General features: G+C 66.0%; 47 protein-coding genes and 2 pseudogenes (1 of these 49 only partly in view). 32 read left to right on the top strand and 17 right to left on the bottom strand.

Going from position 1 to position 57,118, the window contains the following annotated elements; genetic code table 11:
• Positions 1-49: 49 nt before the first annotated feature.
• The 5 genes from PMO31116_RS11370 to PMO31116_RS11350 all read left to right on the top strand — a co-directional run bounded on the left by PMO31116_RS11370 (position 50) and on the right by PMO31116_RS11350 (position 6,397).
• Complete coding sequence (locus tag PMO31116_RS11370) at positions 50-2,983, top strand: xanthine dehydrogenase family protein molybdopterin-binding subunit (protein WP_150566801.1); 2,934 nt, start codon at positions 50-52, stop codon at positions 2,981-2,983.
• Complete coding sequence (locus PMO31116_RS11365) at positions 2,980-3,711, top strand: (2Fe-2S)-binding protein (RefSeq protein WP_150566800.1); 732 nt, start codon at positions 2,980-2,982, stop codon at positions 3,709-3,711. Before PMO31116_RS11370 ends, PMO31116_RS11365 begins: the two co-directional genes overlap by 4 nt.
• A gap of 158 nt (positions 3,712-3,869) precedes the next feature.
• On the top strand, positions 3,870-5,126 hold the full coding sequence (locus PMO31116_RS11360; protein WP_150566840.1) for a c-type cytochrome: 1,257 nt from the start codon (positions 3,870-3,872) through the stop codon (positions 5,124-5,126).
• Between the two features lie 44 nt (positions 5,127-5,170).
• Positions 5,171-5,854, top strand: a complete 684-nt coding sequence (locus PMO31116_RS11355) for a helix-turn-helix transcriptional regulator (protein WP_150566799.1) — start codon at positions 5,171-5,173, stop codon at positions 5,852-5,854.
• A 171-nt stretch (positions 5,855-6,025) separates the two neighbouring features.
• Positions 6,026-6,397, top strand: coding sequence for a VOC family protein (locus tag PMO31116_RS11350; RefSeq protein WP_023594851.1), 372 nt, complete (start codon positions 6,026-6,028; stop codon positions 6,395-6,397).
• A gap of 5 nt (positions 6,398-6,402) precedes the next feature.
• Here the strand turns inward: PMO31116_RS11350 and msrA are convergent, their stop codons facing one another.
• From msrA to msrB, 3 genes are all read right to left on the bottom strand, one after another.
• Positions 6,403-7,191, bottom strand: a complete 789-nt coding sequence (msrA, locus tag PMO31116_RS11345; RefSeq protein ID WP_150566798.1) for a peptide-methionine (S)-S-oxide reductase MsrA — start codon at positions 7,189-7,191, stop codon at positions 6,403-6,405.
• A 95-nt stretch (positions 7,192-7,286) separates the two neighbouring features.
• A complete protein-coding gene (locus PMO31116_RS11340) occupies positions 7,287-9,170 on the bottom strand; it encodes a cytochrome c biogenesis protein DipZ (RefSeq protein ID WP_150566797.1) in 1,884 nt (627 codons plus the stop codon).
• Positions 9,171-9,279: 109 nt separating this feature from the next.
• A complete protein-coding gene (gene msrB, locus PMO31116_RS11335; protein WP_150566796.1) occupies positions 9,280-9,885 on the bottom strand; it encodes a peptide-methionine (R)-S-oxide reductase MsrB in 606 nt (201 codons plus the stop codon).
• A gap of 252 nt (positions 9,886-10,137) precedes the next feature.
• On the opposite strand from msrB, the gene PMO31116_RS11330 reads away from it, so the two are divergent.
• A complete protein-coding gene (locus tag PMO31116_RS11330) occupies positions 10,138-10,881 on the top strand; it encodes a response regulator transcription factor (RefSeq protein ID WP_023594855.1) in 744 nt (247 codons plus the stop codon).
• On the top strand, positions 10,878-12,368 hold the full coding sequence (locus PMO31116_RS11325) for a sensor histidine kinase (protein ID WP_150566795.1): 1,491 nt from the start codon (positions 10,878-10,880) through the stop codon (positions 12,366-12,368). The genes PMO31116_RS11330 and PMO31116_RS11325 overlap by 4 nt, the downstream gene beginning before the upstream one ends.
• Here PMO31116_RS11325 and PMO31116_RS11320 read toward each other — a convergent pair.
• Entirely contained in the window at positions 12,352-13,296 is a 945-nt protein-coding gene (locus PMO31116_RS11320) for a hypothetical protein (protein WP_174971168.1), read from the bottom strand. The two genes, PMO31116_RS11325 and PMO31116_RS11320, sit on opposite strands and share 17 nt — an antisense overlap.
• A gap of 431 nt (positions 13,297-13,727) precedes the next feature.
• Positions 13,728-15,107, bottom strand: coding sequence for an SLC13 family permease (locus tag PMO31116_RS11315; protein ID WP_150566793.1), 1,380 nt, complete (start codon positions 15,105-15,107; stop codon positions 13,728-13,730).
• Between the two features lie 304 nt (positions 15,108-15,411).
• Here PMO31116_RS11315 and PMO31116_RS11310 point away from each other — a divergent pair, with 304 nt between their 5' ends.
• The 3 genes from PMO31116_RS11310 (at position 15,412) to groL (ending at position 17,903) form a co-directional block, all read left to right on the top strand.
• Complete coding sequence (locus PMO31116_RS11310; RefSeq protein ID WP_150566792.1) at positions 15,412-15,789, top strand: ESPR domain-containing protein; 378 nt, start codon at positions 15,412-15,414, stop codon at positions 15,787-15,789.
• A 127-nt stretch (positions 15,790-15,916) separates the two neighbouring features.
• Positions 15,917-16,207, top strand: a complete 291-nt coding sequence (groES, locus tag PMO31116_RS11305; protein ID WP_023594870.1) for a co-chaperone GroES — start codon at positions 15,917-15,919, stop codon at positions 16,205-16,207.
• A 49-nt stretch (positions 16,208-16,256) separates the two neighbouring features.
• Entirely contained in the window at positions 16,257-17,903 is a 1,647-nt protein-coding gene (gene groL / locus PMO31116_RS11300; protein ID WP_150566791.1) for a chaperonin GroEL, read from the top strand.
• Between the two features lie 141 nt (positions 17,904-18,044).
• Here groL and PMO31116_RS11295 read toward each other — a convergent pair whose 3' ends face one another.
• The gene (locus tag PMO31116_RS11295; protein ID WP_150566790.1) at positions 18,045-19,022 is read right to left on the bottom strand and encodes a LysR substrate-binding domain-containing protein; all 978 of its coding nucleotides are present in this window, start codon (positions 19,020-19,022) and stop codon (positions 18,045-18,047) included.
• Positions 19,023-19,124: 102 nt separating this feature from the next.
• Here PMO31116_RS11295 and PMO31116_RS11290 point away from each other — a divergent pair, with 102 nt between their 5' ends.
• Positions 19,125-20,336 carry an MFS transporter gene (locus tag PMO31116_RS11290; RefSeq protein ID WP_150566789.1) on the top strand — a complete coding sequence of 404 codons (1,212 nt, stop codon included), beginning with the start codon at positions 19,125-19,127 and terminating at the stop codon, positions 20,334-20,336.
• A gap of 124 nt (positions 20,337-20,460) precedes the next feature.
• On the opposite strand, the gene PMO31116_RS11285 is transcribed toward PMO31116_RS11290, so the two are convergent.
• Positions 20,461-21,051 carry a MarR family winged helix-turn-helix transcriptional regulator gene (locus PMO31116_RS11285; protein WP_150566788.1) on the bottom strand — a complete coding sequence of 197 codons (591 nt, stop codon included), beginning with the start codon at positions 21,049-21,051 and terminating at the stop codon, positions 20,461-20,463.
• Between the two features lie 76 nt (positions 21,052-21,127).
• On the opposite strand from PMO31116_RS11285, the gene PMO31116_RS11280 reads away from it, so the two are divergent.
• The gene (locus PMO31116_RS11280; RefSeq protein ID WP_425494787.1) at positions 21,128-22,012 is read left to right on the top strand and encodes an EamA family transporter; all 885 of its coding nucleotides are present in this window, start codon (positions 21,128-21,130) and stop codon (positions 22,010-22,012) included.
• 19 nt (positions 22,013-22,031) lie between these two features.
• Here PMO31116_RS11280 and moaC read toward each other — a convergent pair whose 3' ends face one another.
• Positions 22,032-22,523, bottom strand: a complete 492-nt coding sequence (moaC, locus tag PMO31116_RS11275; RefSeq protein WP_023871969.1) for a cyclic pyranopterin monophosphate synthase MoaC — start codon at positions 22,521-22,523, stop codon at positions 22,032-22,034.
• A gap of 280 nt (positions 22,524-22,803) precedes the next feature.
• Between moaC and PMO31116_RS11270 the strand changes: the two genes are divergently transcribed.
• The gene (locus PMO31116_RS11270) at positions 22,804-24,372 is read left to right on the top strand and encodes a M48 family metalloprotease (RefSeq protein ID WP_246185252.1); all 1,569 of its coding nucleotides are present in this window, start codon (positions 22,804-22,806) and stop codon (positions 24,370-24,372) included.
• A 69-nt stretch (positions 24,373-24,441) separates the two neighbouring features.
• On the opposite strand, the gene PMO31116_RS11265 is transcribed toward PMO31116_RS11270, so the two are convergent.
• The 5 genes from PMO31116_RS11265 to PMO31116_RS11245 all read right to left on the bottom strand — a co-directional run bounded on the left by PMO31116_RS11265 (position 24,442) and on the right by PMO31116_RS11245 (position 28,027).
• The gene (locus PMO31116_RS11265) at positions 24,442-25,101 is read right to left on the bottom strand and encodes a DUF2946 family protein (RefSeq protein ID WP_150566787.1); all 660 of its coding nucleotides are present in this window, start codon (positions 25,099-25,101) and stop codon (positions 24,442-24,444) included.
• Positions 25,102-25,127: 26 nt separating this feature from the next.
• Positions 25,128-26,159: a YheT family hydrolase gene (locus tag PMO31116_RS11260; protein WP_150566786.1), complete on the bottom strand. Its 1,032-nt coding sequence runs from the start codon at positions 26,157-26,159 to the stop codon at positions 25,128-25,130.
• 16 nt (positions 26,160-26,175) lie between these two features.
• Positions 26,176-26,631 (bottom strand): nuclear transport factor 2 family protein, encoded by a 456-nt coding sequence (locus tag PMO31116_RS11255; protein WP_023594880.1) that lies wholly within the window; start codon positions 26,629-26,631, stop codon positions 26,176-26,178.
• Positions 26,632-26,690: 59 nt separating this feature from the next.
• Positions 26,691-27,716, bottom strand: coding sequence for a lipopolysaccharide heptosyltransferase II (waaF, locus tag PMO31116_RS11250; protein WP_023871966.1), 1,026 nt, complete (start codon positions 27,714-27,716; stop codon positions 26,691-26,693).
• Between the two features lie 113 nt (positions 27,717-27,829).
• The gene (locus PMO31116_RS11245; RefSeq protein WP_023594882.1) at positions 27,830-28,027 is read right to left on the bottom strand and encodes a zinc-finger domain-containing protein; all 198 of its coding nucleotides are present in this window, start codon (positions 28,025-28,027) and stop codon (positions 27,830-27,832) included.
• 448 nt (positions 28,028-28,475) lie between these two features.
• On the opposite strand from PMO31116_RS11245, the pseudogene PMO31116_RS11240 reads away from it, so the two are divergent.
• The 5 genes and pseudogenes from PMO31116_RS11240 to fba all read left to right on the top strand — a co-directional run.
• Positions 28,476-29,207, top strand: a pseudogene (locus PMO31116_RS11240) (AzlC family ABC transporter permease); the annotation flags it as partial.
• A gap of 227 nt (positions 29,208-29,434) precedes the next feature.
• The gene (locus PMO31116_RS11235; RefSeq protein ID WP_023594884.1) at positions 29,435-29,758 is read left to right on the top strand and encodes an AzlD domain-containing protein; all 324 of its coding nucleotides are present in this window, start codon (positions 29,435-29,437) and stop codon (positions 29,756-29,758) included.
• An 86-nt stretch (positions 29,759-29,844) separates the two neighbouring features.
• On the top strand, positions 29,845-31,050 hold the full coding sequence (locus PMO31116_RS11230) for a phosphoglycerate kinase (protein WP_150566785.1): 1,206 nt from the start codon (positions 29,845-29,847) through the stop codon (positions 31,048-31,050).
• 232 nt (positions 31,051-31,282) lie between these two features.
• Positions 31,283-32,716, top strand: coding sequence for a pyruvate kinase (pyk, locus tag PMO31116_RS11225; RefSeq protein WP_150566784.1), 1,434 nt, complete (start codon positions 31,283-31,285; stop codon positions 32,714-32,716).
• A gap of 125 nt (positions 32,717-32,841) precedes the next feature.
• On the top strand, positions 32,842-33,906 hold the full coding sequence (fba, locus tag PMO31116_RS11220; RefSeq protein ID WP_023594887.1) for a class II fructose-bisphosphate aldolase: 1,065 nt from the start codon (positions 32,842-32,844) through the stop codon (positions 33,904-33,906).
• 29 nt (positions 33,907-33,935) lie between these two features.
• On the opposite strand, the gene PMO31116_RS11215 is transcribed toward fba, so the two are convergent.
• A complete protein-coding gene (locus PMO31116_RS11215) occupies positions 33,936-34,541 on the bottom strand; it encodes a hypothetical protein (protein ID WP_150566783.1) in 606 nt (201 codons plus the stop codon).
• A gap of 241 nt (positions 34,542-34,782) precedes the next feature.
• Between PMO31116_RS11215 and PMO31116_RS11210 the strand changes: the two genes are divergently transcribed.
• The 5 genes from PMO31116_RS11210 (at position 34,783) to PMO31116_RS11190 (ending at position 40,238) form a co-directional block, all read left to right on the top strand.
• Positions 34,783-36,378 (top strand): hypothetical protein, encoded by a 1,596-nt coding sequence (locus PMO31116_RS11210; protein ID WP_150566782.1) that lies wholly within the window; start codon positions 34,783-34,785, stop codon positions 36,376-36,378.
• A 146-nt stretch (positions 36,379-36,524) separates the two neighbouring features.
• A complete protein-coding gene (locus PMO31116_RS11205) occupies positions 36,525-37,415 on the top strand; it encodes a phosphoribosylaminoimidazolesuccinocarboxamide synthase (protein WP_150566837.1) in 891 nt (296 codons plus the stop codon).
• 16 nt (positions 37,416-37,431) lie between these two features.
• Complete coding sequence (purE, locus tag PMO31116_RS11200; protein ID WP_150566781.1) at positions 37,432-37,938, top strand: 5-(carboxyamino)imidazole ribonucleotide mutase; 507 nt, start codon at positions 37,432-37,434, stop codon at positions 37,936-37,938.
• Between the two features lie 41 nt (positions 37,939-37,979).
• Positions 37,980-39,173 carry a 5-(carboxyamino)imidazole ribonucleotide synthase gene (locus tag PMO31116_RS11195; RefSeq protein WP_150566780.1) on the top strand — a complete coding sequence of 398 codons (1,194 nt, stop codon included), beginning with the start codon at positions 37,980-37,982 and terminating at the stop codon, positions 39,171-39,173.
• Positions 39,174-39,176: 3 nt separating this feature from the next.
• Positions 39,177-40,238, top strand: coding sequence for an L-threonylcarbamoyladenylate synthase (locus PMO31116_RS11190; RefSeq protein WP_425494786.1), 1,062 nt, complete (start codon positions 39,177-39,179; stop codon positions 40,236-40,238).
• Between the two features lie 144 nt (positions 40,239-40,382).
• On the opposite strand, the gene PMO31116_RS11185 is transcribed toward PMO31116_RS11190, so the two are convergent.
• Together PMO31116_RS11185 and dacB are read right to left on the bottom strand one after the other, a co-directional pair.
• A complete protein-coding gene (locus PMO31116_RS11185; protein ID WP_246185251.1) occupies positions 40,383-41,360 on the bottom strand; it encodes a sterol desaturase family protein in 978 nt (325 codons plus the stop codon).
• A gap of 187 nt (positions 41,361-41,547) precedes the next feature.
• The gene (dacB, locus tag PMO31116_RS11180) at positions 41,548-43,275 is read right to left on the bottom strand and encodes a D-alanyl-D-alanine carboxypeptidase/D-alanyl-D-alanine endopeptidase (protein ID WP_343038613.1); all 1,728 of its coding nucleotides are present in this window, start codon (positions 43,273-43,275) and stop codon (positions 41,548-41,550) included.
• A 329-nt stretch (positions 43,276-43,604) separates the two neighbouring features.
• On the opposite strand from dacB, the gene PMO31116_RS11175 reads away from it, so the two are divergent.
• Together PMO31116_RS11175 and PMO31116_RS11170 are read left to right on the top strand one after the other, a co-directional pair.
• On the top strand, positions 43,605-44,297 hold the full coding sequence (locus tag PMO31116_RS11175) for a response regulator (RefSeq protein WP_150566779.1): 693 nt from the start codon (positions 43,605-43,607) through the stop codon (positions 44,295-44,297).
• A complete protein-coding gene (locus PMO31116_RS11170; protein WP_150566778.1) occupies positions 44,297-45,724 on the top strand; it encodes an ATP-binding protein in 1,428 nt (475 codons plus the stop codon). Before PMO31116_RS11175 ends, PMO31116_RS11170 begins: the two co-directional genes overlap by 1 nt.
• Before the next feature lie 123 nt (positions 45,725-45,847).
• Here PMO31116_RS11170 and PMO31116_RS11165 read toward each other — a convergent pair whose 3' ends face one another.
• The gene (locus PMO31116_RS11165; protein WP_150566777.1) at positions 45,848-46,249 is read right to left on the bottom strand and encodes a hypothetical protein; all 402 of its coding nucleotides are present in this window, start codon (positions 46,247-46,249) and stop codon (positions 45,848-45,850) included.
• A gap of 309 nt (positions 46,250-46,558) precedes the next feature.
• On the opposite strand from PMO31116_RS11165, the gene PMO31116_RS11160 reads away from it, so the two are divergent.
• The 7 genes and pseudogenes from PMO31116_RS11160 to PMO31116_RS11135 form a co-directional block, all read left to right on the top strand.
• On the top strand, positions 46,559-48,103 hold the full coding sequence (locus PMO31116_RS11160) for a DegQ family serine endoprotease (RefSeq protein ID WP_150566776.1): 1,545 nt from the start codon (positions 46,559-46,561) through the stop codon (positions 48,101-48,103).
• 105 nt (positions 48,104-48,208) lie between these two features.
• The gene (locus PMO31116_RS11155) at positions 48,209-48,655 is read left to right on the top strand and encodes a carboxypeptidase regulatory-like domain-containing protein (protein WP_150566775.1); all 447 of its coding nucleotides are present in this window, start codon (positions 48,209-48,211) and stop codon (positions 48,653-48,655) included.
• Positions 48,656-49,126: 471 nt separating this feature from the next.
• Positions 49,127-49,627 (top strand): annotated as a pseudogene (locus PMO31116_RS24410) (ESPR-type extended signal peptide-containing protein); the annotation flags it as partial.
• On the top strand, positions 49,628-53,713 hold the full coding sequence (locus PMO31116_RS11150; protein WP_246185250.1) for a YadA-like family protein: 4,086 nt from the start codon (positions 49,628-49,630) through the stop codon (positions 53,711-53,713).
• An 82-nt stretch (positions 53,714-53,795) separates the two neighbouring features.
• On the top strand, positions 53,796-54,962 hold the full coding sequence (locus PMO31116_RS11145) for a DUF2827 domain-containing protein (RefSeq protein ID WP_150566773.1): 1,167 nt from the start codon (positions 53,796-53,798) through the stop codon (positions 54,960-54,962).
• The gene (locus PMO31116_RS11140; RefSeq protein WP_150566772.1) at positions 54,955-56,112 is read left to right on the top strand and encodes a DUF2827 domain-containing protein; all 1,158 of its coding nucleotides are present in this window, start codon (positions 54,955-54,957) and stop codon (positions 56,110-56,112) included. Before PMO31116_RS11145 ends, PMO31116_RS11140 begins: the two co-directional genes overlap by 8 nt.
• Positions 56,113-56,199: 87 nt before the next feature.
• Positions 56,200-57,118: the 5' portion of a DUF2827 domain-containing protein gene (locus tag PMO31116_RS11135; protein WP_246185249.1), read on the top strand. 236 nt of this gene lie beyond the right edge of the window; 919 of the gene's 1,155 nt are visible here — the first part of the coding sequence; its start codon is at positions 56,200-56,202; its stop codon lies beyond the right edge, outside the window.

The following is a 57,118-nucleotide window of genomic DNA, read 5'->3' as shown; positions in this document are numbered from 1 at the left end:
TTCCCCCGACTGCGCAGCACCCGAAACTTCGCCCGATACGGCGCCGGGCATGGCTCTGACACGTCGCGGCTTTCTCAAGGCCTCGGTGATCGCGGGCATTTCGGTGTACATCGCGCCGCTGGGCAGCCGGGCGTTCGCCGCGCTGTTCGAGGAGAAGAACCTGACGCCCATGGCATGGGACGCCGCCAAGGGGCAGGCCCGGTTCCGTATCGACGGCACGGCCAAGGTCACCGGCGCGAAGATCTTCGCGCGCGATGTCCGTGCGCGCGATATGCCGGGCTGGCCCGCGCAGCAGGCCCATGCGTTCGTGCTGCGCGTCACGCGCGCCGACCGCCCCTACCTCGGCTTCGATCTCTCGCGGCTCGACGACGGCCTGCAACCGGATCGCATCGTGACGGCCGAGGATCTCGTTCGCGACGGCGTGGCGTTCCCCGAATTCTATGGCGACGACATGCTGTTGCCGGCGGGCAAGACGCCCGCCTATCTCGGTCACGCGGTGGCGATCCTGATCTATCGCGACTTCACGCGCTTCCGATTCGCCAAGGACAGGCTCAAGTTCCACGACGAAATCATTCGCTACGGCGACGTGACCGGCCCGTTGGAGCGTGACCCGTGGGGCAGCTTCCGATATGTTCGCGTGGGCGGCAACACGGCCTATGACGACGACGTGTATTCGAGCCTGAAGGACGCGCCCATTTTCCCGAGCATGATGCGCAAGCACTTGCCGGTTTGGCCGGACGGCAACGATCACGGCAAGCTCGACGAGCAGGGGATGGCCCACGCCGGCACGATCGATGCGTCGCTGCGCAATCCGCCGGCCAACTGGCTGGTGATGTCGCGGGAATACCGTACGCAGTCGATCGACACCGCGGCGCTCGAGCCCGATAACGCGAACTGCTGGTACGACAGCGCCACGCAGACGCTGCATATGGTCGTACCGACGCAATCGCCGTCGGAGGTCGCCGAGAACGCGGCGGCCATGGCTGCCAAGGGGCGCTTCCCCGTGAAGCGTCTGATCGTGTACCCGTGCTACACGGTGGGGTACGGATCGAAGGATCACTACAACATGCCGTTCTACGGTCTGGCTGCGGCGCTCTATGGCGACGGCCTGCCCGTGCGCCTCGCCAACGATCGCTACGAGCAGTTCCAGACATCGCTCAAGCGTCACGCTTTCACCATGCGCTATCGCATCGGCGTGGACAAGGAGAGCGGCATGCTCCAGGCGTTCGCCGCCGACATGGAGTGCAACGGTGGCGGTCGCATGAATTTCTCGCCGTCGGTGGCGATGGTCGGCGCCACGGCGGCGCAATCGATCTACTACTTTCCGAAGAGCGATCTGGCGAGCGTGGCGATTGCCTCGCGCGCCATCGATGCCGGTTCCGCGCGCGGCTACGGCACGTTGCAGTCGATGGCCGCCACGGAAATGATGATCGACGAGATGGCCGCGCAACTGGGCGTCGATCCGATCGATTTCCGTTTGAAGAATGCCCTGCGCTCGGGCATGAAGAATACGCAGGGCGCGATTCCGGCGGGCGCGGTGCGGGTCGACGAGGTGCTTGAGCGAGCGAGGGCGCATCCGCTGTGGACGCAACGCGACAAGAAGAAGGCCGAGTACGAGGCCGCGCACCCGGGACGCCGCTATGGCGTGGGCTTCGCCTGCGTGCAAAAGGACTTCGGCACTGGCGCGGAGACGTCGTTCGCGCGAGTGGAATTCGACGAGGCGGGCCGGATCTCGCTGCATCACACTGCCGCCGAGATCGGCACGGGGACTTCCACGTCTCAGGCCGTGGCCGTGGCGAAGTGGCTCGGCATGCCGGCCACGGACGTCCACGTCGCCATCACCGACTGGCCGGAGTTGCCGGTGGTGACCAGCGGCGATCCGTATCTCATGTCACAGGCCGATCAGGACCGGCTCGCCGCGAATCCACGCTGGTCGCCGGGGTACGCGTCACCGTCGAGCGCAACGAATTCCGCGTTTTATTTCACGCACAGCACGCGCGAGGCGGCGCGTCTGGTATTCCTGCAGGGGCTGTGGCCGGCGGCGCTGTCGATCTGGCGTCGCGGGCTCGGCGGCGGCCAGGCCGCGCCGCTCGTGGTGCGTGCCGAAGATGCACGCTGGGTGGATGGCAAGCTCTCGGCCGCCGGTCTCGAAGCGTTGCCGATGGCCACGCTCGCCAGGACCGCGCATGCGCTGGGGTTGGTGACTGGCGCGACCGTGCACGTCTTCAATCGCTGGCAGTGGGCCGAAGCGGATTGGGACCTGGGCGATGGCGTGATTCAGCGCCTGCCGGTTGACGGCGTCTCATTGCGCTACGGCAAGGGCGGCGCGAATGCCGCGGCGGCGGCGCAGGCGCCCGCTGCGCAGACCCCGGCGGCCAAAGGCGTGCATCGCAATGGCAATGCCCCCGCGAAATCCGCGTCCCCCGTGGCCGCGGCGGCGGGTTTGCAGGTCGCGGCGCCCACGCCCGGCACCGGCTACCGCACACTGGACCGCAAGCGCGTGTACTACCCGCCGGTCCAGCGCAACAACGCGGCCGTGACTTACTACAGCGCGGTCGGCACGCTCGTGGAGTTGTCCGTGCATGAGGCCTCCGGCAAGGTCGAACTGCTCACGCATCATTCGATCATGGAGTGTGGCAATCAGATTTCGCCGCAGCTTGTGTCCGGGCAACTGCAGGGCGGCCTCGCCATGGGCATCGGCCACGCGTTGCATGAATATCTGCCGCTTTACGAAGACGGCCCCGGCAACGGCACGTGGAACTTTAACCGCTACCACTTGCCGCGCGCGGTCGACGTCGCCGTATGGACGCAAACGGGGGAAGTGTTGCCCCCGATTTCCGAAACCGATGTGCCCAAGGGCATTGCCGAAGTGGTGATGATCCCCGTGGTGGGCGCGATCGTGAATGGCCTGGCCCATGCGATCGGCCATCGATTTACTGATTTGCCGGTGACGCCGGAGAAGATCCAGGAGGTACTGGCATGACGGACACAGCAACTGGCGCGAGCAGCGCAACCGGCGCTACCCGGACCGGACCGGACGTGGCGAGCGCGGGCGACGCCGCACAACCTCCCGCGCACAACGCGAGTGCGGCATCGGCGCCGGAGGCCCCGATGTCGGCCAGCGCTGCCGCAGCCCCGGCCGTGGCGCCCGCGAGCGGCACGAAGCCCTGGGAAACGCTGCCCGTGACCGTGAAGGTCAACGGCGTGACGCACGGCCCCACGGACGTACCCGCAGGTCTCATGATGATCGACTATCTGCACGAAACGCTGGGGCTGACCGGCTCGCGCCTGGGGTGCGGGCAAGGCATCTGCCACGCTTGCGTGGTGATCGTCGATCATGCGGACGGCAGCAGCGAGACCGTGCGGACGTGCATCACCGGCGCAAACTATTTCGACGGCAAGACCGTGCGCACGGTGGAGGGGCACGCCACGCGAGACGCCGACGGCAAGCTCACGCTGGCCCCGATCCAGCAGGCGTTCCTCGATCATTTCAGCTTCCAGTGCGGCTATTGCACGCCGGGCTTCGTCAACGCGGCCACGGTGCTCATCGAGCGGCTCAAGCGCCATCCGGTCGCGCGCGCCGATCTCGAGGCGGCGATCACCGAGGGCCTCAACGACCAGATCTGCCGGTGCACGGGATACGTGCGCTACTACGAGGCCGTGCGCGAGGTCGTTCTCAAGACGCCCGGCTGCGTCAAGGATGCAAAATGAGGCGCGAGATGAGGGGATACGCCATGAGCCTGAATCGCGTCACGCGCTGGGGCGCCCGCGCCGCGTGGCTGACGGCGGTGTTGCTCGTTGCCGCGTGCAACGACTCGAACGTGCCCAAGCCGCCCGGGCCCGCGCAACCGCCCAGGCCGAAGACATCGATGATGCCCTCGCTCGTCACGAGCGCGATGGCCGCCGATGCACCGAATGCATCGGCGGCGGCATCCACGCCTTCCACGGCTTCCACACCGGTGTCGCCAGCGGCGGCAGCGCCCGCCGCGAGCGCATCGCCGGAGACGATCGCGCGCGGCCGATACCTCGCGCGCGCGGCCGACTGCGCGGCGTGCCACACGAGCGCGGACGGTGCGCCGTTCGCGGGCGGCGTGCCGCTCAAGTCGCCGTTCGGCACGTTCTACGGCACCAACATCACGCCGGACAAGACGAACGGCATTGGCGGCTGGACGTCGGACGATTTCTACCGGGCGCTTCATGACGGCAAGGCCCCGGACAAGCCGTTGTATCCGGCCATGCCATACACGTCGTACCGGCAGATGTCGCGCGCCGACAGCGACGCCATCTATGCGTACCTGATGTCGGTGAAACCCGCTGCCGTACCCAATCGCCCGCATGCGCTTTCGTTCCCGTACACCCTGCGTTTCGGCATGCGTGTGTGGGACTGGATATTTCTCAAGGACACCTTGCCCGATGCGTCGAAGGGGCAGTCGGCGGACTGGCTTCGCGGGCGTTACCTCGCCAATGCGCTGGGCCATTGCGCGGAGTGCCACACGCCGCGCGGCACGTTCGGCCAGCTCGACAGTGCCAAGCCGCTGGGCGGCGCCTCGCTCGCGCGCATCGCCGCGCCCGACCTGACGCCCGAAGCGCTGGCCGCTCGCGGCTGGACGGTGAAGGACCTGCAGGCGTTCTTCGGCACGGGTATCGCGCCGCAGGGCTCGGCGTTCGGGGAGATGTACCCGGTCGTGCATCTGAGCACGCAGTACCTCACGCCCGACGACCTGCGCGCGCTCTCGACGTATCTGCTCGGCGACGCGCCACCCGCGCCCCGACCATTGCCGGACCCTCCCGACACCGGCAAATGGATGGCCGGACGCAACCTGTATCTTGCCGTCTGCGCCGGTTGCCACGCGGCCGACGGCACGGGAAAGCCACACGTGGCGGTGTCGATGCTGGGGAATTCGACGGTACGACAAAAGGATCCGCACAACCTGATCGTGGCGATTCTCGACGGGATCGCGCCGCAGAAATTCCCGGGCCTCGAAGCGATGCAGGACATGCCCGGCTTCGACAAGCGGCTGACCGATGCGCAGATCGCGGAATTGAGCAACTACCTTCGCGTGGCCTACGGTGGTCAGGCGGGCGACGTCAATTCCGAGATCGTCAGGCAGTTGCGCCAGAAGTAATCGGTCGCCGCCCCGTGCGAAGACATGGCGCATAATGACGCGCCATGTCACGCACACAACGTCTCTTCTCCCTGATGCAACTGCTGCGCCGCCACCAATACCCGGTGGCGGGCGCCGCGCTGGCCGACTCGCTCGGCGTGAGCCTGCGCACGCTGTATCGGGACATTGCCACGCTTCAGGCGCAGGGCGCGGACATCGAGGGGGCGCCGGGACTGGGCTATGTACTCAAGCCCGGGTTCATGCTCCCGCCGTTGATGTTCTCGGAAGAGGAGATCGAGGCGATCGTGCTCGGCTCGCGCTGGGTTGCCAGGCGGACCGACGGCGCACTCGCCGACGCGGCCGCCAACGCCCTGGCGAAGATTGCGGCGGTGCTGCCCTCGGATCTGCGCGCGTCGCTCGAGGCGTCGACCCTGCTGATCGGCCCGGGCGATCCGCTGCCGCCCATGATTGTCGACCTGACGGTCATTCGCGAGGCCATTCGCGCCGAGCGCAAACTCCATCTTGCCTATCGCGACGAAGCCGGACGGTTGTCCGAGCGCGTCGTCTGGCCGTTTGCGCTCGGCTTCTTCGAGCGCGTGCGCATGATCGTAGCCTGGTGCGAACTTCGCGATGGCTTCCGGCATTTTCGCGCCGACCGCATCGAGGCCATGACGGTGACCGCCTCGCGCTACCCTCGCGGGCGCCGCGCCCTGCTCAAATCATGGCGCGAGACGATCGGCAACACGTGATGCCGCGCCCGTGGGACGCCGGAGCCGGTGTTCCACGACTGAGTTCGGATGCTGACAAAATCTGACAGTATCTCCTCGTACGATAGCGCTCATGACAACGCCCGACGGCCCCGGAAGTTCGGTCTGCCATCGATGCGACGTGTCATTCCAACCTATCGACAGGAGCTAGTCATGCTGCACCCGAACATGGTCAATCTGTATGTTGCGAGTCCCCCCGAGAGCGCGGCGTTCTACGCCGATCTGTTCGACCTCGAGCCGGTCGAGGCGTCGCCCGGATTCGCGCTGTTCGTGTTTCCCTCGGGGCTGAAGCTCGGTCTCTGGGCGCGCTTCGCGGTGCAGCCCACGGTGATTGCCCCGCCCGGCGGCAGCGAGGTGGTGATTCCGGTGGCGTCCAACGCCCACGTGGACGCCACGTGGGAGGACTGGAGCGCGCGCGGCCTCACCATTTTGCAGGTGCCCACCACCATGGACTTCGGACGCACGTTCGTCGCGTCCGACCCCGACGGTCACCGCATCCGCGTGTACAAGCTCGCGAACGCCTGACGGGATCACTTCGCCGAGGCGGCTTTCACGAGGACCGGGGTCTCGCGATACTGCGTCGGGAACAGCCGCGCGAGATCCTTCACCTTCGGCAGATCGTTGATGACAATGTACGGATATGTCGGGTGCTCGGTGAGGAAGTCCTGGTGGTAAGCCTCGGCGGGGTAAAAGCCCGTGTACTTCTCGACTTTCGTCGCAATCGGCTTGCTGTAGGCGTGCGCTGCGTCCAGCTGGGCGATGTAGGCCTCGGCGACGCGACGTTGCGCATCGCTCATCGGGAACACGGCGGAGCGATATTGCGTGCCGGAGTCCGGGCCCTGACGGTTCACTTCGGTGGGGTTGTGGGCGACGGAGAAGTAGATCTGCAGCAGCTTGCCGTATGAGACCTGCTGTGGATCGAACGTCACCTGAACCGATTCGGCATGCCCCGTCGCGCCGCCGCTGACGGTCTCGTAGTTGGCCGTTTTCGCGGCGCCGCCCGCGTAGCCGGACTCCGCCTTCGTCACGCCTTTCACGTGCTGGAACACGCCCTGCACGCCCCAGAAGCAGCCCCCCGCGAACACGGCCGTTTCGGTACGGGCGCCGCTCGGCGGCTCGTCGATCCTGGGTGCGGCGATCTCGACGGCGGATTCGGCTCCGCCGAAGGCATACGCTCCGACCTGCCACGCCAACACCCCGGCCGCCACGGCCGCGGCGCCGAGCAGGGCGCGTCTCACGCGCGACGTTGGATGCGAGCTGGAAGTCACGCCGGAATCCGGCGCTGCGGACAAACGAGTCTGTGATTCGTACGGTTTCATCTGAAAGCTCCCGGCGTGCGATGACGCCTCGGTCAAGGGTGGGAATCGATGCGGCGCGGGGGTACGCGAGCGATACCCTAGCGCCGCGTGTTGGGTCAACCGAACGTGAAGGCGTAGGCCGACACCCCCGGGTCGAGGAACTCGATGCTGAACGTGCGATCGCGTACGTCGCCCGACTGGCGCACGAGCTGGTACAGCCGCTGCGATGTCACGACACCGGTGCCATCTGCGGCAACGTCGGTACCATGGGCTTCGCCTGGCGCTTCGCCGTCGAGCGTGACGCGAAAGCGTACGGGTTTGTCGTGGGTATCCGGGCCGAGCACGAGATGCAGGTCGCGTGCGTGGAAACGGTAGACGATGCGTGCGCCGGCTCGTGTGGCCGTGGCCTGTTCCGGACCGACGCGCCAGTCGCCGCCCAGCCCCCAGCGGTTGAGTTGCGGCATCGCCGGGGCGCGGTAGGCGCTGGACTGGTCGCGCACGGCGCCACCGGGCGAGACGAAGTTTTCAGCGCGCGCATAGCCGACATAGGTTTCGGGCGAGCGGACATCACGCATGTCGGCGGCTTGCTGTACACCGCCGGCGTTCACATCGGCCACACCATCGGCGACCTGCTTCGCGCCGGCTTCGCGCAGCAGTTGCTGGATGACCCGCTCCGACTCGGCGTAGTTGCCCTCGCCGAAGTGGTGATAGCGCACTCGTCCCCGTGCGTCGATGAAATAGTGGGCCGGCCAGTACTGGTTGTTGAAGCCGCGCCAGATGGCGTAGTTGTTGTCGATGGCCACGGGGTACGTGACGCCCAGGTCCTTCACGGCCTTCCTCACGTTGCCGATGTCGCGCTCGAAGGCGAATTCGGGGGCGTGCACGCCGATCACGACGAGTCCCTGATCGCGATACTTTTCGGCCCATGCCTTGACATAGGGCAGCGTGCGCAGGCAGTTGATGCAGGAATACGTCCAGAAGTCGATGAGCACAACCTTGCCGCGAAGCGCCTGCGCCGAGAGCGGCGCCGAATTGAGCCATTGCACGGCGCCGTCGAGCGACGGCAGCGTGCCCTCGACCGGCAACGACAGGGGTTCGGCGGCGACGGTGCGGACCATCCCATTGCCGGCGGCCATCATGGCGCCACCGCTTTTGTCATCGCCTCCGGCTGAGCTCATGGCGTCGTTCGCCGCGCGCGCCGCTCGCGCATCGGTGTCGCTGGCCGTCGCATCCGGGCCGGTGGCGGCATTGCGCGGAGCACCCAGCCGCTCGACGAGCTTTTGCTCGATGCCACCGGTCGACGCTGTGGAAATCTGAGCCAGTACGCCGGTATCGAGGCCGAGTGCGATGGCTGCGACGCCGGCGAGCATGAGGCCACCGAGCGCGCGACGAATCCATTCGCCGGCGCCGAGCGAGCGCTTCATCGCCGAGAAAACCCGCCCGCCGACGAGCAGGGCCAGGGCAAGCGACGTCGCGGCCCCGGCCGCATACGCGACGAGCAGCAGCGTGGTACCTGCGCTCGCGCCCTGCAGGGCGGCGCCGGTGAGCACGAGGCCGAGGATCGGGCCCGCGCACGGCGCCCAGAGCAGCCCGGTTGCTATGCCCAGCAGGAACGACGCGCCGGGGCGGGGGCCGTGCCCGGCGCCGGCGCGCGAAGCATCGCCTTCATGCGCCGACTGCGAAAGACGGTCGCCCAGCGTCACCAGCGGGTGGGTGAGCCATTCGGAGAGCTTCGGGAAAAGCAGCGTTGCTCCGAAAAGCGCAACGAGGGCGAGCGCGAGCCAGCGCCCGTATTGGTTCGCCTGCACGACCCAGTTGCCGCCTACGGCGGCGAGCGTGGCCACCAGTGCGAACATCAGCACCATGCCCGCGAGCATGGGCAACACGCTGCGCGAGAACGACTGGCCGGCGCGCGAGAAGACAAAGGGCAGCACCGGCAGAATGCACGGACTGACGATCGTCAGAATCCCGCCGAGATAGGCAAGGATGAGCAGAGTCATGAAGCGCTCCTGGTGCCTCGTCCAAAGGCGGACGAGGCGGCGGTTGTCGGGTTGGAGGCCGGCCGTCGCGGGCCCGCCTCCGGGGGAATGCCCGGGGCGAGGGCGCGGTTCAGGCGGGCTGCGGCACGAACGTCATCGCCAGCCCGTTCATGCAGTAGCGCAGGCCGGTCGGCTTCGGTCCATCGTCGAAAACATGGCCGAGGTGGCCGCCGCAGCGCCGGCAGTGCACTTCGGTGCGCACCATGCCGAAGGTCGTGTCGGTGCGTGTCCCGACGGCATGATCGAGCGGCGTCCAGAAGCTTGGCCAGCCGGTGTGGCTGTCGAACTTCGTGCGTGACGAGAACAGCGGCAGCGCGCAGCCGGCGCAGGCAAAGGTTCCGGCCCGGTGCTCGTCGTTGAGCGGGCTCGAATACGGGCGCTCGGTGCCTTCGCGGCGCAGGATGTCGTATTGCGCGGGCGTCAGGCGTCGGCGCCATTCGGCGTCGCTGTAGGCCACTTCGAAGTGCTCCTCGGTGCGCCCGGCGTCGCCGGCGAGCGCCGGACGCACGAGGCGCGGCACCAGCCCGGCGGCCACGGCGGCCGCGGCGGCGCCTGCGCTGAGCAGGAATAGCCGGCGCGACGGTGCCGGGTGCGCGAGGCTCGCGCCGTCGCGGGGCGCGCCTGGCGTCCCGCCATCCGTGGCGGGTCGACGCGGGTCAGGGGTGGGCAATCGCATGACGTCCTCCGTTGAATATGGGTCGATCCGGCGCGGTGCCGCCCCGTCGCCATGAATGCAGGGGAGCCTGGCGGCGGGGCGGCTTCAAGATATTGCGCAGTCCGGTGGTGCGCCGGATCGATGACTGAAGGGTAGTGCGCGGGCGATGGCGAAGTCCTCACGTAAAATTAAACAATTCGTGATACCTCGCGGTGCGCGATCTGCGCACAATGGGGGCACCAAGCCCCACTTTTTCCGGGAGTTGTTCCCCTGATGGAATCGCCGCGCCGTGTCCTGCTCGTCGAAGACGACGTGCATATTGCCGATCTGCTTACGCTGCACTTGCGTGACGAGCGCTTCGACGTCGTGCATTGCGCCGACGGCGATGAAGGCCTGCGCCGTCTCTCGGAAGGCAACTGGGACGCCCTCATCCTCGATCTCATGCTGCCCGGTGTCGACGGCCTGGAGATCTGCCGTCGTGCGCGCCAGATGACGCGCTACACGCCAATCATCATCACCAGTGCACGTTCGAGCGAAGTGCATCGCATTCTCGGGCTGGAACTCGGGGCCGACGACTATCTGGCCAAGCCGTTCTCCGTGCTCGAGCTGGTGGCGCGCGTCAAGGCGCTCATGCGACGCGTCGATGCGCTCGCACGCAATGCGCGCATGGAGGCGGGTAGCCTGGCGATCGCCGGGCTGTTCATCGATCCGATCGCGCGCGAGGCATCGCTTGGCGGCAAGCTGCTCGATCTCACGCCACGTGAGTTCGATCTGCTCTATTTCTTCGCGCGCCAGCCGGGCAAGGTCTTCTCGCGCATGGATCTGCTCAATGCCGTGTGGGGCTATCAGCACGAAGGCTACGAGCATACGGTCAACACGCACATCAACCGGCTGCGCGCCAAGATCGAAGCCGACCCCGCCCAGCCGGCCCGGATCCTCACGGTCTGGGGACGGGGCTACAAGTTCGCCAGCGACACCGGGCCCGAAGGCCCCGGCGCCGACGTGGGAGCCGCATGATGCGCCGCTGGAATCTCACGCTCACGCAACGGCTTTCCGTGGTGTTCGCCGTGCTCTTGCTGGTCTGCAGCGGCACGTCGGCCTGGATGCAGGTGCGCGCCAATCGCATGCACGAGGCCGAGGTCATCCAGGGACTCTCGCGCGGGCTTGCCGAGCACATCGCGGCGAATACGCAACTGATGGATGCCAACGGCATGAAACCCGATGCGGTGCGTCGGCTGTTCGGGCAGTTGATGGTCGTCAACCCCAGTGTCGAGGTCTATCTGCTCGACGCGCAGGGCCACATCACCGGGCACGCGGCGCCGGAAGGACATCTGCGTCGCATGGACGTCGATCTCGCGCCCATTCATCGCCTGCTCGACGGCGAGGCCTTGCCGATCTATGGAGACGACCCGCGCAACGCCGACGTGCGCAAGGTGTTCAGCGCCGCGCCCTTGCGCGTGGACGGCCGTGAAGTCGGCTACGTCTACGTGGTGTTGCTCGGCGAGGCGCATGACCGGTTCGCCGCGCGCGGCGCCACCAGTGCGGCGCTCAACACGGCCCTGTGGTCGATCGGGCTGGTGGCGGCGTTGTGCCTGCTCGCCGGTCTCGCGGCGTTCGCGCTGATCACGCGCCCGCTGCGGCGGCTCACGGACACGGTGCGAGACTTCGATATCGATGCCGCACCCGTGGCGTTGCCCGCCGTCTCGGCCGACGAACTGGCTTCGCAGCAGGCGCGTCCGAACGACGAGATCGTGGTGCTGGAGCGGGCGTTTAGGCAGATGGTCGAGCGGCTCGGGACACAATGGCGCACGCTCACGCGCCAGGATCAGGAGCGGCGCGAGCTCATCGCCAATATCTCGCACGATCTGCGCACGCCGCTGTCCTCGCTGCACGGCTATCTGGAGACACTTTCGCTCAAGGACGCCACGCTCACCGCCGACGAGCGGCGGCGCTATCTCGGCATCGCCCTCGACCAAAGCCGCAAGGTCGGCGCGCTGGCCCAGTCGCTTTTTGAACTGGCACGTCTGGAGCATGGTTTCGTGCAGCCCGAGGCTGAACCGTTCTCAGTGACCGATTTGATTCAGGACGTCTTTCAGAAATTCGAATTGAGTGCGGAATCGCGCGGTGTCGCGCTGCGAGCGGAACTCGCCCCGCAAATTCCGGCTGCGCGTGCCGACCTGGGCCTGATCGAGCGCGTGTTCACCAACCTGCTCGACAACGCGCTGCGTTATACCCCGGCGGGCGGTGAGATCACGGTGACGGTGGCGCCCGCGGGAACCGACATCGAGGTGCTGGTGAGCGATACCGGTCCGGGCATTCCGCAAAGCGCGCGCGAGGGGCTCTTCGAACGGCCGTTTACGGTGGGGGGCGCCCGCCGCGAGGGCGGGCTGGGGCTTCGGATCGTGCACCGCATCCTGCAACTGCACGACCGGCGCATCACCCTGGTGGACACCGTGGGCAATGGCGGGCAGGGCGCGACGTTCCGCTTCACCTTGCCGACGTGAGCTTGTCTGCGATGGCTTTGCCCGCGTTTGGTGCGTTTGGTGCCTTTGCGGCCGGTGCCGATATTGCCGGCGCCGTTGCGGTGTCGGGCGTGTCGGGCGTCGCGTCGAAGTACGTCAGCTTGCGCACGAAGACATTGGCGAACGGGTCCACTCGCGAGGCCTTCTCTCCCGGCGCCGCGGGCGATGTGATCACCACGCGCTGGATATTGCCGCGGCTGTCGTACTTGTAATGGTACTCGGACACGTGACGCTCGCCGGTGGCGGCGTCGGTGCGCGTCACTCGGATCAGTTCATGGCGCGGCGAGTACTCCGAGATCTCGTTGTCCCATGCCAGGGCGAGCCACTTGCCGTCGATGAAGGCGGCCGCGCCGTTGTCGTGCACGACGCGGCTGCCGTCCGGCTTGCGCTCCACGCTCGCGAACGTCCGGTACGAGACGACCTTTGGTGCCGGGCGGACCTTGCCGTCGGCCGTCACGACCTGACGCGCCTCGTTCGGCGCCTCCCACTGACGCGAGAGCGCGAAGCACTCGTCGTCGAACAGGCGCGCCTGCAGGCTGCCGGCGCGGCGATGATGCGCCCCGTTGGCCGATGCGATGATGCGACGCGTCCATTCGAGCCGACCATCGCTCTCCTGGCGCACCTGTTCCTTCCAGACACCACGTCGCGCGGCGCCTTTCACGAGCCAGGTGTCGGCGTCCTGCCAATCGACCGGCGCGCCATCGATGCTGCGCAGACGGCCCTGCGCGTCGTAGGCATAGTGCCCGCGGTCGGTGCTCGAGAGCAGGTGGCCCTGCGTGTCGAAATCCATGACGAAACGATTGCCGTTGTCGAGCGGGCCAACCTTGCCGGTCACGCGATCGTAGCTGGCGATGAAGCGGGTTTCCTCGATGCGTCGAACGCCGGCGGGAATGCCGCCGAAGTTGCGCATCAGGTCGTCCTCTTCGCGCAGTGACGTTTGGACGCACCACGGGAGCGGCGTCGCCTGAGGGCCGGCGGCGGGTTCGAGGGGTGCCGCGGACACCGTCGGGGAGGCGGCGGCCGGTGGCACGCTTGCCGACGCGCTCCCGGGCTGAGGTCCCGCGCAGCCGGCGAGGGCCGCGCCCAGCAAGCCGAGTGCCAGGGCGCCGCGCAGCGCGCTGCCGCAGCGCAAGCGCCGGGCGGGCAACGCGGGATGGTCGAAGGGCGCGGACGAAGCTGGCGATCCGGACGGAAGGGACGGAACCGATGAAACGGACGAAACCGATGAGACGGGTGAAACCGTTGAAACAGATGAAACGGACATCATCGCAAGTGGTTGCCTGAGATATTTCCCCCGATTGTACCGGCTCCACGAGGCCGCCCGGCCGAACGCCGGTCGACTCATTGCCAGAGCGCCCAGGCAAAGGCGGTGATCATGCCGATGCACACGGCGTTCAGGCCGAGCCCGGCTCGGATCATGGCGCGTTGCGGTACCCAGCCTGTGCCGAACACGATGGCGTTGGGTGGGGTGGCCACGGGCAGCATGAAGGCGCACGAGGCGCCGATGCCGATCACCATCGTCAGGAGCGTCTCGGGAAACCCCAAAGACACCGAGATGGCGGCGAATATCGGCACAAGAATCGCCGCGCTGGCCGTATTGCTCGTAAGCTCCGTGAGAAAGACGATGAAGGCGGCGGTAACGAGCAGCACCACCAGCGTCGGGCTTGTCGCGAAGGCACTCGACACCCCTTGGGCCAGGACGATGCTTGCGCCGGAGTCGCGCAGCACCACGCTCAGCGTGAGTCCGCCGCCGAACAGGAACAGCACTCCCCAATCCGTATGGGCCTGAATCTGCTTCCAATTGGCGACCCCCGAAGTCGCGATCAGTATGGCGGCGAGCAGGGCAATGAGCGTGTCGAGCTGCTTCACGCCGCCGAGCCACGCGGCGATCGGCTGGCTGAAGATCCAGCCGATCACGGTGAAGCCGAAGATGCCGACCGCCGCGATGCGCGGTCCGGTCCATGTCATCGGTTCGGTCGTCGTGTCGACCGCCTGGTCTAGGCGTGGCCGCAGCACCAGATAGAGCGTGGCGACCATGAGCGGCAGCAGCACGCCCACGAGCGGCACGCCGAACCGGGCCCATGCGAGGAAGTCGATCCCCAGATGCGTGGCCAACATGGCATTGGGCACACTGCCGACTACCGTGCCAAGGCCACCGATATTGGCGCTGTAGGCGATACCGAGCAGCAAAAAGGTGACGGTACGGTGATCCCGGCGCGTGTCGAGCTGGGTCAGGATGCCCAGCGCGAGCGGCAGCATCATCGATGTGGTGGACGTGTTGTTGACCCACATCGAAAGCAGGGCGGTGGCGCCGAACAACATGATCGCGGCCCGGCCCATGCGCCCACCCGCCAGATGGAGCAGCCGGTTCGCGAGAAACCGGTCGAGCCCCTGAATCCGCATGGCCGTGGCCAGGGCGAAGCCGCCGAAGAACAGAAATACGATCGGATGCGCGAACGCGCCCAGGGCGGTCGGCACGTCGAGAATGCCGAGCAGCACCGCCAGCACTGGCACCATCAACGCCGTGGCCGTCAGATGAACCGCTTCGGATAGCCATAGCACCGCGACGAAAGCGGCAAGCGCCAGTGCGCGGTTGGTCTTCTCTTCGAAGGGAAGCACACGGATGAGTGCCAGCATAAGCGCAGCATTGGCGAGCAGCACCCAGGCGTCGCGGGCAGACATGGCCCAGGTCCGGGTGAGCGTTTCGGTGGGGTGATTCATCTCCTGATACCTCAATCTACGTAGATTTTCGTTGACATGCTTGGATGCCGAACGAATCGAGGCGGTGCCTTCAGAAATATCCCAATGTTGGGCGGCGCGGCGGTCGCATCGAGTGCATTGCAAGTCGCCGGCGTTCCCGGCACTTCGAGAGAGAAGACGCGATCCACGTCGCACGACATATTTCATTCGGACTGCGACTTCAGTCCAATGCGCCGCCGCAACGCCGCAACGCCGCAACGCCGCAACGCCGCAACGCCGCGGGTAGCCTGCCCCTATCGATTCATCGAATAGATCAGGGGAGAGCGTGAATTACACATTCCGCGAGGTGTGGAATATCAGTCTGGGATTGTTTCAGGTCGTGTCGGAGACGGGGCGTTCGCGAACACGTGGCGGCGGCAATCGCTTGAAGCGTTCGGGAAGCGCGGCGATGGCCGGCGCCATTCTGCTGAGTGCCTCGGCAGTGGCGCCCGGGGCATACGCGCAGGCCGTCGGCGGCAGCGGTGGTGACGGGCACGGGGCGGAGGCGTGGGCTGAGGGGCCGGTGGGGGCGGTGGGGGCGCAAGCGGCGACACGACCCATGGCGGCGACGGACACGGCGGCATGGCGGGGGAGGGGCGGCGTGGGCGTGGGCTGCGCCGTCGTCGACACCAATTTTCGCCTCCGGGAAAACCCCGCGTCTTGAAATCGTAAAACCCCGTCCCTATAATTAGCACTCGTTGGCGCAGAGTGCTAACGCCATGAATTCATAGCATATGCAAACGATTGCATATTTGTTTTGACGATCTCATTGAGAGAAAGAGGAGCTTGTAATGAACCTTCGTCCCTTGCATGACCGCGTTATTGTCAAGCGCCTGGACAACGAAACGAAGACCGCATCGGGCATCGTGATCCCGGACGCCGCTGCCGAGAAGCCGGACCAGGGTGAAATCCTGGCTGTCGGCCCGGGCAAGCGTGACGATCAAGGCAAGGCGATCGCACTTGACGTGAAGGTGGGCGACCGCGTTCTGTTCGGCAAGTATGCTGGTCAAAGCGTGAAGGTCGATGGCCAGGAACTGCTGGTCATGCGCGAAGAAGACATCATGGCCGTCGTGGCCGCCTAAGTCTGTCTCCCCCAGGACATCTACGTAAAGTATTCAAGGAGTTATTGCAATGGCAGCTAAAGAAGTCGTTTTCGGCGATGCCGCTCGTGCCAAGATGGTCGAGGGCGTCAACATCCTCGCCAACGCCGTCAAGGTGACCCTGGGCCCGAAGGGCCGTAACGTCGTGCTCGAGCGCAGCTTCGGCGGCCCGACCGTGACCAAGGACGGTGTGTCGGTCGCCAAGGAAATCGAACTCAAGGACAAGCTCCAGAACATGGGCGCGCAAATGGTCAAGGAAGTGGCTTCCAAGACCAGCGACAACGCCGGTGACGGTACCACCACCGCTACGGTGCTCGCCCAGTCGATCGTCCGCGAAGGCATGAAGTTCGTGGCCGCCGGCATGAACCCGATGGACCTCAAGCGCGGTATCGACAAGGCCGTTGCCGCCGCCATCGACGAACTGCGCAAGATCAGCAAGCCCTGCACCACCAACAAGGAAATCGCTCAGGTCGGTTCGATCTCGGCCAACAGCGACACCTCGATCGGTGACTACATCGCCGCCGCCATGGACAAGGTCGGCAAGGAAGGCGTGATCACCGTCGAAGACGGCAAGTCGCTCCAGGACGAACTGGACGTCGTCGAAGGCATGCAATTCGACCGCGGCTACCTCTCGCCGTACTTCATCAACACCCCGGAAAAGCAAGTCGCGATCCTGGAGAACCCGTTCGTCCTGCTGTTCGACAAGAAGATCTCGAACATCCGTGACCTGCTGCCGGTGCTCGAGCAAGTCGCCAAGGCCGGCCGTCCGCTGCTGATCATCGCCGAAGACGTCGAAGGCGAAGCCCTCGCAACGCTGGTGGTCAACAACATCCGCGGCATCCTGAAGACCTGCGCCGTCAAGGCCCCGGGCTTCGGCGACCGTCGCAAGGCCATGCTGGAAGACATCGCCATCCTCACGGGCGGCCAGGTCATCGCCGAGGAAATTGGTCTGACGCTGGAAAAGGCGACGCTCAACGAACTGGGCCAGGCCAAGCGCATCGAAATCGGCAAGGAAAACACCATCATCATCGATGGCGCCGGTGAAGCCGCGAACATCGAAGCGCGCGTCAAGCAGATCCGCGCTCAGATCGAAGAAGCGTCGAGCGACTACGACCGTGAAAAGCTGCAAGAGCGCGTGGCCAAGCTGGCCGGCGGTGTTGCCGTGATCAAGGTCGGCGCCGCGACCGAAGTCGAAATGAAGGAAAAGAAGGCACGCGTGGAAGACGCGCTGCACGCCACCCGCGCTGCCGTGGAAGAAGGCATCGTCCCGGGCGGCGGTGTCGCTCTGCTGCGTGCTCGCGTTGCCGTGTCGGGCATCAAGGGTGCCAACCCCGACCAGGACGCCGGTATCAAGATCGTCCTGCGCGCCATGGAAGAGCCGCTGCGCCAGATCGTCACGAACGGTGGCGAAGAAGCCAGCGTCGTGGTGGCCAAGGTCGTGGAAGGCAAGGGTAACTTCGGCTACAACGCTTCGACCGGCGAGTACGGCGACCTGGTGGAAATGGGCGTCGTGGACCCGACGAAGGTCACCCGCACGGCACTGCAAAACGCCGCTTCGGTGTCGGGCCTGATGCTCACCACCGACTGCGCCGTCGCCGAACTGCCGAAGGAAGATGCACCGATGCCTGGCGGCATGGGTGACATGGGCGGCATGGGCGGCATGGGCATGGGCATGTAAGTCTCGCGAGAGACGGCTTGACCGGGCGCCGCGAGGCGCCCACTGCCCGGTCGCAGGGCCCCGTGGTCTCGATCACGTCGGCCCGCGCCAAAACGGCAACGAGTTCTCCGGGACTCGTTGCCGTTTTTTTTGCCTGCCGAGCTACCGAGCCGGTCGGGTTGGCGTGCCGGGCGTTGCGGTATCCATACCCGCGCCGCCGATTGCCGGTGGCACCTGCGGCGTCGTGGCGGCGATCTGCGCCTGCATCCACTGCCAGAACGCGTGAATGGAACGCTCCCGCGGATGGTTCTCACGCCAACTGACGTAATACTCGAGGCTGGGCGGCACCTGAATGTCGCCGATCTGCACCAGTTCCCCGGACGCGAGTGCGTCTCGCACCAGCAAGCTGCGTGTGGTGGCAACGCCTTGCCCCGCAAGGGCTGCTCGCAGCAGCAATCCCGAATCGTCGAAGATCGGTCCGCGCGTGGGCTCGTGCGGCGGCAAGCCGGCCGCAACCTGCCAGTCTCGCCACGAGCGATAGGAAAAGCGCAGCATGGGCAGCTTTGACACATCGGCGAGCGTGAAATCGGGCACGCGGGCAATCAACGCCGGATGGCACACCGCGATGACGTGGTCGTCGAGCAGCTTGCGCGTGACGAACCCCGGCTTCTCCACCCGCTGATGCCAGATACCCACGTCGACCGAATAGGGGTCGGGCGCCGGGATATCGGCATGGATCCGGACCACCAGATCGATATTCGGGTGTTGCTCGCTAAAGCAACCCAGACGGGGAATGAGCCATTGCGCGGCAAGATCGGTCATGACGCTGACTTCGAGGCGTACCGTCGCGAGCGACACGTCGGGGACCGTGCCGGCCCGGGCCTCGCTCATCGCTTCGTCGAGTTCCGACATCCCGATGCGCACGCGTTCGGCCAGCCGCGCGCCGACGCTGGTCGGGATCATGCGCGCGCCGACGCGACGAAACAGGGCTGTGCCGAGCTGCTGCTCGAGCGATCGCATGTGATGGCTCACGGCACTGTGCGTCAAATTCAATTCTTCGGCGGCCCGGGTAAAGCTCCGGTGACGCGCTGCCGCCTCAAGTGCACGCAGGGATTGGAGGGGGGGAAGGTGCTGGAACATGATGTCAAATTCTACTCACAATGCGAGCGCAAAGGTTTCGTTGGCCTGATCGCAGCGTTGCGCTGACAATCCCTACCCAAGCAATTCAGCAAGGTATCGTCCATGTCGAAAGCCCTTCGGATTTTCGTGCTGTTCGCCTGCGGCTACTTCGTCTCGTATGTGTACCGCGGCGTGAACATCGGGTTCGCCCCCTTCATGACGCGCGAACTTGGCCTCTCGTCCGCCGATCTCGGCCTGTTGACCAGCCTCTACTTCCTCGGTTTCGCTGGCGCGCAGTTGCCCGCGGGCGTGCTGCTCGACAAATTCGGCCCACGCCGGGTCGCCTCGCTCGTGCTGCTGCTGGCTGCCGCCGGCGCCGCCACGTTTGGGTTGGCGCAAGGCGTGGGCGCGCTCATGGTCGGACGTCTGCTGATCGGTGTGGGCGTCTCGGTATGTCTTGGCAGTGCGTTCAAGGCGCTGGCAATGTGGTTTCCGGTCGCGCGCCTGCCGCTGCTCAACGGCCTGGTGATGGCTGTTGGGGGCATGGGCGGGGTGGTCGTCGGCACGCCGCTGACATGGCTGCTCGGCCTGACCGATTGGCGGATGGTGTCGTTCGGGTTGGCGGCGCTGACGGTGTTCATGTCGGCGGCGCTCTGGTTCGGCGCTCCTGAGAAGCCGGGCTCGCACGCGCAGGGCGGGCTGGCCGAGGCGCTGCAGGGCGTGCGGCAGGTGCTCGGCAGTGCCATGTTCTGGAAGGTGACGTCGCTGTCAGGAATGACGCAAGGCGTGTTTTACGCCATGCAGTCGCTGTGGATGGCGCCGTTCATGCGCGACGTCGAAGGCATGAGCGAGACGCAGGCGGCCTCGCTGGTGTCCGTTGTCGGGCTCGCCATGATGGCCGGTAGCGTCGGCTTCGGCGCGGCGGCCCGTTCGCTGGAGCGACGGGGCCTGAGTGTTTTCGCATTCTCCGGCGTGGGCATGGTGTTGTTCGTCGTCGTGCAGGTGCTGCTCATGCTGCGCACGCCCATCCCTCCGATGTGGCTATGGGCGGCCTACGGGATCTTCGGCGGCACGGGCATTCTGTCGTACGCGGTGCTTGCCGAACACTTTCACGGAACGCTGATCGGACGCGTGAACACTTCGCTCACGCTCGTCATCTTCGTGCTGATCTTCCTGTGCCAGCTGGGGGTGGGGGCCATACTGGGCGCTTACACCGCTCACAGCGCGCAAGCTCACTTCTCCGCATGGACGGCGCTCGTCGTGCTGCAGGTGCTCGGCGCCGTGTGGTATTTCTGGCCGCAGCGCCAACGTGTGCGCGAGGGCGCCGCGGCCTGATGCCGCCATCGCTGTCTCGCTCGGGACAGGGCCCCGGGCGGGCCCGCTCGAAAACGCAGAAGCCGCCCCCGCGTAGCGCTGCTACCGAGGCCGTGGACGCCGGCCGATGGATGGCTTTCCCCGATCACTTTTCAGTTTCGAGCGCCCGCAACCACGCGCTCAGGCCTGCCTCGATGTCGGAGAGCGCTGCATCGGGCAGGGGCGCGAGCATGCGATGCTCGTTGGCCACATGGGCCTCGACGGCACGTTCGATCAACGCGAATCCGGCATCGGTCAATTGGACCAGCGTGCTGCGCGCGTCGTCCGGGTTCGGCACGCGCCCGATCCAGCCCCGTGCTTCCAGGCGCTGCAATCGGTGCGTCATCGTGCCCGACGTCACCATCAGCGTGGAAAACAGCGCCGTCGGCGCCAGCCGATAAGGCGCGCCCGAGCGACGCAACGTTGCCAACATGTCGAATTCCCAGCCGCTCATGTCGAACGTCGCGAACGTGGCGTCGAGTTGCTGCTGCACCAGCGCCGCACATCGTTTGAGCCGTCCAATCACGCCCATCGGCGAGACGTCGAGATCGGGGCGCTCCCGGTGCCATTGCGCGAGGATGGCGTCGACGGCGTCCCCGTGACGCGCATGCGGCGGCGATGCCGGGGCCGCGTCCTGCCCGGACGGCACGGTTTGCGTGACCCTGGTTGCGCGATTGCCCGTGGACCGATTCGTCATGCGTGACTCCAGTTGTCTTGACTTCAAGACAAAATGATACCAAACTCCATTTATCTTGAATTGAAGATAAATGGCAATGACAACTTCCGCGACCACTTCGCCCTCGGGCGTGCGCTGGGCTGACGTCCTGTTGACGGCGTTTGCACCGATGATCTGGGGCTCGACCTATATCGTGACGACGCAGGTGCTGCCGCCCGATCGTCCGTTTACGGCGGCGCTGATTCGTGTGCTGCCGTCCGGCCTGCTCCTGTTGCTTTGCACTCGCCGTTTGCCGGCTTCACGCGACTGGGGGCGTTTGCTGGTGCTTTCCGCGCTGAACATCGGCGCATTCCAGGCGCTGTTGTTCGTCGCCGCCTATCGTTTGCCGGGCGGGTTGGCCGCCGTGGTCGGCGCGATCCAGCCGTTGCTGGTCATGGCGCTGGCATGGGGAGCGGAGCAGCGGCGCCCATTGGGTTCGACCGTCTGGGCTGCGGTGGCCGGCGTCGTCGGCATGGGCATTCTGTTGCTCTCGCCGGGAACCGTCTTCGAGCCGGTGGGAATCCTGGCGGCACTGGCCGGCGCGGCGAGCATGGCGACGGGAACCTATCTCACGCGCCGGTGGCGTATGGACATGCCCGTGCTGGCGCTCACGGGCTGGCAACTGATGTTGGGGGGGCTGATGCTCGCGCCCGTGGCCTGGTTCGCCGATGCGCCGCTGCCGGGCATCACGCTGTGGCAGGCGCTGGGGTATCTGTACCTGTCAATGGCGGGTGCCTTGCTGGCCTACGCACTGTGGTTTCGCGGCATTGCCCGGCTGACGCCCGTGGCGGTGTCGTCGCTCGGACTGCTCAGCCCGTTGACAGCGGTCGTGCTCGGCTGGGTCCTGCTCGGTCAGGCGATTCGGGGCTTCGCGTTCGTCGGGCTCGCGATGGTCTTCGCGAGCATTCTCGCCGTGCAGTGGACGGCATCCCGACGCGCCTGAACGCGGCGCGCGCCGGCGCTCAGTTGCTTTCGAGATCCTGGGCCACCCAGTCGCCCGACTTGCCGCCGTGCTTTTCCAGCACGCGCACGTCGGTCATCGTCATGCCGCGATCCACCGCCTTGCACATGTCGTAAATGGTCAGCAGTCCCACCTGCACGGCCGTCAACGCTTCCATCTCGACGCCGGTGCGACCGACGGTCTCGACCTGGGCACGGCAATGAACGGCGTTGGCACCGTCGTCGATCAGGAATTCCACGCTGACGCGCGTGAGGGCGAGCGGATGGCACAGCGGAATCAGATCGGCCGTGCGCTTCGCGCCCTGGATGGCGGCGATGCGGGCGATGCCGAGCACGTCGCCTTTCTTTGCCGAGCCGGTGCGAATCAGTGCCAGCGTTTCCGGCTTCATCCGGATGGTGCCGCGCGCGACGGCGATGCGATGCGTGCTGTCCTTGCCGCCGACGTCAACCATGTGGGCCTGTCCGGCGCTGTCGAAATGGGTGAGTTCTGCCATGAGTCGATGCTGAAAGAGGTCTGTCGCCACTGCCCTCGAAAAGGCTGACGGATGCCCGTGTCGCAAGCCTGAAGGGGGGCGTGTCTTGTTGTATTGGGAACGTTTGTGCCGTGGCGCGGAACGTCCATGTCTGGCTGCTATCATAGCAGCAGCCTCGAGTGATCAGCGCCACGCGGCGCCCATTTGCCATGACGCGTTCGTCACGTTCGTTCCGCGCCTTCATCCGCATGTTCAGCATGTCTCGCATGATCCCCGTGCTTCGTCTGTCGCGGTGCCGCGCATGAGCGCCATGCCGCCACGCGCCCGCATCGTCTCCCGTGTCCGGTGGCCTCGCGCCGTCGCATGCGGCATGTTGCCCGTGGTGACGGCGGTCACGTTTGCCGCCGCAGTCGTGCCGACGCAAGTCGCCGCGCAGGCGCTTCCCACGCTCGGCCAGAGTTCCGCCTCCGATCTGTCGCCCGCCATGGAGCGCAAGCTCGGCGAGCGCGTGATGCGCGAAATTCGCGCGGATCCGGATTACCTGTCCGACCTGTTGCTCTCCGATTACGTGAATGGCCTCGGCGGCAAGCTCGTGGCCGCCACGCGCAAGGTCGGCCTGGACGCTAGCCAAAGCTTCGAGTTTTTCGTGGTGCGCGACTCGGCGATCAACGCGTTCTCGCTGCCCGGCGGTTTCATCGGCATCAACACCGGGCTGATCGTCGCCACGCGCACCGAATCGGAACTCGCCTCGGTCGTGGGCCACGAGACGGGACACGTGCTGCAACATCACATCGCGCGAATGCTCGGCCAGCAGGCGCAAAACTCGTGGATTGCGCTGGGCGGCCTGCTGCTCGGCCTGCTCGCCGGGGTGGGCGCGCGCAGTTCGGATCTTGGCATGGGCATCGCGATGGGCGGACAGGGACTGGCCGTCGATCGGCAATTGCGTTTTTCGCGCGACGCGGAACGCGAGGCCGACCGGGTCGGTTTCCAGTTGTTGCAGGCAGCCGGCTTCGATACCTATGCCATGCCGACGTTCTTCGAGCGACTGCAGCGCGCGGACGCGATCAACGAAGCCGGCGTGCCCGAATACGTGCGCACCCACCCTCTGACGACGGACCGCATTGCCGACATGCTCAACCGTTCGCGCAACGCGGGATATCGTCAACCGGAACAATCGCCCGAATACCAGTTCGTGCGCGCGCGTTCGCTGGTGCTGCAGCAGAAGTCGGCGAGCGACTACGCCACGATCGCCGACGCACAACGCGCCGCCATTCGCACCCAGACCGCGCCGAGCGTGGCGGGCGCCTGGTACGCGGTTGCGCTCGCCGAGTACAAGCAAAACCGCTGGGCGCCCGCACGCGAAGCGTTGGAGAACGCACGCGCGGCCTTCGGCGGAAGCGGTCCCGGCACGCCGAGTCTGGCGGTGCTCGCATCGGACATCGCGCGTGCGTCGGGCAGGCCGGACGACGCGCTGCGCATCGCGGTGCAGGCACGCGCGGCATTTCCGCTATCGCAGGCGGCGGACATGGCGTATGCCGATGCGCTGGTGGCCGCTCACCGGATTCCGGACGCGACGAAGTTCCTGCAGGCGCAAGTGGAGCGTTATCGCAGCGAGCCGATCTGGTGGCGTGCCCTGGCCGGCGCGTGGGCAGCGGGAGGCAAGCGCGCCCGACAGCACGAAGCGCTCGCGGAACAGTATGCGTTGCAGGGGCAATGGATGGCGGCCGTGAGTCAATTGAAGCTCGCCCGCGATGCCGGTGACGCCGACTTCTACGAACTTTCGACCATCGACGCCCGATTGCACGAGTTTCAGCGCCGGTACAAGGAAGACAAGGAAGAAGAGAAGGACTTCGACAAGCAGTTCGGGTGAGCGGGGCTCGCACGGCGAAATGCATGTCGTCACCCGGCTCCCCTCGCGCGAGATGTCGCCGGGGTGCGGTCAGTCTCCCGGCGTAGCCGGCGCTTGCGGATCTCGCTCGAACCCATAGGTCTGTGGCAGCGTGCCCGCACGAACCGTCGCGAACGGCAGCGAGTCGCCGTTGCGCCAATGCAGGCGCACCGCCGCCCTGGCATCGGCCGTATCGTCGGCGGTCTCGGCCAGCTCGAACGCCTGCGGCAAGTCCGACACTTGCGTGAGCAGATCGATATCGTGATCGTGCAGTAGCGCCAGTGGCGCATTCGGCATGTCGGCACCCTCCGAGCGAACGGCGCCCGCGAACGCCACGTTGCCGTCTTCGTCGAGCAGGCACGCGCTGGGGACGAACGGTCGGCCCAACTGATCGGTCAGCACCGGCGCGCCGCGGCCTTCATGGGCTGCGGCGTCCCATGTGAGACGCACGACGAACGGCGCATAGGCCAGCGACACATAGACGCGTTGCGGCCCGTTCTGGAAGTACCAACGCCCGACCTCGTCGCAGGCGTAATTTCGGGCGATGAATGCCAGCAGTGCCTCGTGACGAATCGGATCGCCCGCGGCACCCGCCGCCTGCGCCGCATCGTCGCGCATGCGCCACTGCCCGCGACGATCGAGCGCCAGCCATCCATAGCAGTGCGGTACGTTGGGCCACTTGGCCATTGCCTGTCGAACGATTTCATCCATGGGACATCCTCGCGGGGTGCACGCGCCTAAGCCGCATTCGGCAAGAATTGACGGAAATACTCGACGACCGTGTGCGGCATCCACGTCATGCCGCCCGGGAACGGCCCGCTCATGAAGCCGACGTGCCCGCCGTGCGCGGGTTGCAGCAGGTGCACGAAGCGGCCGACGTCATCCTCGCCCGGCAAGGCGCTCGCCGGCTGGAACGGATCGTTGCGCGCATTGATGACGAGCGTCGGGACCTCGATGGCCGGCAGGATCGGCTTGCTCGAGGCGCGGGTGTAATAGTCGAATGCACTGTGATAGCCGTGCAGCGGCGCCGTGACCACATGATCGAATTCGCCGAGGTCGCGCGCCGCCAACATGAGGTCGCGGTCGTAGAGGCCCGGGTATTGATCGAGCTTGGCAAGTGCCTTCTTCTTGAGCGTGCCCAGAAAATTGCGCGTGTAAACCATGTTGAAGCCGTGCGAGAGCGCGAGCCCCCCCGCGCGCAGGTCGAGCGGCGCCGAAATGGCGCAGGCGGCGCTGACGATGCCAGTGGCGTGCGCCTCGCGCTCGCCAAGCCAGCGCAGCAGGACATTGCCGCCCAGCGATACGCCCGCCGCGAAGATCGGACCCGATGTGCTCGCGCGCAAACGTTGCAGCATCCACTCGATCTCGGTGCTGTCGCCCGAGTGGTAGAAGCGCGGCGCGCGGTTCATGCGTCCGCTGCAACTGCGAAAGTGCGGTATCACGCCACGCCAGCCCTGCGCTTCGACCTCGCGCATCAACGTTCTGGCGTAGTGGCTGCCGGAGCCGCCTTCAAGTCCATGAAACAGCACGACGAGCGGTGTCTCGACGAGCGCATCGGGGGCCGGAGGCGCCCTCCTGGATGCGGGCGGGGTGACCAGCCAGTCGACGTCGACGAAATCGCCGTCGGGCGTGTCCCACGTCTCGCGCCTGAACTCGACAGTGGGGCGGCGTCCGAGCAAGGCAGGATAGATCGTCTGGCTGTGCCCGTCGGGCAGCCAGCGCGGCGAGCGGAAATCCTGGGGGAGAAATGCCGCCGGGCGTGCCGTCATCGCGACTCCGGCCGGGTCAGTGCAGCCCGTCCGGACGCGCGTGCATCATCAGGCTGAACTGCTCGACGGCATGCGGCGGCAAGGGGCTGGAGTGGATGTGGGCAAAGCGCCAGTCGCCTTGCTCATGCACCAGCACGTAGGTGGTGTGAATGAGCTGGGCGGTGGTCTGTCCGGCGTCTTCCTTGCCCACGCGCATGGCTTCGGTGGCCGTGTGCACGACCGTGCCCACGGTGTCGTACTCGGTCGTGTCGAGCGAATCGATCAGCACCACGCTCTGCGTGAACTGGGCCACCAGGCCGCTGCGGATCTGCTCGAGGCCGTCCCAACGAGTGCCGTCGGCGCGAATGTAGCTGACGAAATCCTCGTTCGCCCAGAGCGACATCGCGCGATCCGTCTGCCCGCGGCGCAGCGCGTCATAAAAGGCCGTGATGGTTTCACTGGCGGCATCGAACAAGCGGACGAAACGTGGCATGGGGATTTACCGTTGAAGTTGACCGGATCGGGCTGAAGGCCGCACCACCCTGGGTGGCATCAGCGCTGCGTGAGCAGGATGTTGCGAAGGTTCGCGAACACATGCTCGGGCATCAACTCGTTGAGGCAGCGCGTGTGGCCCAGCGGACATTCGCGGGCGAAACACGGACTGCACTCCAATTGTAGCCACAGGACGTGCGCCTGGTCGGACAACGGCGGCGTGTGGCGCGGATCGGACGAGCCGAACAGGGCGATCTGCGGGCGACGCAACGCCGCGCTCACATGCATGAGCCCAGAGTCGTTGCTTACCACGGCATTGGCACGCGCGAGCAACGCACAGGCTTCGGCCAGCGAGGTCTGCCCACAGAGATTGCGCACGAAGGGGGCGTCGGCCGCGATCTGCTGCGCCAGCGCGCCGTCCTTGCCCGAGCCGAGCGCGATGATCTGCGCGTACGGGAACGAGCGACGAACCAGCTGTGCCAGTTGCGCGAAGTGGCCGGTCGGCCAACGTTTGGCCGGGCCGAACTCGGCGCCCGGGCAGAACACGACCAGCGGGACGCGCAAATCGAGGCCGAAACGCGCGAAAACGCGGGCCGACTCGTTCAGATCGGTCTCGATGCGCGGCGTGGGCAGCGTTTCGGGCAGCTTGGCCCCCGGTGCGAACGCGAGCGCCGCGTAATGTCGCACCATCGGCGGACGTTCATCCTTGCGCGGATTGGCATGACGCACGTTGAGCAGGCCGTAGCGCTGCTCGCCCTTGTAGCCGATGCGCAACGGGATGCGCGCCAGCCACGGAATCAGGGCCGACTTCAGCGAGTTAGGCAACACGTAGGCGGCGTCGTAACCCTCGTCGGCGAGCACGCTCGCGAGCCGGTAGCGCTCGAGCGGCTGCAACTTGCCGTGCGCGAGGTCGGTGGCGACGACGCGCGAAATCTCCGGCATGCGTTCCAGAACCGGGGCGACCCAGCCCGGCGCGATCGCGTCGATGGTCAGACGCGGATGCAGACGCTTGAGCAGGGTGAACAACGGCTGCGCCATCAGCGCGTCCCCAATCCAGTTGGGGGCGATCACCAAGGCTTTATGCATTGGGCGGAGACTCTAAACGTTAAGCGTGGCGATGAAACTGACGAACGACCGGCGAGTGCTGCGCGACAGCGTCGGATGGCACCGGGAACCGGTCGTGGCAGAGCGCTGCGGGCTCAGTGGTGACCCTTGAGCACGACACCGGCCTTCAGGCGATAGCGCGTACCGCAATACGGACACGCGGCTTCGCCGTGCGTGACGTCGATGAACACGCGCGGGTGGGCGCTCCAGGCTTCCATCTTCGGATTCGGGCAGTGGACCGGGAGATCTTCGGCGCCGACTTCGACGACCGGCATTTGTTTGACTTCGCTCATTGGGTTCAGACCGTGATGGGTATTCGGAACTCTGGGGATTGCGCGGCCGCGGCAGGCGGGAAGCCCGTGCCCGGCCGTTCACCAAAAGACGCTATTGTAAAGCAGGCGCCGCCCTTTGCGGATGGCGCACCGCGTATGGCGCCACGCCTCAGGCCGCTTCCGGCAGGCATTTTGTTGTGCGCGTGGCGCGCACGCGACACCGTGGCGAGCGCCCCGGCAAAAAGCGGGCGATATCGGGCGTTAGCGTAGTAAGCGAATATTTAACATGACTATAATGGTGCGTCGCCCGCCGCCAACGATGAATATAGTCAGGAGACTCTCCGGCAACCCCTGGCGGGCGCTGTGACCGCCTGCGGTCATCTTGGGCGTGCCGGGCGCCGTCGGGACCGCTTCGCCCCGCCTTGCCACACCCTGCGCCGCTTGCCGCGGCGCTCGCCCCCAACCGACCATGCCAACGCTTCGTTTGCCAGCCGCCGAACGTGATGGGTTCGCGGCAGGTTTTCGCATTATCTCGCCACTTCTGCTAGCCATCTTCTCCTGGGGGCTCGTGACCGGGGTCGCCATGAGCAAGTCGGTCCTCACGGTACCCCAGGCCATCGGCATGAGCCTGATGCTCTATGCGGGCTCCGCGCAACTCGCGTCGCTGCCACTCTTTGCCGCAGGGATGCCTTTGTGGACCATTCTGCTGACGGTCGGCATCGTCAATCTGCGCTTCGTGATCTTCAGCGCCGGGCTACAGCCGCATTTCTCGTACTTGTCGTTGCCCCGCCGCATCGCGCTCGGCTACGTCAACGGCGATCTCGGCTTCGTGATGTTCATGAACCAGAATTTTGCGAGCGGTTACGTCCCGGGCAAGGAGGGGACGTATTACGGCATCACCCTCAGCAACTGGGCCGTCTGGCATGTGTCGTCGATCCTCGGCATCATGCTCGGCGCCCTCGTTCCCGATAGCTGGGGCCTGGGCTTTGCCGGCACGCTCGCGCTCATTCCCATGATGGTTCACACGATCACGAGCCGTTCCACGATGCTCGCCGTCGCGCTTGCGTCGGTGATCGGCGTGCTCGCATTCGACCTGCCATACCGGCTCAATCTTGTGCTTGGCGTGCTCGGCGCGCTTGCGGCCGGCATGGTGTGCGACGACCTCGCGGCGCGCCATGCGAAGCGTCTGGCATCGGCCAGGGTCGCGAGCGGGGCGACCGGCATCGAAGCCGGCCCGCGCGACGACGCGCGGACGGTGGCGCCCGCCAGCGTGTCGGCCGCCGCGCCCACGGCGGCATCCAGCGTGGTGCCCGCCGATATCCCGGCGGCGTCCGGTGTCGTGCCCGCCGATATCCCCTCGGGCAGGTCAGCGGTGGGGGCGAGCGCAACGCATGCCGCGGATGCGCCGCGTCGCGACGAGGAGCGCTCATGAGCACCTTCGAAATCTGGTTCGCCTTCGTGGCGATGACGGCGATCACGATCGTTACGCGCACCTTCTTTCTGTTGGCGGGTGAGCGCGTGACATTGCCGCAACGGCTCCAGCGCGCATTGCGCTATGCGCCGGCGGCCGCGCTGGCGGTGATCGTGGTGCCCGAAGTGCTGCTGCTCGATCACCAGTTCGCGGTGCATCTGGGCAATCACAAGCTGGCAGCGGCGATCGCGGCCACGGCCTGGTTCGTCTGGCGGCGCAACATGATCGAAATGATTGTCGTCGGCATGGCTGTCTACACGCTTGGCCGGCTGTTTCTGTAGGCGGAACCCCGGAACGCCAAAATGGGCAATCCGGCGGTCGGATCAGTTAAAATGCATGTTTTTCCCACCATATATTCCGGATTCTCATGGCTTCCGTCGTACGTCTGACCGATTTGATCGCCCAGGGCCAGCTCGCTGGCAAACGTGTCTTCATCCGCGCCGACTTGAACGTGCCGCAGGACGACGAGGGCCGCATCACGGAAGACACGCGTATTCGCGCTTCGGTGCCGGCCATCCAGATGGCGCTCGACGCCGGCGCCGCGGTAATGGTGACGTCACACTTGGGCCGTCCGACCGAAGGCGAATTCAAGCCCGCCGACTCGCTCGCTCCGGTCGCCGGTCGTCTCTCGGAATTGCTCGGTCGTGACGTGAAGCTCGTGGCCAACTGGGTCGACGGCGGTTTCGACGTGGCGCCGGGCACCGTGGTGCTGCTGGAGAACTGCCGCGTCAACAAGGGCGAGAAGAAGGACAACGACGAACTGGCGCAGAAGATGGCCAAGCTGTGCGACGTCTATGTGAACGATGCCTTCGGCACGGCCCACCGCGCCGAGGCGACCACGCACGGTATCGCGAAGTACGCGCCGGTCGCCTGCGCCGGCCCGCTGCTGGCCGCCGAGCTCGAAGCGCTGGGCAAGGCGCTGAACGCGCCGGCGCGTCCGCTCGTGGCAATCGTCGCCGGCTCGAAGGTCTCGACCAAGCTCACCATTCTCAAGTCGCTCGCCGACAAGGTCGATCAACTGATCGTGGGCGGTGGCATCGCCAATACGTTCATGCTGGCCGCCGGTCTGCCGATCGGCAAGTCGCTCGCCGAGGCGGATCTGGTGGGCGAGGCGAAGGCCATCATCGACGCCATGGCCGCACGCGGCGCCTCGGTGCCGATTCCCACGGACGTCGTGTGTGCGAAGGAATTCAGCGCCACGGCCGAAGCGACCGTGAAGGCCGCCGCCGACGTGGCCGCCGACGACATGATCCTGGACATCGGCCCGCAAACGGCAGCCAAGCTCGCCGAGCAACTGGGCGGCGCCGGCACGATTGTGTGGAACGGTCCGGTCGGCGTATTCGAATTCGATCAGTTCGGCCACGGCACCGAGACGCTGGCGCGCGCCATCGCGGCGGCCAAGGGCTTCTCGATCGCCGGTGGCGGCGACACGCTCGCGGCCATCGCCAAATACGGCATTGCCGACGACGTCAGCTACATCTCGACGGGCGGCGGCGCTTTCCTCGAATTCCTCGAGGGCAAGACGCTGCCGGCGGTCGATGTCCTGCAACAACGCGCCGCCGGCGCCAACTGATCGGGCAAACCCAGGTGGAGCGGGGCTCGCAGGCAGGTTCGACGGCTCGGAACGCAGTCGCGGACGGCCGTTTTGACCGGTTCATTGCGAACGTCAGAGATCGAATCAAACGATTTCGTACGGACAATACGAACTTTTTGGTTAACCTGCGGCGGCCTAAATGCGTTACAAACCTCTAAGCGCCAGCAATGTCGAACGCGCTGCTACCAAAGAGGATGAAGAGATGGATGTAATGAACCGCTCCACCAAGATCGTCGCCACCATCGGTCCGGCATCGAGCACGCCGGAAGTGCTCTCGCGCATGATCGCCGCCGGCGTCGACGTCGTTCGCCTGAATTTCTCGCACGGCAAGGCGCAGGATCACATCGAGCGCGCCGAGATGGTGCGTGCGGCCGCGAAGGCGGCAGGCCGCGAAGTGGCCATCATGGCCGATCTGCAGGGTCCGAAGATCCGCGTCGGCAAGTTCGAAAACGGCAAGACCACGCTCGAAGCCGGCGCGAAGTTCATTCTGGATGCCGAATGCGAGCTCGGCAACGACGAGCGCGTCGGCCTGGACTACAAGGAACTGCCGCGCGACGTGAGCACGGGCGACGTGCTACTGCTCAACGACGGTCTCATCGTGCTGGTCGTCGATCGGGTGCTCGGCAGCGAGATTCACACGACCGTGAAGGTCGGCGGCGATCTGTCGAACAACAAGGGCATCAACCGCCAGGGCGGCGGGTTGACCGCGCCGGCCCTGACCGCGAAGGACATGGAAGACATCAAGACCGCGATGGCGCTGGGCGCCGATTACGTCGCGGTCTCCTTCCCGAAGAACGCCACGGACATGGAAATGGCGCGGCGCCTGGCGAACGTGGCGGGCGAGCCGTATGGCATCAAGCCGCTCATGATCGCCAAGATCGAGCGCGCCGAAGCGATTCCGGCGCTCGAAGAGATCCTGGCGGCCTCGGACTGCATCATGGTCGCACGCGGCGACCTGGCCATCGAAGTCGGCAATGCGGCGGTGCCGGCGCTTCAGAAGCGCATGATCCGCATGGCGCGTGAGATGAACAAGACGACCATCACGGCCACGCAGATGATGGAGTCGATGATCCACAACCCGGTGCCGACGCGCGCCGAGGTGTCGGACGTGGCCAATGCCGTGCTCGACGGGACCGACGCGGTAATGCTCTCGGCCGAGAGCGCGGCAGGCAAGTATCCGGTCGAGACCATCGAGACGATGGCGACGATCTGCGTCGAGGCGGAGCGTTCGGAGACGGTGGAACTCGATCGCGACTGGCTGGACCAAACTTTTACGCGCATCGACCAGACGATTGCCGCTGGCGCACTGTTTACCGCGTATCATCTTGGCGCGAAAGCGATCGTGGCGCTGACCGAATCGGGCGCGACCGCGTTGTGGCTGTCCCGTCACAAGATTCACGTGCCGATTTTCGCGCTGACCTCGCAGCTCGGCAGTCACCGCAAGATGGCGCTGTATCGCAATGTCTATGCGATGCGCGCCGATGCGACGCTCGACCGCGATCAAGCGCTCAAGCAGGCGGAGCAACTGCTGCTCTCGAGCGGGGTGGTCAAGCGCGGCGACACGATCGTGTTGACGGTGGGCGAGCCGATGGGACAACCCGGCGGCACCAATACGTTGAAGATTGTCCAGGTGGGCCACGCATGACGATTTGGGCCGCGCCGGGCGCGGCGAGGCGATTACGCCACGCTGCCGCCCGCGAGCCGTCGTCATGGGGGCGCCTCTGGATCGAAGAAAGATTTGCTTAGTTTTGTGATTCCAAGGAGAACATCATGCCCCTAGTCTCTATGCGACAGCTGCTGGACCACGCCGCCGAAAACGGCTACGGTCTGCCGGCCTTCAACGTCAACAATCTCGAGCAGGTTTCCGCGATCATGGCCGCCGCCGACGAAGTCGGCGCGCCGGTCATCATGCAGGCCTCGGCCGGTGCCCGTAAGTACGCCGGTGAGGCGTTCCTGCGTCACCTGATCTCGGCGGCCGTGGAAGCCTATCCGCATATCCCGGTGGTGATGCACCAGGATCACGGCCAGTCGCCGGCAGTGTGCATGGCCGCGATCAAGAGCGGTTTCTCGAGCGTGATGATGGACGGCTCGCTCGAAGCCGACGGCAAGTCGGTGGCCAGCTACGAGTACAACGTCGAAGTGTCGAAGAAGGTCGTGGAGTTCTCGCACTACATCGGCGTGACGGTGGAAGCCGAGCTGGGCGTGCTGGGTTCGCTCGAGACGATGAAGGGCGACAAGGAAGACGGTCACGGCGCCGACGGCACGATGACGCGCGAGCAACTGCTGACCGACCCGGATCAGGCCGCCGACTTCGTGCATCAGACGCAATGCGACGCGCTGGCCATCGCCATCGGCACCTCGCACGGCGCCTACAAGTTCAGCCGCAAGCCGACCGGCGACATTCTCGCCATCGACCGCATCAAGGAAATCCACCGCCGCATTCCGAACACGCACCTGGTGATGCACGGTTCGTCGTCGGTGCCGCAGGAGCTGCTCGCCGAGATCCGTGAATTCGGCGGCGACATGAAGGAAACGTACGGCGTGCCGGTCGAAGAGATCGTCGAAGGCATCAAGCACGGCGTGCGCAAGATCAACATCGACACCGACATTCGCCTGGCCATGACGGGCGCGATCCGCCGTTACCTGTTCGAGAACCCGAGCAAGTTCGATCCGCGCGATTACCTCAAGCCGGCGCGCGAAGCCGCGAAGCTGGTGTGCAAGGCGCGCTACCTGTCGTTCGGCTGCGAAGGTCAGGCCGGCAAGATCAAGCCGATCGCGCTCGAAAAGATGGCCGAGAAGTACAAGAGCGGCGATCTCGCCCAGATCGTGAAGTAATTCAGGTCGTCACACGACGCACCGCAACGTCAGGTCGCAGGCCCGGCTCTCGCCAGCACATGCTGGAACAGAAGCCGGGCCTTTTCTTTGGGCATCTGCAACTGGAACTTGCCGCCCAGTTCCGAGCGGATCGTGGCGGTGAGCATTTCCACGCCGTCGACGATCAACGTCATCGGCTCGTTCATGTGCTGGCGTGAGAACTCGCGCATGCGTGTGGTCGCGCTCTCGCGCAGGCTCATCGTGATGACGACGTCGACATCCTGCCCCAAGGGCCCGTTCCGGGCCGGAAACTGCAACCCCAATTGTTCGATGTCGCGCGCGGCGTAAAGGGCGAAGCGCGCGATGTCGTCGTCGCTCTCCGGCGTGGCGATGGCGACGAGTCTCGGCAGTGCGGGCCGGTCGTCGGCGGCCGAGGCCGATGTCGCGCCGGCCGGCGCGGTGCCCTTGTTGGCGCCACTGGCGTGAGTTCCGCCCGGCCGATGGACCGGTGCGTGTGGCGATGCGGCGGGCGCCGCCGCAGGTTGTGCCGTGGCGGGAAGGCCGGCCAGCGTCAGCAGGGCGGCGAACGTCGGGGCGCATAGGGCGCACAGGGCGCACGATCGCCGGACAGTGCCGGGATTCGATCCAGTCGTCATGGCAACCCCTTTCGCCGTTTTCCGGCAGATGGCCGCGGGTGAGTGCTTTCATTCTATGCAACATCCGGCCGGCTCGAGGGTAGGGGAGTCCCGTCCCGTGCGAGTTTTCGACGGGTCGGTGTCACGATGCAAAGCCACAACGGCGCCCGTATTCCGGAAGTCCGGGGCGGCTTGTCATGGCAGTCTCCGAAGCCTCCTTTTTTCACCTGCCCGCCGCGCGGCGGGCCATCCGGAGGTATCGATGCCCTTGAAATGCTTGCCCACGACTTTCACCCGGTGTCTCGGACTGTCGCAGTCCGGCGACTCGTCGCCGTCCCCGGTGGCTTCCTCCCGCATGGCGCGGGAAATGACGCGCGCCGGGCACGTGCTGCCGGACTCGGGCGAGCCCGGTACGTCGCAATCGCCCATTTACGCGCGGGTGCGAAAGCCCACGCGGCTGCCCGCGTGCGCCGCGCGGGCCCCGGCGAAGGCGTGCGGCGAGGCGGGCGCATCGAGCGAGATCCCCAACCCGATCCGGCTTTGGGGGCAGTATGATCCCGCGCCCGACTGGGCGGGGCCAGCCGATGCGCAGGGTTGGGCCGACTTCTACAAGGTCAACACGGCCAGGCTCATCAACATCGACGGCAGATGCACGCGCTATGGCCTGATCGAACTGGGCGGATTCCGGTTCATCGTCGGCCCGACGGCCGCGTCGCGGGAGGCGGGCGCGCTCACGGCCATCCTCAAGGCGCACACCCAGATCGGTGCGGTGTTCTCCGTCGAGCCCTGGATGCCACCTGCCGATTTGCTACCGGGCGCCCTCGGAGAGGCCGGAAAATCCGATCGCCGTTCGGGCTATCAGGAGAAGCCCATCGGCGCCTACATCGCCCGGATTCAGCGCAGAAGCGATCTGGCCGGGACCGGAGCGGCGGCGCCATCATCGTCATCGTCCGGCGCGAGGCCCGCCAGTCTGGCGGGCGGACTGTCTCACGTGAAATTCATGGAGTTCGAGGGCATGACGCACCACAATACGGTGATCTCGGGCCGCACCCTGTGGGAGGCCGGGCGCGGCGTGGCCGAATTCATGCGTCAGAATCCCGGCAAGATCGCGCTCGTCTGCTCGACGAACGGCATTGCGCGTCCCAGCGCGGTCATCGCCAGCGCCGCATTGCAGCTCACGAACGGGGACGCCGCGCTCCGGGCTGCGATCTCCGACGCGGTCGTCGCGCAACGCTCGGAAGAAAGCGCGCGTCACATCGACGCCGCCTCGGACAGCTTCGACAACATTGCCGAACTGGCCGCGCTCATCGCCATGCTGCGCAGGCCGGGCAGGGGAGACGAGGCCCAGGAGCGCAAGGTATACCTGCTCATGCAGCGTCTCGAGACGCTCATTGCCAAGCCGAACGCCGACGTTACCTGGCGCAGCCGCGAGGGGCGCTGCAAAGTGGCAGACATTTTCGAGGCGCATTTTGAACACGTCGCGCCGTTGCTGGCTTCGGCGGGTCTGCCTATCGGCACGGCGCTTCTGTGGCTTGGCGGGGAGATGCGCGTGAGCGGCGTGCTCAGATTCCTCACGCCTGGCTACGTCGAGCGGCATCTCGACCGGATCTCGCTGCAGCCCATCGATCCGGAGGATCCGAACGCCGTGCGCCTGGTCTCGCTCGATGACCGCGACCTCGTCTGCGACAACAAATACTACGACGTCGCGTCGGTGGCGGATTGGTATCGGCAGTGCAAGCGGACGGGGCGGGCCGAAGGCATGACGAATCCGATCTCGCGCGTGCCCGTCATCGCGCTGCTCGTCCAGGCGTCGGAGAGGGCGCGGCTCGCGCCGCAGTTCCTGCCGTCGTCCGTCTGATCTTTTCGGGTTTCAGGGGCGGTCTCGCACCCTGAACCCTGCCCGGCGTCCCGCCGGGCCGACATCTTCGTGAAACGGCCCCCAACGCGCGTATAATTACGCCTTTGCCCTTCCTGATATTGGGTCCCGCCGTGACTACCCCCGCCCTGAACGCCCTGTACGAATCCTCCCTCAAGAGCCTGCCGCTGCTCTCACGCGGCAAAGTGCGCGACAACTACGCCGTTGGCGACGACAAGCTGCTGATCGTGACGACGGACCGCCTCTCGGCGTTCGACGTGATCATGGGCGAGCCGATTCCGGGCAAGGGCCGCGTGCTCAACCAGATGGCAAACTTTTGGTTCGACAAGCTCTCGCATGTGGTGCCGAACCACCTCACGGGCGTGGCGCCCGAGTCGGTCGTCGCCGCCGACGAAGTTGCACAGGTTGCCGGCCGCGCGGTGGTCGTCAAGCGCCTGAAGCCGATTCTCGTGGAAGCCGTGGTGCGTGGCTATCTGGCCGGCAGCGGCTGGAAGGACTACCAGGCCACGGGGGCCGTGTGCGGCGTGAAACTGCCGGCCGGCCTGCAGAACGCGCAGCAACTGCCCGAGCCGATCTTCACCCCGGCCGCCAAGGCCGAACTGGGCGAGCACGACGAGAACATCAGCTTCGACGACATGATCGGTCGTGTGGGCCGTGAGCTGGCCGAGCAGATCCGTGACATCTCGATCCGCCTGTACAAGGAAGCGGCGGCCTACGCGGCCACGCGTGGCATCATCATCGCCGATACGAAATTCGAATTCGGCCTGGACGATGAAGGCAAGCTGCATTTGATGGACGAAGCGCTGACGGCCGATTCGTCGCGCTTCTGGCCGGCCGATTCGTACGCCGTGGGCAGCAATCCGCCGTCGTTCGACAAGCAGTTCGTGCGTGACTGGCTCGAAACGCAGCCGTGGGGCAAGACGCCGCCGGCGCCGAAGCTGCCCGACGAGGTCGTGCAGAAGACGGCCGCCAAGTACCGCGAGGCGCTCGAGCGTCTGACCGGCCAGCAACTGGCCTGAGCGGAGCATCGGCAAGATGAGCGAGAAACAAGCCTTGGCCCCGCGCGTGGGCGTGGTGATGGGGTCCAACTCGGACTGGGAAGTGATGAAGCACGCGGCCGCCATCCTGGCCGAGTTCGGCGTGCCGTATGAGGCACAGGTCGTCTCGGCGCACCGCATGCCCGACGACATGTTCCGCTACGCCGAAGCGGCGCGCGAGCGCGGCCTCGTCGCGATCATCGCCGGCGCGGGCGGTGCGGCCCACCTGCCGGGCATGATCGCCGCCAAGACGACGGTGCCGGTGCTCGGCGTGCCTGTGCCGAGCAAATACCTGCGCGGCGAGGATTCGCTGCTCTCGATCGTCCAGATGCCCAAGGGCGTGCCGGTCGCGACCTTCGCCATTGGCGAGGCGGGCGCGGCCAACGCCGCCTTGTTCGCGGTCTCGATGCTCGCGGCCGACGACAAGGCGCTTTCGGACAAGCTCGACGCGTTTCGCGCGAAGCAGACCGAAGCGGCGCGCGGCATGACGCTGCCGGCACTGTAAAAGAAAAGATCGTCCCCGCTACTGTCAGCGCCTCACTCAAGATGAATTCTGCCTCCGCTGCGCCCATCCTTCCCGGCCAATGGCTGGGCATGCTGGGCGGCGGCCAACTCGGCCGCATGTTCTGTTTCGCCGCTCAGTCGATGGGCTACAAGGTCTGCGTGCTCGATCCGGACCCGCGTTGCCCGGCCGGCGCCGTGGCCGACCGCCTGATCGTTGCCGACTATCGCGACGAGGCGGCGCTGGCCGAACTTGCCGCGCTGTGTCCGGCCGTCTCGACCGAGTTCGAGAACGTGCCGTCGCAGTCGCTCGACTACCTCGCGCAAACCACGACGGTGAGCCCTGCCGGGCGCTGCGTGGCGATCGCGCAGGACCGTGTCGCGGAGAAGCGTTTCATCGAGCGTTGCGGTGTGCCGGTGGCCCCGCATCTCGTCATCGAATCGAACGACGCACTCGCCGCCATTGGCGACGCCGCCATTTCGAGCGTGCTGCCCGGTATTCTGAAGACGGCTCGCATGGGTTACGACGGCAAGGGCCAGGTGCGCGTGAATACGCCTGCCGAAGCGCGCGACGCCTACGCCGCGCTGGGCGGCGTGCCGTGCGTGCTGGAAAAGCGCCTGGCGCTGGCCTTCGAAGTGTCGGTGCTGAGCGCGCGTGGCGCCGACGGTACGGTGGCCACCTATCCGCTCGCCCAGAACGTGCACATCGACGGCATCCTCGCGACCACGACGGTGCCGGCGCCCGACGCCGCCCCGGCGCTGGCCGACGCGGCGCGTGCGGCCGCGGCCACGATCGCGTCGCAGATGGACTATGTGGGCGTGCTGTGCGTCGAGTTCTTCATTCTCCAGGACGGTTCGCTCGTGGCCAACGAAATGGCGCCGCGCCCGCACAACAGCGGTCACTACACGATCGACGCCTGCGCCGCGAGCCAGTTCGAGCAGCAGGTGCGCGCGATGGCCGGCCTGCCGCTCGGCGAGACGCGTCAGCATTCGCCGGCCGTGATGCTCAATGTGCTCGGCGACGTGTGGTTCACCGGCGACGCCAAGGATCAGCCGCGTACGCCCGCTTGGCACGACGTGGTGGCGTTGCCGTCGGCACGCCTGCATCTGTACGGCAAGGAAGACGCGCGCGTGGGCCGCAAGATGGGGCACATCACGTTTGCCGGCGCCTCGCTGGACGAGGCGCGCGCGGCGTGCAGGATGGCCGCGGCGAGCCTGAACATCGCGCTGGAAGACTGAGCCATGACGACCGCTTCGCCGCCGCAAGCGCCGCGCATCGTCATGCCGTCGGACGACGCCATCGAGCGGGCGGCCGAACAACTCGCCGCCGGCGAGCTGGTCGCGTTCCCGACGGAGACGGTCTACGGCCTGGGCGGTGACGCGGAGAATCCGGCGGCGGTGGCGGCGATCTATGCCGCGAAGGGCCGGCCGGCCAATCATCCCGTCATCGTGCACTTTTCGCCAGACGGCGATCCGGGCTACTGGAGCGACGACGTCACGCCTGCGGCACGCAAGCTGATGGATGCGTTCTGGCCGGGGCCGCTCACCCTGATTCTCAAGCGCGCGCCGCACATTCCCGACGCCGTCTCCGGCGGCCAGGATTCGGTGGGACTGCGTTGCCCGTCGCACCCCGTGGCCCAGGCACTGCTACGTGCATTCGAGCGGATCAAGGGCGGGCAGGGCGGCGTGGCGGCCCCGTCGGCCAATCGCTTCGGGCAGGTCAGCCCGACCGCTGCGCAACACGTGCGCGACGAATTCGCCGGATTGCCGGGCGTGACCGTCCATGTGCTCGACGGTGGCGAGGCGGCCGTCGGGATCGAATCGACCATCGTGGACCTGTCGCGCGGATTTCCGGCATTGCTGCGTCCCGGACACATCACGCCGGAGCAAATCGCCGAAGTGCTGGGCGAGATGCCGCGTCTGCCGGGGCACGATGTCGACGCACCGCGCGCGTCGGGCACCCTCAAGGCGCATTACGCGCCACGCACGCCGCTCTATCTGTGCGACGCGGCCCAGTTCGCGCCGGCGCTGGCGGTGCGTCCGCAAGGTGAGCGGGTGGCCGTGGTGGCGTTCGCGCCCACACTCGGCGCACTGCCCGCCGACGTGATCGCATCGAAGGACGTCGTGCGGATCGCGCTGCCCACAACGCCTGCGGCGCTGGCCACCGATCTGTACGCCATGCTGCGCCGCCTCGATCGTGCCGACGTCACGCACATCCTGTTCGAGCGTCTGCCCGACACGCCCGCCTGGGCCGCTGTGGGTGACCGCCTCGGACGCGCAGCGGCCGCATTCGAGCGCGCATAACTCGAATCGCGCGGAATCGCTCGCACGCGAGACACGCGAGCCGCGTGTTGCAGGGCGGTGCCCGCTGCCAAGCCGAAGTACACGCCACGACATCGCCCTGCGTCGACCTAAGTCGGCCTGCACCGCGTTGCCGTCGCAGGGGCGTCAACGCCCTTCTGGCGAAGCGCCGGCCGCGCTGTCCTGGCTCACCCGACGCACTCCAGCCATTTCACCGAGTTTTCCCAGGCCTCCCACCGCTGCGATATCCGCAAGCCCTCGAGCGTCGGGCGGGGCACTCGGCCCATGCGCCGCTTGCCAGGCGTGACGCCACTCGGGGGGGCCGAAAAGCGCCATGGCCTTGTTGCGCCAGCCGGGCATCGTGACGACATCGCGCGCCATCGTGTGCCACTCGTGAAAAGTGAGCGTGATCGGGTTGTGCGTGTGAATCGGGTCGACGATCCCATACTCACAGGGCTCGGCCTCGCTCTCCGGGACGTACGAGCCGAACATCCGGTCCCAGATGACGAGCACACCCGCGTAGTTGCGGTCGATGTAACGCGGATTGCGCGCGTGGTGAGCGCGATGGATCGACGGCGTATTGAGTACGTACTCGAGCCACCCCAGCTTCGGGATCGCCTGCGTGTGGACGAAGAACTGGAACGCGAGATTGAGCAGCACGACGCCGACGATCTGCGTCGGTGTGAAGCCGATGAGTGCCATGGGCGTCCAGAACAGCCACATGCCCGCCACCGGGTACATCAGGCTTTGCCGGAACGCCGTCGACAGATTGAGCCGTTCGGACGAGTGATGCACCACGTGCGCGGCCCACAGCCAGCGAATGCGATGGCTGGCGCGATGGAACACGTAGTACAGAAAGTCCTGCACGACGAAGAGCAGCAGGAAGCCGAGCCAGCCGGCGGGCATCGTGTAGAGGCGGTGATGATCGTAAAGCCACGCATAGAAAGGCACGACCAGCAACCACGCCAGCTTGTCGGCGCCCTGATGCATGAGCGCAAGCGTGGCGTTGCTCACGGTGTCCTTCAGGCTGTACATGCCGGGGCGTCGGCGCCAGTACCACGCTTCGATGCCGATGCACAGCACGAATACCGGGGCGAGCGCCAGCAGAATCAACTCGACGTTCATGACCTCGCGTCTCCTCACGATTGGGTCATCTGAACCGGCGCCCCTTGCGTCTCGCTTGTCGTGATTCCCTGGCGAAGGTGGCACCGATGGAACGTCTATTCTGACGCGAATGCGCCCGGAGAACGCGCGCGTTAGAGGGAAACGTCAAATGTGGCGTGCGCGGGGCGCTCGCTCGGCGTCCGCATGCTCAGGGCGCGTGCTCGTACACCCAGGAGATGAGGGCGTCGTTGAAGCCGCGTGCGTTGCTCGCGCGCGGGTCGTTGACGAGCGACACGACGACGTAGGTATTGCCCGAGCGCGTGCCGACGTAACCGGCCACGGCAGTCACGTCGTCGAGCGTGCCGGTCTTGATGTGGGCGTTGCCGGCCACGTCGCGATTCGCGAGCCGGTTGCGCATGGTGCCGTCCACCCCGACGGTCGGCATCGACTCGACAAGCACTTGCGCGGTCGGGCTGTTGATGCCGTGTTGCAGCAGTGTCGCGAGTTCGGACGCGCTGATGCGCTCGATGCGCGACAGGCCCGAGCCGTTCTCGATGACGAGTCCGGGCATGGCGAAATCGTTCTTGTCGAGCCAGCGATCGAGGGCGTCGCGCGAGCGGGCGATGCTCGCGGGGTGTTTGTAGTTGTCGGCGGCAAGGCCGAGCGTGAGGAACAACTGGCGCGCCATCACGTTATTGCTGAACTTGTTCATGTCGTGCACGACTTCAGCCAGGGTCTGGCCTCGGTGCGTGACGAGCAAACGGGCGCCCGGGGGCACGGTGCCGGTGCGCACATTGCCGTTGAACTGCCCGCCTGATGCCTGCCACAGCGCGCGAAAGCCGCCGAGGAAGAAGCGGTCGCGATCGGGCGCCGCCACGTTCCAGCCCTTGTCCTCGCAAGACGCCGGATAATTGCCGGAGAAGCGCGCCACGTAGGCGCCGTCCGCGGTCGTGCTGAGTGACGGGTGGATGCGCGTGAGCCAATCGCCGCAATTGCCTGCCGGTGTCGACGCCATATCGTTCGCCACCTGCAGATTCGCCAGCGGCGGCAGCACGTTCACGTCGACCGTGCCGTTTGCGTTGCGGGCGAAGCTGAACGACATCGCCTTGAACGAATACAGCAGCGGATCGGGAGCGACGTTGTAGGGGCGGTCGTCGCCGCCGTCGATCGCGCCCGTTGCACCGATGTCCGAGCTGTAGGCTGAGCGGTCGAGCACGATATCGCCATTGATGTTCGTCACGCCGGCGTTGCGCAGCTCGGCCACGAACTTTTCCATCTCTTCGGGCACGAGCTTCGGATCGCCCGTGCCCTTGAAATACAGGTTGCCGTCGAGCGTGCGTCCGTCCGACGTGCCGTCGGTGAAGGCCTGCGTGCGCCAGCGATAGTCCGGGCCCAGGGTATCGAGCGCGGCAATGGTGGTGACGAGCTTCATCGTCGAGGCCGGGTTGCGCGGCACGCCGGGGTTCATGGCGAGCAGGGGGGGCGCAATGCGGCCTCGCGTTTGTAGCGGATTGTCGACCTTCGCGACGATGACGCTCACGTTTGCGGCGGGCACCTTGCTCGCTGCGAGCGCGCGTGCCAGTTCGGGCGGCAGCGGCGTTGCGTGCGCGGCGGCGGCAGGCACCTTGGGCAGCTTCGCGTGCTTGAGCGGTTTTGCGTACGCGGGCGCGTTTGCAATGACCGCACTCGTCGCGAGCAGCAGCGCGATCGCCAGCGCGGTGCGGCCGGTGCCGCTCATGCGAGCGCTGCGATCGCCTCGAGCCGTATCGCGGGCCGTGCTCGCCTCGCGAAGCGTGTGCGTCTGACGCACGGACGTCCCACTGCGAAGCATCTCGAGCGCGCACGGGCTGGACGCATGGAGTGCATGGGGGGCATCGGATGCATTGGGCGCGAGCAACGCGAAGAGGGGGCGGCTGTGCAAGCGTGGGGCGCGCATGGCGGGCGAAATTCTCCAATGGTGCGTGCTGCGTCTCGCCACACGGAGTCCGGGCCGCCGCACAGGGTGGGGCGGCAGGCGCGGACGGCACAGTGCGGACGCAGCGGCGAAGCGATGAGGTGAGTCACTGCGCCGCGATGTGCGTCTGACATGCACGGCGCCATGCGTGCCATTGTAAGACGGTCATGCAACGAACTGTCGCTACAATGAGTCGAAATCCCTTGAGTGTCACGCATAGGCAACAATCGGCGGGGCGGCGATGACCGCGTATTACCCGGATCCGACAGGCCTTCAGAGTGCGGACGACAGACGCTACCGGTGCCCGACCCATGCGAATCCTGTTGGTGGAAGACGATACGATGATTGCCGCTGCCGTGGCGAAAGGACTGCGGCAGGACGGCTGGACGGTCGATCACGTCGGCGACGGACAGCGCGCACTCGACGCGCTCTCGATCGAAGCGTACGACGCGCTGCTGCTCGATCTCGGCTTGCCGCGTCGCGACGGCATCGACGTGCTGCGCACCTTGCGCGCGCGTGGCCAGACGCTGCCGGTGCTCATCGCCACGGCGCGCGATGCCGTGGCCGACCGGGTGAAGGGGCTCGATGCCGGCGCGGACGATTATCTCGTCAAGCCTTTCGATCTCGACGAACTCGCGGCGCGCCTGCGCGCGCTGGTACGGCGTCAGGCGGGGCGCAGCGAGCCGCTGCTGCGCCATGGTGCCATCGTGCTCGATCCGGCGACCCGCCAGGTGACCTGCGCGGGCGTGCCCGTCGTGCTCTCCGCACGCGAATACGCCGTGCTCGAAGCATTGCTCAATCGGCCGGGCGCGGTGTTGTCGAAGGGGCAGCTCGAAGAGCGCATTTACGGATGGGGAGAAGAAGTGGCAAGCAATGCGGTCGAAGTGCATATCCATGGACTGCGCAAGAAGCTGGGCGCCGATGCCATTCGCACGGTCCGCGGCGTCGGCTACATGATGCCCGACGCGTCCGCTGCCGGCGCGTCGAATGCGGAGGCGGACTGATGCGCTCCATTCGCCGACGCCTGCTGGCCGGGCTGCTCGTCACGTTGTCGATCGCGCTGGTGCTCGCGGGCATCGCGATTTTTCGGCAGGCGCGTACCGAAGCCAATGCGCTGTTCGATTTCCAGCTGCAGCAAATGGCGCTGTCGCTGCCCGCCGAGCCTTTCTCCAGCGTGCCGGGCGAGAACAATGGCTCGGATGGCCTCGTGATCCAGATCTGGAGTCGCAACGGCATCGAGCTGTATTACTCGCATCCGCGCACGCCGTTGCCGCGCCGGGCCGAACTCGGCTTCACGACCGTGCAGACGCCCAAGGGCGACTGGCGCGTGTATTCGGCGCTGGTCGGCGACAACGTGGTGCAACTGGCCCAACCGATGGTCATTCGCGACTCGCTCGCCGTGTCGATGGCGCTGCGCACCCTGTTGCCGCTGGTGGTCGCGATGCCGTTGCTCGGGTTGCTCGTGTGGCTGGTCGTCGGGCGCGGCCTCAAGCCGTTGCGCCGGGTGGCGAAAGCGCTCGACGCCCGCGCCCCCGGTGCACTCGACGCGTTGCCCGAGACCGGATTGCCGGACGAGGTGCGTCCGCTGGTGCAAGCGCTCAACAGCCTGCTTGGCCGACTCGACGACGCGCTGAGGCAGCAGAAGGCCTTCGTGGCCGACGCCGCGCATGAACTGCGCACCCCGCTGGCTGCGCTGCAACTGCAGGTCCAACTGCTCGATCGCGCGAACACGGACGCCGAGCGGGCCGAAGCCATGCGCGATCTGCACGATGGTGTGCGACGCGCCTCGCACATGGTCGCGCAATTGCTCACGTTGGCGCGTCAGGCCCCCGATGTCGCGCGTGCGGCCACGGCGTTCGCCGACGTGCCGCTCGCCCCGCTGTTGCGCGATGTCGTCGCGCGTCATGCCGCGTTGGCGGTTGCACGGGGAATCGATCTCGGGCTCGATGCCCCGCAGGCGCTGGCGGATCTCAGCCACGTGCGTGGCGATGCCGACGCCTTGCAGACGCTTTTCGGCAATCTCGTCGACAACGCGTTGAAATACACACCGCGCGGCGGCCACGTCGATGTACGGCTGGTGTCCGCCGCGCCTGGCGCGGGGACCGTCGTCGAAATCGAGGATAACGGTCCGGGCATCGCGCCGTCGGAACGAGAGCGGGTTTTCGACCGGTTCTTCCGGGGCGGGGCGGCGTCGGCACAGGAGGCCGCCCCGGCGAGTGGGGCGCAGCCATCCGACGCGAACGACGCGACGAACCCCGCCGTTGTTACCCCGCCGCGCGTGGAGGGTAGCGGTTTGGGCCTGGCCATCGTACGCAACATCGCACAGGCGCACGGTGCGCGCGTGGAACTGCTCGACGCGCGCACCGGACGCGGACTGCGCGTACGGGTGAGTTTCGGCGCGGCAGCGTCGGCCGTTCCCCCGGCGCTCTGACATCGCAGCCATGACAGCCCCGCCACGCGGCGACGTCTGTCGTGCAATCCATGCCGCGCTCACGTGCAAGGGAGCGTCGCCGACGACTTAGGCTCGCTCACGTCAGTTCGCTCATTTCCACGCTTATCCGCGCTGCACCGCCGTCACTTTGTCGTTCTCGATGGTCAGCGTGCGGCGATCCGGGCGGTAGTCGCGCGTCGTCGGCACGGGCTTGCCGTCCTGCATGCCGATCCGCCACGGGCAACCGCGCAGCATCGACTTCACCTGCGCGAGCGACTTGCCCATGAGCATCCTGTCATCGGGTCGGTCTGCCGTGCACGCCTGCGTCGCGTCGGCCCGTGCGTTGCCCGGCATGGCGTCGGCGGCCGGGCCTTGCGTGCCCACGCCGTTGCCATTGCCCTCTGTGGCGAAAGCGGCGATCGAAAACGTCAGGCACAGGGCCACGCCCGCGCACTCGATCCAGCGGGCGACGTGACGCAAGGCCGCCATGTGATTGTCCGAGACCGGTTTGTCGTTCGTATGCATCGTGAAACCTCCTGTCGACGAGAACGTGCGGTGCGGAATTGCACCACGAGGTCACCGTAGACAGCGGAGGGCGTCCAAGGCAAGTCGAACCGCGCGAAGGCCGCCTTCAAACACCTGCCGTCGTAACCCAGGGTGCACAATCGGACGTCGTTCGGTATTCGATGGGTGACATCCTGCATGGCCGTGCCGTTGGAGGACGGTGTTGCGAGTCGCGGGCGGCAGCAGGCATTTTCGGTCTTAAGGTTGCCTTAAGGGAGCTTCTCTACGATCTGAGTCATGTCAAACGCAGTCGTCGGTAAGGAGAGACTCATGAGGACCTCGAAGCTCACTCGTACGTTGGTTGCCAGCGCGGTGCTCGTCGCCTTGACGGGCGGGTATGTGGCCGGTCGCCAGCATTGGCAGGCCCCGCTGGCCTCGGAAATGGTCAGCGACGCCAACGCTGCGAATCCTGCCGCGGCCCCCGCCACGGTGGCCGCCAATACCCCGAACACCGCGCCGCGCATGCTGGTGCCGGACTTCTCGCAACTGGCGGAACAATACGGACCGGCCGTAGTCAACATCAGTGTGACGCACGATGCGAAACCATCGTCCGCGCGCGGTTCCGCGTCGAGCCAGATGCAGATGCCCCCGGGCATGGATCAGAACGATCCGCTGTTCCAGTTTTTCCGTCACTTCTACGGCGCGCCGGGCAATGACGGCGGCGATGGCGGTGACGACAGCGCCAGTGCGATGACGCGCAGTCTCGGTTCGGGCTTCATCGTGAGCCCGGACGGCTACATCCTGACCAATGCCCACGTGGTCGACGATGCGAGTCAGGTGACGGTGAAGCTCAACGACAAGCGCGAATACAAGGCGAAGGTCGTGGGCAGCGACAAGGCGAGCGATGTGGCGTTGCTCAAGATCGCCGCGACGAATCTGCCGACCGTGAAGATCGGCGATCCGTCGAAGACGAAGGCCGGTGAATGGGTGGTGGCCATTGGCTCGCCGTATGGCTTCGACAATACGGTGACGGCGGGTATCGTGTCGGCCAAGGCACGGGCGTTGCCGGACGAGAACTATACGCCGTTCATTCAGACGGACGTGCCGGTCAACCCGGGTAACTCGGGCGGTCCGCTGTTCAATCTGAACGGCGAGGTGATCGGCATCAATTCGATGATCTATTCGCGCACGGGCGGCTTCCAGGGGCTGTCGTTCGCGATTCCGATCGACATGGCGATGAAGGTGAAGTCGCAGCTCCAGCAGTACGGCAAGGTGAGCCGCGGACGTATCGGCGTGGCGATTCAGGAAGTGAACCAGTCATTGGCGAAGTCCTTCGGCCTGCCCAAGCCCACGGGGGCTCTGGTGTCGTCGATCGACAAGCATGGTCCGGCGGCAAAGTCGGATCTCAAGCCGGGCGACGTGATCCTGGCGGTCAATGGCACGACCATCGACGACTCGGTGCAACTGCCGGAGAAGATTGCCGACATGCGTCCTGGCCAGAAGGCGACGCTTACCGTCTGGCGCAACGGTGCGAAGCAGGACGTGAGCGTGACGGTCGGCGCGCTCAACGAAAAGAAGGACCTGGCGAGCAATGACGATTCGGCCACGCACGGGCGGCTCGGACTTGCGGTACGCGAGCTCTCTCCCGAGGAGAAGCGCGCGGCGCAGGTGACGAACGGCCTGTTGGTGGCGCGTGCGGGCGGTCCCGCGGCACAGGCCGGGGTGGAGCCGGGCGACATCATCCTGTCGCTCAACGGCACGCCGGTGACGAGCGCCTCGCAACTGAGCGACAAGCTCAAGAAGGCTGGCAATAATGTCGCGTTGCTTGTGCAGCGCGACGGGCAACAGATTTTCATCCCGGTCGACCTCGGCTGACAGCCGGGCGCGGCGCCGTACGGGATGCCACGCACTACCTTGTGTGCCGGTGCCGCGTCACCGGTAAGTTCCGGCATCGTGATTTCATGAAACGGGAGGTCGAACATGTGGCAAGCATGGCAACGCTGGTCGGTGGCAGCCGCCACCGCCGCAACACTCGCAGCAACGATGGGCGGCATATCGGTCGCTCACGCGCAGGGCGGCATGTTGCCGCCATCGATGCAGCAGGGCAACGTCACGTATGTCTCGGGCGGTATCGACAGCGACGAGTCGGGGGCTTTCAAGCGTGAAGCGTCGCAGTGGCCGCTGTCCATCGAGATGGCAGCCCGTGGTGACGGCGCGAACGAATACGTGGCCGACGCCAAGGTGCAGATTCTCCACGGCGGCACGACCGTGCTCGATACGCGCGCGAAGGGGCCGTTCATGTTGGTGAAGTTGCCCGAGGGCGACTACACCGTGAAGGCGACCCACAACGGCAAGCCGATGACGAAGGACGTGAAGGTGTCTCCGAAGGGGCACGCCTCCGCGGTATTCCTGTGGCCGCACGACTGATGTGCCGATCGGTCGGGCACGCGAGGTGCCACGGGTGACGAAGTAACCCAGGCAGTACCACTCCGCAACGAGTGAGCGAGTTGCGCCGCCATGTTTCTCATGGCGGCGCTTTTTTTTGCGCAAACGCCGCGACACACGCAGGCGAATTCACATCGCGCCCGGATTGCGCCGATTCCCAAGGCGTCGTCGTCACGGCGCTCGCGTCGCCAACTCCGCTGGCACACATGCGTGCAGCGAGGCTGCTTTCTCTTTCCATTCGCGCCGGGGGCGTCATTGGCCGAGGTGCCGTCCTGCGCGCGCCGCAAGCGTGCGCGGCGAAATTCGTCAACTTTCCATCAGGACTCGTCTTCGGCGGCGGGGGATTCTGCGCTCCGAAGTCGCCGAGATAAGAGGACGCGTTCGCCAGCGAGCTCGATGCAGACCCGATCGACCGATTCGACAAGCGAACCGCGACGTTGATTTTCGAGCTTGATGGAGCGTGTGATGAACAAAACCTATCGTCTCGTTTTCAGCCGCAGGACAAACGCCTGGGTCGCGGTCGCCGAAATTTGCACGGGGCAGGGCAAGACCGGCGGATCCCGGCGCGGGGCGTCATTGAAGCGGGCGAGTGTATTGCTCTGTGGGGGGGCGGCGCTTTGCCTGGCGTCGCTCTCGGCGCCGGCGCGGGCAATGGTTGCCGACGGCGGCAAGGCGCCCTGCCGTATCGACTGGAGCCTCGTCGCTCACGGGTACGAGGCTGTCTCGGCTTGGGGGGATGGATGTCTCGCTTTGGGAAATCACGCCGCCACCGTTGCCTTGAGGGGGGACACGTTGGCGGCGGCAAATCACGACGACGCGTTGGGCGGGGATGCTCGGGCGCGGACTGCGAGTCGGAACGATCCACGCAATACCGAGATCGGCTCAGGCGCGGTGGCGACGGGGCAGGGCGCAATGGCGATCGGGGCGCAATCGAAGGCTGCCGGCGAGTACAGCATGACCCTTGGGGCGTGGAGCAAAGCTTCGGGCAAGTATGCCGCTGCCATCGGTTATGCCGCCACCGCGTCACCCATTGGATCGGTGGCCATTGGCGATTGGGCGGTGGCCGACGAGGCGGTCGGTACGCCGAGCGCCACGATCAACGGTCAGACGTATGCATTTGCTGGCGGTGCGCCCATGGCAACGATGAGTATCGGCTCAAACAGAGGCCTGCGCACCATCACCCGTGTCGCGGCGGGCAGGATCAGTTCGTCGAGCACCGATGCGACGAACGGCTCTCAGTTGAACGCAACGAACGTCGCGCTCTCGAAGATCGGCACCGATATGTCCGGCTTCAAGTCGTCGATGTCGACGGGAATGAGTTCGATTTCGTCCAGCTTGAGTTCGGTGGTTTCCGGCATCAGTTCACTCTCGACGGGCAGTGCTCGCGATCTCGAGAATGCCGTGAAGTATGACAACGCATCGCGGGAGTCGGTGTCCTTGGGCAATGCTGTGTCGGCGAAGCCGGTCAAGCTGACGAATCTGGCCGACGGCATGGGCGCGAGCGACGCCGTGACGGTCCGGCAACTCAGCGTGGCCTACCGAGGCTTGACTTCGCTATCCACGAGTACCGCTTCGCTGAGCGACGGGGTGATGTCGCTGTCCACAGGGCTGAGCCACGTCGCTTCGCTTGTGGCGGATACGGAAAACGTCATCCGATACGACGACGAGTCGCAGGAGTCCGTGACATTCGGAAACCTGCTTTCCGTGAAACCGGTGAAGCTGACCAACGTGGCTGACGGCGCGCGCCTGAACGACGCCGTGACGGTCCGGCAACTGAGCCAGACAAACAGCGGCGTTGCATCGCTTTCGACTGGAGCGGCCGCGACCAACAAGAGTGTGAATTCGCTCTCCACCGGGCTTAAAAAGATGATTGGCCTGACGGCGGGCATCGAGACGTCGGTGCAGTACGACGACGACACGCAGGGGGCCGTGACGTTTGGGAGCCGCGTGTCGGCGCGGCCTGTGATTCTGACCAACGTCGCGGAGGGCGTCAACGCGACCGACGCGGTCAATGTCCGTCAGATGAGTGCGACGAACAGCCGCGTCGGCTCGCTCTCTACCGGGATGGCCGCGCTGTCGAAAAACGTGGGATCGCTCTCGACCGGCGCCGTCTCGTTCGGACAGGGGTTAACGTCGCTCTCGACGGGAGCGACGGCCCTCTCGGATCGTCTGACGTCCCTGTCCACGGGCTTGAGCAAGGTGACGGCACTCGCCACCGACGTCGAGCGCTTTGTGCAGTACGACACCAAGCAACGTGCGCGTCTGACGCTGGGGGGAGCGTCGGCGGGCGCACCGGTGAAGCTGGGCAACGTCGCAGATGGAGAGACGCAGCGAGATGCCGTCAATTTCGGTCAGTTGGGCGAGGTGAGTCGTCATGTGGCATCCCTCTCGACGGGAGCGATCCTGTTATCGCAGGGTGTGACGTCGCTTTCAACGGGAGCGGTCGTGCTGGGGCAGGGGTTGACGTCGCTCTCGACGGGAGCGGTCGTGTTGGGGCAGGGCGTGACGTCGCTTTCAACGGGAGCGGTCGTGCTGGGGCAGGGAGTGACGTCGCTGTCAACGGGAGCGGTCGTGCTGGGGCAGGGAGTGACGTCGCTTTCGACGGGAGCGGTCGTGTTGGAGCAGGGGTTGACGTCGCTCTCGACGGGGCTGAGTACTGTTGCCGCGCTTACGGCTGACACGTCCAGCTTCGCGAAGTACGACAGCGACAAGCGCGACATGCTGACGTTGGGCGGAAAGGACCCGACGGCGCCGGTCGCCCTGACCAACCTCGCCGACGGCGTACGGAATTCGGATGCGGTCACCGTCAGACAGCTGGGGGTGACCAACAGCAATGTGATGCGACTCTCGACGAGCATGGCGACGTTCGAGAATGGCGTAGGTTCGCTATCAACGGGGGTGAAATCGATCGGCGGCGCGGTCGAATCGCTGGTCTCGGAAATGGAAATCGCTGTGCAGTACGACAACGCGACGAAGACCAAGCTCCGGCTTGGCGGTCTGTCGAGAACGCCCGTCTCGTTGGGCAATGTCGCCGATGGGACCCGACCGCACGACGCCGTGAACGCGGCCCAGTTGGGAACCACGAACAGCAGCGTGGCGTCGCTCTCGACGACTCTCTCCGGCCTCGTCGCGCCGGGCGCGGTGGTGCGGTCCGCCGACGGTCGAAGTCACCGAACCCTGGTCGCCGGTGGCGTGACTGCCGCTGGCGAGCCCAACCAGGACGGTGCGGTCACGTTGGCCAACGTAGCCGAGGGCGAGCGCGCTGGCGACGCCGTCAACTTCGGGCAATTGAGCGCTACGAACAGACACGTCGGATCGATCTCGACGAGCATCGACAAACGGGTGGGGGCGCTTTCGACGCGACTGAACAAGATCGAGCGTCTTTCTCAAGGCACCGGCAATGGTGTGCAATACGACGACGGATCCCATTCGAAGATAACGCTTGGCAACATCGTCACTTCGACGCCAGTCACGCTGACCAACGTGGCGGATGGCAAGAATCCGAGCGACGCCGTGACCTTTCGCCAGCTGAGCACGACCAGAAGCAGCGTGAGCGTCCTCTGGAAGCGCATTGGCACGACGGACGAACAGGTGGGGTCGCTGTCGACCGGCATGACCAAGGCTGAAAAGCGGCTGACGATGCTCGAGGCAAATGCCGAGGACTATGTCGGCTACGATGGGCAGACCCGCGACACGCTCACGCTCGGCGACACGGTTTCCAGACGCTCGGTGAGGGTGCGAAACGTTGCCAACGGCGTTGAGTCGGGCGATGCCGTCAATTTCGCCCAGTTGAGCGATACCAATCGCACCGTGACGACGCTTTCCACGGGGTTGTTGCGCTCGGAGCGCAAACTGAGGTCGCTCGCCGTCGATATCGAAAACAGCGCCCGGTATGACGACGCCTCGCGCGGGATGTTGACGCTCGGTGGCACGGGCGCGTCCTCGCCGGTGGCGCTCACGAACGTCGCCGACGGCACTCACCCGACCGACGCCGTCAATTTCCGGCAATTGAGCGAGACCAACCGCAATGTGACATCGCTCTCGACGGGGTTGAAGCAGATGGCGTCCGTCACGCCGGGGGACAGCCGTGCCGTGGTGTATGACGATTTGCGACGCGAGCGGGTGAAGCTGGGCGGAGCCGCGGCATCCAAGCCCGTCGCGTTGACCAACCTCGCCGCGGGCGTCGCGTCGACCGATGCCGTCAATGTCAGTCAGTTGCAGATGACCGACAGTCGTGTGATGTCGCTCTCGACGTCGACGTCGACGGGCATCGGCGACATGTTGATCGCGATGAATTCGCTCGCCTCCCGCCTCAGCGCCTCTGTCGGCAGTCAGCGGCCCCCCACGGACGGCGACTCGGGCGGGGCCCTGAAGCAGACTGGGGGATCCGCGTCGAAGCAGGCGTCCTATGTCAGCGTGAACGACGGTGGCTTGTCAAGGGGCAACGCTCGTGGCGAAGGGGCGTCGGGATCCGGTGCGATGGCCATCGGGGTGGACGCGGGCGCGGCCGGGCAGGGCAGCGCCGCGCTCGGCGCAAAGGCGGCGACGCCGGGCGCGAACGCCGTGGCGATCGGGCATGCGGCCTCGGCCACGGAAGCGCACGCGGTCGCGATGGGCGCGGGCGCGGTGGCCTCCGGCGCCGGTGCGGTAGCCATCGGGGCGAATGCCGTCGCGCGGGATCCGGGCACGGTGTCGTTCGGTGCTCCCGGCAACGAGCGGCGACTCACGAACCTTGCGCCCGGCAGGCGCGCGACCGACGCGGCGACCGTGGGCCAGCTCGTGGGGGTGCAGGAAGGCGTCAATCAGGTCGCCAGGCGTGCCTACTCGGGCATCGCGGCCGCAACGGCACTCGCGATGATCCCTGAGGTAGACCCTGGCAGGCGCGTGGCACTCGGTGTCGGCTCGGCCACGTTCCAGGGGCAAGCCGCGGTGTCGATCGGCGCGTCGGTCCGCTTTACCGACAATCTCAAGGCACGCCTGGGCGCGGGAATCAGCCGTCAGGGCAACACGTACGCCGCCGGCGTCTCGTACCAATGGTGACGCGCCCGAGATACCCGGCGCGTGCGACGCCAGCGACACGCGGCATGCGGCCGGCGGCCGATGCGACATGGGGAGGCTGCCGATGAGCGCCATTCGATCCAGACACGCGGCCGGTCGCCGGCCGGCCGTCGGCATCTCGCTGTTCGCGCGAGATGCGCAGCAGATATGGGAGAACGGCATCCATCAGAACGTGGCCTTTCTGGCCATGATGCTCAAGGCCTGCGACCGGATCGGCCCCGTGTATTTCCTCAACGGCGGCGACGCCGGATCGCTGCCTCCCGGGCTTCAGTTGCACGACCTTGGGGTGCCGCTGGTCGCCCCGGCCGATGTCACGCACGAACTCGACGTCGTGATCCAGATGGGGGCGCAGTTGCCGCGTGAGTGGCTCCGGCGGATGAGGGCGCTCGGTGCGCGGCTCGTCGCGTGCTTCGTCGGCAACACCTACAGCGAGTTGTGCGAAACGCCGATCTTCGGCAAGCCGTCGGGGCATCTTTTCAACGGCAGTCCGTTCGACGAGGCGTGGATCCTGCGCAAATCGCAGTCCATCGATGCCGCGATCCTGCGTACGGTCATGCGAATTCCCGTCGTCACGATCCCGCATCTCTGGTCGCCGTACTTCATCGAGCGGCGCTGCCGCGAGCTCGCCTCGCACGGTCTGCATTTCGGCTATCGGCCGCGGGAGGGAAAGTGGCGTCTGTCGATTGCCGAGCCGAACATCTCGGTGGTCAAGAGCTGCCAGTATCCGATGCTCGCGGCCGACGCTTTCCATCGGCGACATCCCGGGGCGGTGGAGAAGCTCACGGTGGTCAACACCACGAACGTGCGCGAGCATCCGACGTTCGTCTATTTCGCCAACCGTCTCGATCTGGTGCGGCAACACAAGGCGGCATTCACCGATCGCATCGATCTTCCGTTGCTGCTCGCGCAGCATACCGATGCCGTGATCTCGCACCATTGGGAGAACGCGCAGAACTACCTCTACTACGACACCCTGTATGGAGGCTATCCCTTGATTCACAACACGCGAATGCTCGGCGACGCGGGCTACTACTACCCGTCGTTCGACGCCGTTGCCGGTGCCGCGGCCCTTCGTGACGCCTGGGTGCATCACGATGCCCGCCTCGCCGATTACCGCAGGCGCGCCGACGCGGTGTTGCGCGCGGTGTCGATCGACAACCCGGACAACCTGAATGTCATTGCCGGCCGGCTGCTCGCGCCGACGGGCAGCGAGGGAGGCGTCGATGGCTGAGCAATCGAACCGCGCCGCGACGGACCGGCGCCTTGTGGTCGGCGTGTCGCTCTTCGTCAAGGGAAGCGGACAGTCGTTGTGGGAGAACGGCATCTTCCAGAACTGCCTGCTGCTGGTAATGTTGCTGCGCCGTTCGCCGTACGTGGCCGACGCCGTGATGGTCAACGGCGGCAACGCCGCGACGCCGTCGCCCGATCTCATGCTGGAAGCCACGAACATCCCCCTGATCACGCTCGAGGCGGCGATGGCGCGCTGCGACGTGATGATCGAAATGAGCGCGCAACTCGACGTGGCGTGGATCGCCGCATTCCGCGAACGGGGCGGCAAGGTCGTGACGATGCGCGTGGGCAACGATTACGTGATCGACATCGAACGCGCGATGTTCGGCAAGCCCCCGGGGTTTCTCTTCTCCGGGGCGACCTACGACGGTGTCTGGACGATTCCGGAGTTCGGCGTCACCTGTCGGAGCTACTTCGAATGCGCATTGCGCACACCGGTGACGATCGTGCCCCACATCTGGCATCCGATGCTCTTCGACCGCGCGCGGGCCGCGTTGGGGGAACAGGAGGCGTTCGGCTACCGACCCGGACGCTCGCGCTGGCGCGTGGCGATCTTCGAGCCGAACATCTGCATGGTCAAAACCTGCGTGATACCCATGCTCACGGCCGAACTGGCCTACCGCGCCGAGCCGTCGTTTGCCGAGAGTGTGCTGGTGTGCAACACGCTGCATCTCAAGGAACACGCCACATTCGTGCATTTCGCACGCAGTCTCGACATCGTGGATCACGGCGTGGCGTCGTTTCAGGGGCGCTTCGCGCTCTTCGAGTTCATGTCGCGCCATGGCGACGCGGTGGTATCGCACACGTGGGAGAACGCTCAGAACTACCTCTATTACGAGTTGCTGTACGGCGGCTATCCACTGGTTCACAACTCGCCCTTCCTTGGGAAGTGCGGCTATTTCTATCCGGGGTTCGATTGCGAGGAAGGCGCGCGCCAGTTGCTCGAGGCGTTTCGCACGCATGACGACAATCTCGAGCAGTACCGCCGGGACGCCCGCCAGTTGCTCGACGACGTCAGCATCGAGAACGCCGCGAACGTGAGCGCCTACAGCGAAGCGATTGCAGCGCTGTACCGGCCCGTCGAGGCCTGAGTCGCGCATCGCGCGGCGTGCGATCGACGACCTATTGCAACTTCACGACAGCATCGACCGCCCGCACGGCGGCAGGGAGTGACAAACGTGGCAAATCTGGCAAACCTGGAAAACGCGTCCAGGCTTCGCATCGGAATCACCATCGGCCTGCATCGTGCCGACGAGACGATCTGGAACAACGGCATCAAGCAGAACGCGATTTTTCTGGCCGACGTCCTCGCGCGCTGTACTTCGGTGTACAGCGTGACGCTGCTAAACACGACACCGGTGCCGCTCGGCGACACCCTGCCATGGTCGTTGACACGCTTCCCGACGCTGCCGTTCGAGGCGGCCAAGGACGACATCGATCTGCTGATCGAACTCGGCGGCCAGATCGATGCCGATCAGACCGGCTACCTGAAAACGCGCGGCGTGCGTCTGGTGTCGTATTGCTGTGGATCGGAGTATCTGCTCGCGGCGCAGGCGATGCTCTTCGAGCGGCCCGCGTGGGGCGCCGGGTTGTTCGTCAATCAGCGTTACGACGCAATCTGGATGGTGCCGCAGGTCGCTGATGCAAACCGGCCGTTCTTCGAGGTGCTGCGGCGCCGACGCGCGCATGTCGTGCCGTTCGTGTGGAGTCCGGTCTTCCTCGAGGCGTGCGCGAGCGCACAGCCTCACGGGGGCGCCTACGCGCCGCATACCGAGCCCCGTCGGCTGAGCGTCATGGAGCCCAACGTCGACATCGTCAAGTTCTGTCTCTATCCGATCCTGATCGCCGAGCTGGCGTATCGCGAGCGGCCAGGCGCCATCGCACTGTTGCAGGTCACCAATGCACAGCGACTGGCCGAGCACAGCCCCGACTTCGTGGCACTCATGCATCAGCTGGATATCGTGCGCGAGCGCAAGGCGACCTTTCTCTCGCGCTACGACACACCGTCGTTTCTGGCCGAATACACCGACGTGGTGATCTCGCACCAGATGGCCAATCCGCTCAACTACTTCTATCTGGAAGTGTGCTGGCAGGGCT

The organism is Pandoraea morbifera (assembly GCF_902459575.1).
Classification (GTDB): domain Bacteria; phylum Pseudomonadota; class Gammaproteobacteria; order Burkholderiales; family Burkholderiaceae; genus Pandoraea; species Pandoraea morbifera.
The sequence above is the reverse complement of the archived record's forward strand: the minus strand, read 5'-3'. Positions and strand labels throughout refer to the sequence as shown.

What these genes read in the sequence shown, in the direction of transcription:
- PMO31116_RS11195 (WP_150566780.1), top strand. Translation starts at nt 37,980, where the DNA reads ATGAATTCTGCCTCCGCTGCGCCCATCCTTCCCGGCCAATGGCTGGGC.
- groL (WP_150566791.1), top strand. Translation starts at nt 16,257, where the DNA reads ATGGCAGCTAAAGAAGTCGTTTTCGGCGATGCCGCTCGTGCCAAGATG.
- PMO31116_RS11315 (WP_150566793.1), bottom strand. Translation starts at nt 15,107, where the DNA reads ATGAATCACCCCACCGAAACGCTCACCCGGACCTGGGCCATGTCTGCC.
- PMO31116_RS11190 (WP_425494786.1), top strand. Translation starts at nt 39,177, where the DNA reads ATGACGACCGCTTCGCCGCCGCAAGCGCCGCGCATCGTCATGCCGTCG.
- dacB (WP_343038613.1), bottom strand. Translation starts at nt 43,275, where the DNA reads ATGCGCGCCCCACGCTTGCACAGCCGCCCCCTCTTCGCGTTGCTCGCG.
- PMO31116_RS11350 (WP_023594851.1), top strand. Translation starts at nt 6,026, where the DNA reads ATGCTGCACCCGAACATGGTCAATCTGTATGTTGCGAGTCCCCCCGAG.
- msrA (WP_150566798.1), bottom strand. Translation starts at nt 7,191, where the DNA reads ATGAAACCGTACGAATCACAGACTCGTTTGTCCGCAGCGCCGGATTCC.
- PMO31116_RS11230 (WP_150566785.1), top strand. Translation starts at nt 29,845, where the DNA reads ATGGCTTCCGTCGTACGTCTGACCGATTTGATCGCCCAGGGCCAGCTC.
- PMO31116_RS11235 (WP_023594884.1), top strand. Translation starts at nt 29,435, where the DNA reads ATGAGCACCTTCGAAATCTGGTTCGCCTTCGTGGCGATGACGGCGATC.
- PMO31116_RS11340 (WP_150566797.1), bottom strand. Translation starts at nt 9,170, where the DNA reads ATGACTCTGCTCATCCTTGCCTATCTCGGCGGGATTCTGACGATCGTC.
- PMO31116_RS11285 (WP_150566788.1), bottom strand. Translation starts at nt 21,051, where the DNA reads ATGACGAATCGGTCCACGGGCAATCGCGCAACCAGGGTCACGCAAACC.
- msrB (WP_150566796.1), bottom strand. Translation starts at nt 9,885, where the DNA reads ATGCGATTGCCCACCCCTGACCCGCGTCGACCCGCCACGGATGGCGGG.
- pyk (WP_150566784.1), top strand. Translation starts at nt 31,283, where the DNA reads ATGAACCGCTCCACCAAGATCGTCGCCACCATCGGTCCGGCATCGAGC.
- PMO31116_RS11270 (WP_246185252.1), top strand. Translation starts at nt 22,804, where the DNA reads ATGAGCGCCATGCCGCCACGCGCCCGCATCGTCTCCCGTGTCCGGTGG.
- PMO31116_RS11160 (WP_150566776.1), top strand. Translation starts at nt 46,559, where the DNA reads ATGAGGACCTCGAAGCTCACTCGTACGTTGGTTGCCAGCGCGGTGCTC.
- PMO31116_RS11255 (WP_023594880.1), bottom strand. Translation starts at nt 26,631, where the DNA reads ATGCCACGTTTCGTCCGCTTGTTCGATGCCGCCAGTGAAACCATCACG.
- PMO31116_RS11330 (WP_023594855.1), top strand. Translation starts at nt 10,138, where the DNA reads ATGGAATCGCCGCGCCGTGTCCTGCTCGTCGAAGACGACGTGCATATT.
- PMO31116_RS11290 (WP_150566789.1), top strand. Translation starts at nt 19,125, where the DNA reads ATGTCGAAAGCCCTTCGGATTTTCGTGCTGTTCGCCTGCGGCTACTTC.
- PMO31116_RS11175 (WP_150566779.1), top strand. Translation starts at nt 43,605, where the DNA reads ATGCGAATCCTGTTGGTGGAAGACGATACGATGATTGCCGCTGCCGTG.
- PMO31116_RS11370 (WP_150566801.1), top strand. Translation starts at nt 50, where the DNA reads ATGGCTCTGACACGTCGCGGCTTTCTCAAGGCCTCGGTGATCGCGGGC.
- PMO31116_RS11355 (WP_150566799.1), top strand. Translation starts at nt 5,171, where the DNA reads ATGTCACGCACACAACGTCTCTTCTCCCTGATGCAACTGCTGCGCCGC.
- PMO31116_RS11245 (WP_023594882.1), bottom strand. Translation starts at nt 28,027, where the DNA reads ATGAGCGAAGTCAAACAAATGCCGGTCGTCGAAGTCGGCGCCGAAGAT.
- PMO31116_RS11170 (WP_150566778.1), top strand. Translation starts at nt 44,297, where the DNA reads ATGCGCTCCATTCGCCGACGCCTGCTGGCCGGGCTGCTCGTCACGTTG.
- PMO31116_RS11210 (WP_150566782.1), top strand. Translation starts at nt 34,783, where the DNA reads ATGCCCTTGAAATGCTTGCCCACGACTTTCACCCGGTGTCTCGGACTG.
- fba (WP_023594887.1), top strand. Translation starts at nt 32,842, where the DNA reads ATGCCCCTAGTCTCTATGCGACAGCTGCTGGACCACGCCGCCGAAAAC.
- PMO31116_RS11140 (WP_150566772.1), top strand. Translation starts at nt 54,955, where the DNA reads ATGGCTGAGCAATCGAACCGCGCCGCGACGGACCGGCGCCTTGTGGTC.
- purE (WP_150566781.1), top strand. Translation starts at nt 37,432, where the DNA reads ATGAGCGAGAAACAAGCCTTGGCCCCGCGCGTGGGCGTGGTGATGGGG.
- PMO31116_RS11365 (WP_150566800.1), top strand. Translation starts at nt 2,980, where the DNA reads ATGACGGACACAGCAACTGGCGCGAGCAGCGCAACCGGCGCTACCCGG.
- waaF (WP_023871966.1), bottom strand. Translation starts at nt 27,716, where the DNA reads ATGCATAAAGCCTTGGTGATCGCCCCCAACTGGATTGGGGACGCGCTG.
- PMO31116_RS11360 (WP_150566840.1), top strand. Translation starts at nt 3,870, where the DNA reads ATGATGCCCTCGCTCGTCACGAGCGCGATGGCCGCCGATGCACCGAAT.
- PMO31116_RS11215 (WP_150566783.1), bottom strand. Translation starts at nt 34,541, where the DNA reads ATGACGACTGGATCGAATCCCGGCACTGTCCGGCGATCGTGCGCCCTG.
- PMO31116_RS11260 (WP_150566786.1), bottom strand. Translation starts at nt 26,159, where the DNA reads ATGACGGCACGCCCGGCGGCATTTCTCCCCCAGGATTTCCGCTCGCCG.
- PMO31116_RS11265 (WP_150566787.1), bottom strand. Translation starts at nt 25,101, where the DNA reads ATGGATGAAATCGTTCGACAGGCAATGGCCAAGTGGCCCAACGTACCG.
- PMO31116_RS11280 (WP_425494787.1), top strand. Translation starts at nt 21,128, where the DNA reads ATGACAACTTCCGCGACCACTTCGCCCTCGGGCGTGCGCTGGGCTGAC.
- PMO31116_RS11165 (WP_150566777.1), bottom strand. Translation starts at nt 46,249, where the DNA reads ATGCATACGAACGACAAACCGGTCTCGGACAATCACATGGCGGCCTTG.
- PMO31116_RS11295 (WP_150566790.1), bottom strand. Translation starts at nt 19,022, where the DNA reads ATGTTCCAGCACCTTCCCCCCCTCCAATCCCTGCGTGCACTTGAGGCG.
- PMO31116_RS11145 (WP_150566773.1), top strand. Translation starts at nt 53,796, where the DNA reads ATGAGCGCCATTCGATCCAGACACGCGGCCGGTCGCCGGCCGGCCGTC.
- PMO31116_RS11320 (WP_174971168.1), bottom strand. Translation starts at nt 13,296, where the DNA reads ATGCGCAACTTCGGCGGCATTCCCGCCGGCGTTCGACGCATCGAGGAA.
- PMO31116_RS11325 (WP_150566795.1), top strand. Translation starts at nt 10,878, where the DNA reads ATGATGCGCCGCTGGAATCTCACGCTCACGCAACGGCTTTCCGTGGTG.
- PMO31116_RS11150 (WP_246185250.1), top strand. Translation starts at nt 49,628, where the DNA reads ATGACCCTTGGGGCGTGGAGCAAAGCTTCGGGCAAGTATGCCGCTGCC.
- groES (WP_023594870.1), top strand. Translation starts at nt 15,917, where the DNA reads ATGAACCTTCGTCCCTTGCATGACCGCGTTATTGTCAAGCGCCTGGAC.
- PMO31116_RS11155 (WP_150566775.1), top strand. Translation starts at nt 48,209, where the DNA reads ATGTGGCAAGCATGGCAACGCTGGTCGGTGGCAGCCGCCACCGCCGCA.
- moaC (WP_023871969.1), bottom strand. Translation starts at nt 22,523, where the DNA reads ATGGCAGAACTCACCCATTTCGACAGCGCCGGACAGGCCCACATGGTT.
- PMO31116_RS11185 (WP_246185251.1), bottom strand. Translation starts at nt 41,360, where the DNA reads ATGAACGTCGAGTTGATTCTGCTGGCGCTCGCCCCGGTATTCGTGCTG.